This is a genomic window from Gilliamella sp. B3172 (assembly GCF_026536465.1).
In the GTDB taxonomy this organism is placed as follows: domain Bacteria; phylum Pseudomonadota; class Gammaproteobacteria; order Enterobacterales; family Orbaceae; genus Gilliamella.
The window spans coordinates 1-57,671 of the sequence record NZ_JAFNOA010000002.1 but is presented as its reverse complement, the minus strand read 5'-3'; the positions used below and the strand labels follow the sequence as shown (position 1 = coordinate 57,671).

The 57,671-nt window shown below is 32.7% G+C and carries 58 protein-coding genes and 1 tRNA gene; 22 read left to right on the top strand and 37 right to left on the bottom strand.

The window, feature by feature from the left end; translation table 11 throughout:
- Positions 1–19 precede the first annotated feature (19 nt).
- Positions 20–826 (top strand): sulfite exporter TauE/SafE family protein, encoded by an 807-nt coding sequence (locus tag J3U37_RS03030; protein ID WP_267373306.1) that lies wholly within the window; start codon positions 20–22, stop codon positions 824–826.
- Positions 827–919: 93 nt separating this feature from the next.
- Here the strand turns inward: J3U37_RS03030 and mltB are convergent, their stop codons facing one another.
- Together mltB and J3U37_RS03020 are read right to left on the bottom strand one after the other, a co-directional pair.
- A complete protein-coding gene (gene mltB, locus J3U37_RS03025) occupies positions 920–1,993 on the bottom strand; it encodes a lytic murein transglycosylase B (protein WP_267329280.1) in 1,074 nt (357 codons plus the stop codon).
- Between the two features lie 56 nt (positions 1,994–2,049).
- Positions 2,050–3,039, bottom strand: a complete 990-nt coding sequence (locus tag J3U37_RS03020; protein ID WP_220219620.1) for a 2-hydroxyacid dehydrogenase — start codon at positions 3,037–3,039, stop codon at positions 2,050–2,052.
- 272 nt (positions 3,040–3,311) lie between these two features.
- Here J3U37_RS03020 and J3U37_RS03015 point away from each other — a divergent pair, with 272 nt between their 5' ends.
- The 14 genes from J3U37_RS03015 to J3U37_RS02950 all read left to right on the top strand — a co-directional run bounded on the left by J3U37_RS03015 (position 3,312) and on the right by J3U37_RS02950 (position 17,306).
- Positions 3,312–4,610 (top strand): AmpG family muropeptide MFS transporter, encoded by a 1,299-nt coding sequence (locus J3U37_RS03015; RefSeq protein ID WP_267373304.1) that lies wholly within the window; start codon positions 3,312–3,314, stop codon positions 4,608–4,610.
- The gene (locus J3U37_RS03010; RefSeq protein ID WP_267373302.1) at positions 4,585–5,241 is read left to right on the top strand and encodes an NAD(P)H-dependent oxidoreductase; all 657 of its coding nucleotides are present in this window, start codon (positions 4,585–4,587) and stop codon (positions 5,239–5,241) included. Before J3U37_RS03015 ends, J3U37_RS03010 begins: the two co-directional genes overlap by 26 nt.
- A gap of 488 nt (positions 5,242–5,729) precedes the next feature.
- Entirely contained in the window at positions 5,730–6,683 is a 954-nt protein-coding gene (trxB, locus tag J3U37_RS03005) for a thioredoxin-disulfide reductase (protein ID WP_220219150.1), read from the top strand.
- Positions 6,684–6,695: 12 nt separating this feature from the next.
- Positions 6,696–8,408, top strand: coding sequence for a heme ABC transporter permease/ATP-binding protein CydD (gene cydD, locus J3U37_RS03000; RefSeq protein WP_267373300.1), 1,713 nt, complete (start codon positions 6,696–6,698; stop codon positions 8,406–8,408).
- Entirely contained in the window at positions 8,405–10,036 is a 1,632-nt protein-coding gene (cydC, locus tag J3U37_RS02995) for a heme ABC transporter ATP-binding protein/permease CydC (protein WP_267373298.1), read from the top strand. The genes cydD and cydC overlap by 4 nt, the downstream gene beginning before the upstream one ends.
- A 149-nt stretch (positions 10,037–10,185) precedes the next feature.
- Positions 10,186–10,500 carry a ribosome silencing factor gene (rsfS, locus tag J3U37_RS02990; protein WP_324099755.1) on the top strand — a complete coding sequence of 105 codons (315 nt, stop codon included), beginning with the start codon at positions 10,186–10,188 and terminating at the stop codon, positions 10,498–10,500.
- 4 nt (positions 10,501–10,504) lie between these two features.
- Positions 10,505–10,975: a 23S rRNA (pseudouridine(1915)-N(3))-methyltransferase RlmH gene (gene rlmH, locus J3U37_RS02985; RefSeq protein ID WP_220219147.1), complete on the top strand. Its 471-nt coding sequence runs from the start codon at positions 10,505–10,507 to the stop codon at positions 10,973–10,975.
- Positions 10,976–10,985: 10 nt separating this feature from the next.
- The gene (gene ybeY, locus J3U37_RS02980) at positions 10,986–11,450 is read left to right on the top strand and encodes an rRNA maturation RNase YbeY (protein WP_267373296.1); all 465 of its coding nucleotides are present in this window, start codon (positions 10,986–10,988) and stop codon (positions 11,448–11,450) included.
- Positions 11,451–11,523: 73 nt separating this feature from the next.
- On the top strand, positions 11,524–12,396 hold the full coding sequence (gene corC / locus J3U37_RS02975; protein ID WP_267373294.1) for a CNNM family magnesium/cobalt transport protein CorC: 873 nt from the start codon (positions 11,524–11,526) through the stop codon (positions 12,394–12,396).
- Positions 12,389–13,933, top strand: coding sequence for an apolipoprotein N-acyltransferase (gene lnt, locus J3U37_RS02970; RefSeq protein ID WP_267373292.1), 1,545 nt, complete (start codon positions 12,389–12,391; stop codon positions 13,931–13,933). The genes corC and lnt overlap by 8 nt, the downstream gene beginning before the upstream one ends.
- Positions 13,934–14,154: 221 nt before the next feature.
- Positions 14,155–15,063 carry a glutamate/aspartate ABC transporter substrate-binding protein gene (locus J3U37_RS02965; protein ID WP_220219143.1) on the top strand — a complete coding sequence of 303 codons (909 nt, stop codon included), beginning with the start codon at positions 14,155–14,157 and terminating at the stop codon, positions 15,061–15,063.
- 83 nt (positions 15,064–15,146) lie between these two features.
- Positions 15,147–15,881 (top strand): amino acid ABC transporter permease, encoded by a 735-nt coding sequence (locus J3U37_RS02960; protein ID WP_267329272.1) that lies wholly within the window; start codon positions 15,147–15,149, stop codon positions 15,879–15,881.
- Position 15,882: 1 nt separating this feature from the next.
- Positions 15,883–16,584 carry an ABC transporter permease subunit gene (locus J3U37_RS02955; protein WP_220219141.1) on the top strand — a complete coding sequence of 234 codons (702 nt, stop codon included), beginning with the start codon at positions 15,883–15,885 and terminating at the stop codon, positions 16,582–16,584.
- Positions 16,581–17,306 (top strand): amino acid ABC transporter ATP-binding protein, encoded by a 726-nt coding sequence (locus J3U37_RS02950; protein WP_220219140.1) that lies wholly within the window; start codon positions 16,581–16,583, stop codon positions 17,304–17,306. The genes J3U37_RS02955 and J3U37_RS02950 overlap by 4 nt, the downstream gene beginning before the upstream one ends.
- A gap of 100 nt (positions 17,307–17,406) precedes the next feature.
- On the opposite strand, the gene recD is transcribed toward J3U37_RS02950, so the two are convergent.
- Positions 17,407–19,260: an exodeoxyribonuclease V subunit alpha gene (gene recD / locus J3U37_RS02945; protein ID WP_267373289.1), complete on the bottom strand. Its 1,854-nt coding sequence runs from the start codon at positions 19,258–19,260 to the stop codon at positions 17,407–17,409.
- A 23-nt stretch (positions 19,261–19,283) separates the two neighbouring features.
- Positions 19,284–20,867, bottom strand: a complete 1,584-nt coding sequence (locus J3U37_RS02940; RefSeq protein WP_267373287.1) for a mucoidy inhibitor MuiA family protein — start codon at positions 20,865–20,867, stop codon at positions 19,284–19,286.
- Positions 20,868–21,081: 214 nt separating this feature from the next.
- Here J3U37_RS02940 and nadR point away from each other — a divergent pair, with 214 nt between their 5' ends.
- Together nadR and pnuC are read left to right on the top strand one after the other, a co-directional pair.
- On the top strand, positions 21,082–22,317 hold the full coding sequence (gene nadR / locus J3U37_RS02935; protein WP_220219137.1) for a multifunctional transcriptional regulator/nicotinamide-nucleotide adenylyltransferase/ribosylnicotinamide kinase NadR: 1,236 nt from the start codon (positions 21,082–21,084) through the stop codon (positions 22,315–22,317).
- 2 nt (positions 22,318–22,319) lie between these two features.
- Complete coding sequence (gene pnuC / locus J3U37_RS02930) at positions 22,320–23,012, top strand: nicotinamide riboside transporter PnuC (protein WP_267329268.1); 693 nt, start codon at positions 22,320–22,322, stop codon at positions 23,010–23,012.
- 112 nt (positions 23,013–23,124) lie between these two features.
- Here the strand turns inward: pnuC and J3U37_RS02925 are convergent, their stop codons facing one another.
- From J3U37_RS02925 to J3U37_RS02900, 6 genes are read right to left on the bottom strand one after another with little or no spacing between them, the layout of a single operon-like run.
- The gene (locus J3U37_RS02925; protein WP_220219135.1) at positions 23,125–23,751 is read right to left on the bottom strand and encodes a protein-L-isoaspartate(D-aspartate) O-methyltransferase; all 627 of its coding nucleotides are present in this window, start codon (positions 23,749–23,751) and stop codon (positions 23,125–23,127) included.
- Positions 23,752–23,756: 5 nt separating this feature from the next.
- On the bottom strand, positions 23,757–24,779 hold the full coding sequence (gene truD / locus J3U37_RS02920) for a tRNA pseudouridine(13) synthase TruD (RefSeq protein ID WP_267329267.1): 1,023 nt from the start codon (positions 24,777–24,779) through the stop codon (positions 23,757–23,759).
- Positions 24,780–24,794: 15 nt separating this feature from the next.
- Positions 24,795–25,286 (bottom strand): 2-C-methyl-D-erythritol 2,4-cyclodiphosphate synthase, encoded by a 492-nt coding sequence (ispF, locus tag J3U37_RS02915; RefSeq protein WP_267373285.1) that lies wholly within the window; start codon positions 25,284–25,286, stop codon positions 24,795–24,797.
- A 12-nt stretch (positions 25,287–25,298) separates the two neighbouring features.
- Positions 25,299–25,994 (bottom strand): 2-C-methyl-D-erythritol 4-phosphate cytidylyltransferase, encoded by a 696-nt coding sequence (gene ispD, locus J3U37_RS02910; RefSeq protein ID WP_267373283.1) that lies wholly within the window; start codon positions 25,992–25,994, stop codon positions 25,299–25,301.
- An 8-nt stretch (positions 25,995–26,002) separates the two neighbouring features.
- The gene (gene ftsB / locus J3U37_RS02905) at positions 26,003–26,299 is read right to left on the bottom strand and encodes a cell division protein FtsB (RefSeq protein WP_366915713.1); all 297 of its coding nucleotides are present in this window, start codon (positions 26,297–26,299) and stop codon (positions 26,003–26,005) included.
- A 15-nt stretch (positions 26,300–26,314) separates the two neighbouring features.
- The gene (locus J3U37_RS02900; RefSeq protein WP_267373281.1) at positions 26,315–26,632 is read right to left on the bottom strand and encodes a TusE/DsrC/DsvC family sulfur relay protein; all 318 of its coding nucleotides are present in this window, start codon (positions 26,630–26,632) and stop codon (positions 26,315–26,317) included.
- 192 nt (positions 26,633–26,824) lie between these two features.
- Between J3U37_RS02900 and J3U37_RS02895 the strand changes: the two genes are divergently transcribed.
- Together J3U37_RS02895 and J3U37_RS12095 are read left to right on the top strand one after the other, a co-directional pair.
- Positions 26,825–26,912 (top strand) — tRNA-Ser (locus J3U37_RS02895).
- Between the two features lie 529 nt (positions 26,913–27,441).
- The gene (locus tag J3U37_RS12095; RefSeq protein ID WP_416379975.1) at positions 27,442–27,597 is read left to right on the top strand and encodes an integrase core domain-containing protein; all 156 of its coding nucleotides are present in this window, start codon (positions 27,442–27,444) and stop codon (positions 27,595–27,597) included.
- Between the two features lie 157 nt (positions 27,598–27,754).
- Here the strand turns inward: J3U37_RS12095 and J3U37_RS12090 are convergent, their stop codons facing one another.
- From J3U37_RS12090 to J3U37_RS02870, 6 genes are all read right to left on the bottom strand, one after another.
- Positions 27,755–28,054 (bottom strand): DegT/DnrJ/EryC1/StrS family aminotransferase, encoded by a 300-nt coding sequence (locus J3U37_RS12090; RefSeq protein WP_416379979.1) that lies wholly within the window; start codon positions 28,052–28,054, stop codon positions 27,755–27,757.
- The gene (locus J3U37_RS02890) at positions 28,051–28,614 is read right to left on the bottom strand and encodes an NAD(P)-binding domain-containing protein (protein ID WP_267373279.1); all 564 of its coding nucleotides are present in this window, start codon (positions 28,612–28,614) and stop codon (positions 28,051–28,053) included. Before J3U37_RS02890 ends, J3U37_RS12090 begins: the two co-directional genes overlap by 4 nt.
- 29 nt (positions 28,615–28,643) lie before the next feature.
- Positions 28,644–29,957: a DUF6271 family protein gene (locus tag J3U37_RS02885; protein ID WP_267373277.1), complete on the bottom strand. Its 1,314-nt coding sequence runs from the start codon at positions 29,955–29,957 to the stop codon at positions 28,644–28,646.
- Positions 29,958–30,011: 54 nt separating this feature from the next.
- On the bottom strand, positions 30,012–30,473 hold the full coding sequence (locus J3U37_RS02880) for a GNAT family N-acetyltransferase (protein ID WP_267373275.1): 462 nt from the start codon (positions 30,471–30,473) through the stop codon (positions 30,012–30,014).
- Between the two features lie 147 nt (positions 30,474–30,620).
- Entirely contained in the window at positions 30,621–30,806 is a 186-nt protein-coding gene (locus J3U37_RS02875) for a hypothetical protein (RefSeq protein WP_267373273.1), read from the bottom strand.
- Positions 30,807–30,946: 140 nt separating this feature from the next.
- Positions 30,947–31,096, bottom strand: coding sequence for a hypothetical protein (locus tag J3U37_RS02870; protein WP_267373271.1), 150 nt, complete (start codon positions 31,094–31,096; stop codon positions 30,947–30,949).
- A gap of 203 nt (positions 31,097–31,299) precedes the next feature.
- Between J3U37_RS02870 and gap the strand changes: the two genes are divergently transcribed.
- On the top strand, positions 31,300–32,301 hold the full coding sequence (gene gap / locus J3U37_RS02865) for a type I glyceraldehyde-3-phosphate dehydrogenase (RefSeq protein WP_267373526.1): 1,002 nt from the start codon (positions 31,300–31,302) through the stop codon (positions 32,299–32,301).
- Between the two features lie 49 nt (positions 32,302–32,350).
- On the top strand, positions 32,351–32,917 hold the full coding sequence (locus tag J3U37_RS02860; protein ID WP_267373269.1) for a TetR/AcrR family transcriptional regulator: 567 nt from the start codon (positions 32,351–32,353) through the stop codon (positions 32,915–32,917).
- A gap of 168 nt (positions 32,918–33,085) precedes the next feature.
- On the opposite strand, the gene J3U37_RS02855 is transcribed toward J3U37_RS02860, so the two are convergent.
- Positions 33,086–33,655, bottom strand: a complete 570-nt coding sequence (locus J3U37_RS02855) for a TetR/AcrR family transcriptional regulator (RefSeq protein ID WP_267373267.1) — start codon at positions 33,653–33,655, stop codon at positions 33,086–33,088.
- Positions 33,656–33,773: 118 nt separating this feature from the next.
- Between J3U37_RS02855 and J3U37_RS02850 the strand changes: the two genes are divergently transcribed.
- Entirely contained in the window at positions 33,774–34,313 is a 540-nt protein-coding gene (locus J3U37_RS02850) for an HPP family protein (protein ID WP_267373265.1), read from the top strand.
- 436 nt (positions 34,314–34,749) lie between these two features.
- Here J3U37_RS02850 and J3U37_RS02845 read toward each other — a convergent pair whose 3' ends face one another.
- From J3U37_RS02845 to J3U37_RS02750, 20 genes are all read right to left on the bottom strand, one after another.
- Entirely contained in the window at positions 34,750–35,301 is a 552-nt protein-coding gene (locus tag J3U37_RS02845; RefSeq protein WP_267373263.1) for a hypothetical protein, read from the bottom strand.
- 7 nt (positions 35,302–35,308) lie between these two features.
- Positions 35,309–36,277 (bottom strand): peptidoglycan-binding domain-containing protein, encoded by a 969-nt coding sequence (locus tag J3U37_RS02840; protein WP_267373261.1) that lies wholly within the window; start codon positions 36,275–36,277, stop codon positions 35,309–35,311.
- Between the two features lie 79 nt (positions 36,278–36,356).
- On the bottom strand, positions 36,357–37,418 hold the full coding sequence (locus J3U37_RS02835; RefSeq protein ID WP_267373259.1) for a hypothetical protein: 1,062 nt from the start codon (positions 37,416–37,418) through the stop codon (positions 36,357–36,359).
- A gap of 30 nt (positions 37,419–37,448) precedes the next feature.
- Positions 37,449–38,309 carry a hypothetical protein gene (locus J3U37_RS02830; RefSeq protein ID WP_267373257.1) on the bottom strand — a complete coding sequence of 287 codons (861 nt, stop codon included), beginning with the start codon at positions 38,307–38,309 and terminating at the stop codon, positions 37,449–37,451.
- Positions 38,310–38,417: 108 nt separating this feature from the next.
- Positions 38,418–38,960 carry a hypothetical protein gene (locus tag J3U37_RS02825; RefSeq protein WP_267373255.1) on the bottom strand — a complete coding sequence of 181 codons (543 nt, stop codon included), beginning with the start codon at positions 38,958–38,960 and terminating at the stop codon, positions 38,418–38,420.
- Between the two features lie 54 nt (positions 38,961–39,014).
- Positions 39,015–39,314 (bottom strand): hypothetical protein, encoded by a 300-nt coding sequence (locus tag J3U37_RS02820; protein ID WP_267373253.1) that lies wholly within the window; start codon positions 39,312–39,314, stop codon positions 39,015–39,017.
- Between the two features lie 8 nt (positions 39,315–39,322).
- Positions 39,323–39,754 carry a hypothetical protein gene (locus tag J3U37_RS02815; protein ID WP_220217512.1) on the bottom strand — a complete coding sequence of 144 codons (432 nt, stop codon included), beginning with the start codon at positions 39,752–39,754 and terminating at the stop codon, positions 39,323–39,325.
- Positions 39,755–39,816: 62 nt separating this feature from the next.
- On the bottom strand, positions 39,817–41,235 hold the full coding sequence (locus tag J3U37_RS02810) for a hypothetical protein (protein ID WP_267336564.1): 1,419 nt from the start codon (positions 41,233–41,235) through the stop codon (positions 39,817–39,819).
- A 16-nt stretch (positions 41,236–41,251) separates the two neighbouring features.
- Positions 41,252–42,670: a hypothetical protein gene (locus J3U37_RS02805; protein WP_267373251.1), complete on the bottom strand. Its 1,419-nt coding sequence runs from the start codon at positions 42,668–42,670 to the stop codon at positions 41,252–41,254.
- Positions 42,671–42,980: 310 nt separating this feature from the next.
- Positions 42,981–44,471 carry a hypothetical protein gene (locus J3U37_RS02800; RefSeq protein WP_267373249.1) on the bottom strand — a complete coding sequence of 497 codons (1,491 nt, stop codon included), beginning with the start codon at positions 44,469–44,471 and terminating at the stop codon, positions 42,981–42,983.
- 114 nt (positions 44,472–44,585) lie between these two features.
- Positions 44,586–45,539: a hypothetical protein gene (locus tag J3U37_RS02795; RefSeq protein ID WP_267373247.1), complete on the bottom strand. Its 954-nt coding sequence runs from the start codon at positions 45,537–45,539 to the stop codon at positions 44,586–44,588.
- Between the two features lie 307 nt (positions 45,540–45,846).
- Positions 45,847–47,265 carry a hypothetical protein gene (locus J3U37_RS02790; protein WP_267373245.1) on the bottom strand — a complete coding sequence of 473 codons (1,419 nt, stop codon included), beginning with the start codon at positions 47,263–47,265 and terminating at the stop codon, positions 45,847–45,849.
- Between the two features lie 16 nt (positions 47,266–47,281).
- Positions 47,282–48,751: a hypothetical protein gene (locus tag J3U37_RS02785; protein ID WP_267373243.1), complete on the bottom strand. Its 1,470-nt coding sequence runs from the start codon at positions 48,749–48,751 to the stop codon at positions 47,282–47,284.
- A gap of 13 nt (positions 48,752–48,764) precedes the next feature.
- On the bottom strand, positions 48,765–49,772 hold the full coding sequence (locus J3U37_RS02780) for a peptidoglycan-binding domain-containing protein (RefSeq protein WP_267373241.1): 1,008 nt from the start codon (positions 49,770–49,772) through the stop codon (positions 48,765–48,767).
- A 79-nt stretch (positions 49,773–49,851) separates the two neighbouring features.
- Positions 49,852–50,913, bottom strand: a complete 1,062-nt coding sequence (locus tag J3U37_RS02775) for a hypothetical protein (RefSeq protein WP_267373239.1) — start codon at positions 50,911–50,913, stop codon at positions 49,852–49,854.
- Positions 50,914–51,239: 326 nt separating this feature from the next.
- The gene (locus J3U37_RS02770; protein ID WP_267373237.1) at positions 51,240–52,229 is read right to left on the bottom strand and encodes a hypothetical protein; all 990 of its coding nucleotides are present in this window, start codon (positions 52,227–52,229) and stop codon (positions 51,240–51,242) included.
- 2 nt (positions 52,230–52,231) lie between these two features.
- Positions 52,232–52,837, bottom strand: coding sequence for a hypothetical protein (locus J3U37_RS02765; RefSeq protein ID WP_267373235.1), 606 nt, complete (start codon positions 52,835–52,837; stop codon positions 52,232–52,234).
- Between the two features lie 144 nt (positions 52,838–52,981).
- Entirely contained in the window at positions 52,982–53,572 is a 591-nt protein-coding gene (locus J3U37_RS02760; protein WP_187754196.1) for a hypothetical protein, read from the bottom strand.
- Positions 53,573–53,574: 2 nt separating this feature from the next.
- Positions 53,575–56,961 (bottom strand): hypothetical protein, encoded by a 3,387-nt coding sequence (locus tag J3U37_RS02755; protein ID WP_267373231.1) that lies wholly within the window; start codon positions 56,959–56,961, stop codon positions 53,575–53,577.
- Between the two features lie 18 nt (positions 56,962–56,979).
- On the bottom strand, positions 56,980–57,671 hold a 692-nt coding region (locus J3U37_RS02750), incomplete at its 5' end, for a DUF2345 domain-containing protein (protein WP_267373229.1).

Here is a 57,671-nt window from a genome sequence, read left to right as displayed (position 1 = left end):
ATTATTCAAAGGCTTTATTATGATTCTTGAATTTTTGATCTTAATTTTTATCGGCGCAGTAGCCGGGCTATTAGCGGGTATGCTCGGTATTGGTGGAGGCGCATTAATTGTTCCGGCTCTTATTTTCTCCCTTGATTATTTCGATCTTGGTGGGCATTGGACGAGTCATATCGCTGTGGCATCATCGTTAGCGACAATTATCGGCACGAGTTTGTCTTCCAGTTGGTTGCATAATAAAAATCATAATATTGAATGGTCAATTTTAAAGAAAATGGTGTTAGGTTGCATTATCGGAACGATTGGCGGTTCATATTTGACGCCTTACATTCCCGGAATGTGGCTAAGAATGATATTTGTTATTTTTCTAACTTATATAGGTTTAAAGTTTATTTTTAAAACTCGCAATGTTGCTAACAATCAGACTAATGAAGTGGCTTTATTGGGTAATCATATTTATGTTATTGTTGGTGCGCTTATCGGTATTTTTGCTGCGCTGGTCGGCATTGGTGGTGGAATTTTAGTTGTGCCCTTTTTGAAAAAATGTGGTGTTAATATGCGTAAAGCAATCGGCACCTCAGCAGCCTTTACACTACCTGTAGCAATTGGCGGGACAATTGGCTATATCATTGCGGGCTGGAATATTGCTGATTTACCGCCTTACAGTCTTGGTTTTGTCTATTTGCCGGCTGTTATTGCTATTATGTTGGCAAGTATACCCATGGCCAAAGTGGGGGTGCAACTTGGGGAAAAATTATCAATCGATAAGCTAATTAAGTTTTTTGGGGTATTTTTGCTGTTAATTGCAGTTAAATTATTGTTATCTTAAAAAAGCATAATTGTTTGATAAAACGAAACGAATTTAAAGCAAAAAAGGTCGCAATGCGACCTTTTTAAGTTCAATAGTGCTAACTAGCAATTGCTATCTAGCATCTTTAACAGCTAAACCTAAATGCCATACTGCCATTGCATAATGCGTGCTGTGATTATAACGGGTTATCACATAAAAATTCGGTAAACCATACCAATATTGATAACGATCACCCATATCAAGGCTTAATAAGCTCACTTCTTTATGTCCATCGATTGAACTTTGCGCTTTCAGCCCTGCTTTATTGAGTTTCTCTACTGAATATTTAGTACTAAAGCCTGTTTCTAAAGAAGGAGCTTGACCATCAGCTTTTACCGCCACTTTTTTATCTTTTTGCCAGCCGTGCGCTTTAAAATAGTTGGCAACACTCCCAATTGCATCTACCGGATCCCATAAATCAATATGACCGTCGTTATTAAAATCAACCGCATGATTTCTAAATGCTGACGGCATGAACTGACCATACCCCATTGCACCAGCAAATGAGCCACTTAAATCGAAAGGATCCACTCCTTCATCCCGACACATAATTAGATAATCTTCCAGTTCGTTAGAAAAGTATTGAGCACGTCTTGGGTAGTAAAATGCCAATGTAGATAAGGCGTCGATGATTCTCGTTTTACCCATTACTCTACCCCAACCTGTTTCAACACCGATAATACCAACAATAATTTCTGGCGGTACACCATATTGTTTATATGCTTGTTGCAACTCTTTATTGTATTTATTCCAAAAATCTACACCTTTAGGTAGATTACTTGGGGTAATAAATTTATTTTGGTAACGAATCCATGCACCATTTGGTCCCGTTACTGGCCCCGATTTTGGTGCTTGTTTATCCATTAAATTAATCACCCAATCAAGCTTATTGGCTTGCGCCAGCACATCACGTAATTGTTGGCGATCGAAACCATGTTTTTTCACCATTTTATCGATAAATTTTTCTTTATCTGTCGCTAATTGAGCGTTTTTCGGTTCAGGCCGATTATGATCTTTTTCTAAATAGACACCACCGGAGACATTTGAATGCCCGCGGTGCGCAACCATTGGTGACGTTTGTGTTTTCTGGCTACTACAAGCAGCAAGCGATAAAATCATAACTACACTAATAATGAGACGTTGCATAAATTATCCAAAATTAAATTAATTAAGAAATCGACAATATCATAAATTATTACTTGTTATTCAACAATATTCGGACAAGATTTTCCTTCCGATACTTGTTCAATATTGGTTAACGTTGTCTCTGAAATATTCAATAAGGCTTCTTGAGTTAAGAAAGCTTGATGACCAGTAAAAATAACATTATGACAGGCTGATAAACGGCGGAATACATCATCTAAAATGACATCATTGGATTTATCTTCAAAAAAGAGGTCTCGCTCATTTTCGTAAACATCCATACCTAGCGCACCGATTTTGGTCTGTTTTAAAGCATCAATTGCCGCAGTTGAGTCAAGTAAACCACCACGGCTGGTGTTGATAATCATCACGCCATTTTTCATTTTGTTGAAAGATTCTTTATTTAATAAATGATAATTTTCTGGTGACATCGGGCAATGTAAGGTAATCACATCTGAATTTGCATATAATTCATCTAATTCGACATACTTTGCACCGAGTTGAACTGCTGCATCATTAGGATAGGGGTCGTGCGCTAATATGTGCATGCCAAAACCTTTTAAAATCCGAATGACCGCTAAACCAATTTTACCGGTGCCAATTACGCCAGCAGTGCGATTATGCATATTAAATCCGGTTAAACCGTCTAATGAGAAGTTAGCATCACGAGTACGTTGATAAGCTTTGTGTGTACGACGGTTAAGGGTCATCATTAAAGCAACCGCATGTTCAGCAACAGCTTCTGGCGAATAAGCTGGCACGCGAACAACGGTAATGCCCAATTTTTTGGCTTCAGCTAAATCAACATTATCAAAACCCGCACAACGTAATGCTAAAATTTTAACGCCATAATGGGCTAATTTTTGTAATACTTGTTTATTTACTTCATCATTTACAAACACACACACCGCATCGTAATCTTGCGCAGTCACAGCCGTTTTATGACTTAATTTGTGCTCATAAAACTCAAGATCGAATTTAAATTTTTTATTCGCAATTTCTAAGTATTCTTTGTCGTAATGTTTACTGCTAAATACAGCAACTCTTATTGTTTGTTTCATTTTACTGCCTCTCTAATAGCGTAACGGTTAATGTTGACTAGTTTGATTTTCCATTTTTATACTGAAACGTATACATTTTCTGAAACTTCTTGACAAACATAAAATTTGAATAGGTATTGAAAAATTGGTTACAGATTGGCAAAACTAGTTTTTAATTGATTCTTTACAGTAATAACGCTTTATGCCGGCTTTAGCAATTATTTTTTTTATTACTGTGTTATCATAGCACTTTGCTAAAAACTAACCAATAAAGTTAAATAATGAATGATACGCAACATTCCATTTTAAAAACTGTTTTTACCACTAAAATGCTGATCTGTATTTTTACTGGTTTTGCTTCAGGGCTTCCTTTTTATATATTATTACAACTCTTACCGGCATGGCTGGAAAGTGAAGGGATTAATATACAAACAATCGGCGTTTTTTCATTGACCCAAATTCCTTATATCTTTAAGTTTGTTTGGGCTCCATTTATGGACAGAATCTCACTTTTTGGCTTAGGTCGGCGACGAGGTTGGATGTTAGCGTCCCAGATGACATTACTAGCCTTTATTGCGATATTAGGTTTTTTATCGCCCTCATTAAATATCTGGTTAATCGCTCTTATCAGTTTTATTATAGCCCTTTTTTCAGCGACACAAGATATCGCACTTGATGCATTTAGGCGAGAGTTATTGCTGGATAATGAATTGGGTCTTGGCAATAGTATCCATACCAATGCTTATCGTATTGCAGGCTTAGTACCGGGTACATTATCGCTGATATTATCCAATTATTTACCATGGAATAGTGTGTTTATTATCACTGCACTTTTTATGCTTCCGGCCATTATCATGACTTTAATGGTTAAAGAGCCCCCTAATCAAGCACCTAAAAATCAAAGTATTGAAGATATTATTACCAAACCATTTAGCGAATTTATTACCCGTAATGGTTTAAAATCGGCCATGTTAATTTTAGCCTTCATTTTTCTCTATAAATTAGGGGATAGCATGGCTACTTCGTTGGCAACACCTTTTTATTTAAAAATGGGCTTTAGCCGTTTAGACCTAGGCTTGATTGCCAAAAATGCATCGTTATGGCCAAGTGTATTTGGCGCCTTAATCGGTGGTATACTGATGATTAAAATTGGCATTAACCGTGCGCTCTGGTGTTTTGGCGTAGTTCAAGTTGTTTCTATTTTTGGTTTTATTTGGCTATCTATTCAAGGACCATATACAGTCATAAATTTAGAACAAAAAATTTCATTAGCTTTAGTTATAGGGTTTGAGGCATTAGGAGTAGGTTTAGGCTCAGCAGCATTTGTTGCATTTATCGCCAAAACGACAAATCCTCTTTATACAGCAACCCAATATGCTTTATTTTCCAGTATTGCATCAGTCCCCAGAACATTAATTAACTCAACCACCGGATTTATGGTCGCCTATTTAGGATGGACGACATTTTTTATTTTATGTGCAATTTTAGCTATACCCGGTATGTTATTATTATTTAAAGTTGCCCCATGGAATACAAAATCTCAGGAGAATAATAATGGACAAATTAACTCAAGCATTTAATTTTAGACACGCATGTAAAAAGTTTGATACGACTAAAAAAATAAGCCGTGAAGACATTGAATATATCTTAGAAGCCGGGCGACAATCTCCTTCAGCATTTGGGCTTGAGCCTTGGCACTTTGTTATTATCGACAATGACAAAATAAAAAAAGAGTTGCGCACGGTGTGCTATAATCAGGAGCAAGTCACAAGTTGCTCACATTTTGTTATCGTGCTTTATCGTAAAGCAAATAATTTCACGCTACAAAGCGAATACTTTCGCCGAACAGTTGCACGCACACTACCCGATACTGATGATCAAACAGCGATTGATAACACCTGCCAATCAATTATAAATTTTTATAATCATGGATTAGCCAATGGCTTAACGATTGATCATGCTTGTGAAATGCAAGATTATATCGCTTGCGCTAATATGTTAACAGCAGCGGCCTATCGAGAAATCGATTCTTGCACAATCGGTGGATTCCAATATGACGGTATTGTTCAAATATTAGAAAAATATATGCCTAAATTTAGCGCTGAAACCTTTGGTATTGGGCTTTGTTTGGCTTTTGGTTATCGTATCAATGAGCCAACCGAGCACGTGCGTTGGTCTCTTTCTGAAATCACAACCCACTTATCTGAATAATTGACTGGTAACTTTCCCGGTCGTCGCAAGGCGACTCGGAAAGACTCATCAATGTCCAATACCCGATTTCAATTTTAAGTTATTAATGACCAATTCATACATACGCTAAAAATCTAAAGCTCAACATAATATTTCAATTTTCTGGCGAAAATGGTTAATAATGTCAAAACAATAATGGCTCTGGCATAAGTTGTTTTGGATTGTAAATATGACTTTTGTTTTTAAGCCTATATCACTTCCTTTAATTACAGCCGAAGAGCCAAATAGACGGGTTAGTAAAACTTTATGTTTGGAAAAGTAGAGATGAATCTTAAATCTAAAAAATAAATCAAATTTATGTTGTTAATCAATTACTATTGCCCTAGCCTATTGCTGCAATAATCATTTTTTTTGCACGAAAGAGCTTGATAATGTTAGACTTATCAACCACTAATCGTTTCAATTTTGCTTAATAATGCCGGAATGTTTGAAAGGAAGGAATTAACATAATGAAAACTAAACATGCACGTTTATTAATACTTGGTTCTGGCCCTGCCGGTTATACAGCTGCTGTCTATGCCGCACGCGCTAATTTATCGCCAGTACTCATAACCGGTACGCAACAAGGCGGTCAACTTACCACCACGACAGAAATCGAAAACTGGCCAGCAGGCGCTCCTGAATTAACCGGCCCGGAATTAATGGTAAAAATGAAAGAGCATGCAGAAAGATTTAATACTGAAATTATTTTAGACCATATAGATCGGGTTGATTTTAGTCGCAAACCATTCAAACTTTTCGGCAGTGAAACCCAATACAGTTGCGATGCACTTATTATTGCAACTGGTGCATCAGCACAATACCTTGGCTTACCCTCAGAAGAAGCGTTTAAAAGTAAAGGCGTTTCAGCCTGTGCAACTTGTGACGGATTTTTTTATCGAAATCAAAAAGTCGCTGTTGTAGGTGGTGGTAATACAGCCGTTGAAGAAACACTATATTTGGCAAATATCGCCAGCGAAGTCCATTTAATTCACCGCCGTGGTAGCTTTAGAGCTGAAAAAATCCTAATGGATCGATTGGCTGAAAAGGTCAAAGAAGGCAAAGTTATTTTACATACTCATCAAATTGTTGATGAAGTACTTGGTGATAATATGGGCGTAACGGGTGTGAGACTGCGAAGCACACAAGATCCTAACTTAACCGAAGAGTTAGCGGTATTAGGTCTATTTATTGCAATTGGGCATAAACCCAATACCGATATTTTCGAAGGTCAACTTGAATTGAAAGATGGCTACATTAAAGTTAAGTCGGGCACACATGGTAATGCAACCCAAACAAGTATAGAAGGAATTTTTGCCGCTGGCGATGTAATGGATAATATCTATCGTCAAGCGATTACTTCGGCAGGAACAGGCTGCATGGCCGCCTTAGATGCTGAACTTTATTTGGATAATATTAAGTAAATAAAACAGTCCATGTCATTAGATAAAAAACGTCAAACTTACTTACTTAGCTGGTTGAAACAACACGCAAAAAAATACCAATCAAATCTGCGTGCCTCGATTTTAACCGGCTTTATCTTGACTCTTTTCATGATTGCTCAAGCTGCATTGCTTGCCACTATTTTACAAAAAATAATCATTGAACAAGTTAATTTCTCAGAAGTTTTAATCTACTTCTTGCTATTAATTGTCATCCTATTAGCGCGAGCAATATTGATCTATTTTCGGGAAAAAATTAATTTTGCTTTGGGCAGAAAAGTACGTAATCAAATTCGGCAGGATTTAATTAATCAATTTGAAGCACTGGGTCCAGCTTATTTAAATCAAAGTACCACTGGTGCCTTAAGTACTTTAGTTATTGAACAAGTTGATAATCTGCAAGATTTCTTTGCGCGTTATTTACCACAAATGCGATTAGCCAGTATGGCGCCTATCATAATTTGTATCGCAATTTTACCTTTTAATTGGGCTGCGGCGGCTATTTTATTTTGCACTGCCCCACTTATCCCAATCTTTATGATTTTAGTTGGTATGGGCGCTGCCGATATTAATCGCCGGCACTTCAAAGCATTAGCCTATTTAAGCGGACATTTTTTAGACCGGTTAAAAGGTTTAAGCACTATCCGATTATTTAATCAAGGTGAAAAACAGGCGAACGAAATTAAAAAAGCGTCAGAAGATTTTCGAGTTAAAACCATGCAAGTGCTTAAAATGGCATTCTTATCTTCAGCAGTTCTAGAGTTTTTTGCCTCTATCTCAATAGCTGTTGTGGCGGTTTATTTTGGTTTTTCCTATTTAGGCGAGTTCGATTTTGGCTCATATAGTGGCAGCGTAACTCTCTTTGCCGGTTTTTTTGCCTTAATTTTATCACCTGAGTTTTTTCAACCATTACGCGATCTTGGTACCTATTATCACGCAAAAGCTGAAGCGATTGCCGCGGCAGACAATATTGAAACTTTTTTAACGCAAAAATCAGCTAAACAGCAATTTGATAATGCTACAGCAACAATTGATTTTAATGATTCGCTACAAACCATTGAAGCAGATAACTTAATTGTGTTATCAAGTGAAAATAAGCCGATTGTTGGTCCATTATCTTTTACGCTTAAAGCGCCGTTTAAATTGGCTTTAATCGGTACCAGCGGTGAAGGTAAAACGTCGTTGATGCAGGTGTTATTAGGATTTTTACCCTATCAAGGCTCATTAAAAATTAATGGGATTGAGTTTAATCAGTTAACATTGTCAAGTTGGCAAAAGCAGATAAGTTGGATTGGTCAAAATCCTTATTTAATTAACGGCTCAATACGTGAAAATATTTTACTTGGTAATCCAAATGCCACCGATCAGCAGCTGGCATCTGTCATTTCACAAGCGCAATTAGCGGAAGTTATTGCTAAATTACCCAATGGATTAGATACTCAAGTGGGCGAAGATGCCATTCGTTTATCGGTAGGGCAAGCACAACGTATCGCACTGGCAAGAGCGATGCTAAAACCATGTCAACTACTTATTCTTGATGAGCCGACCGCCAGTTTAGATAAACAAACGGTGCAAAATTTAGAACATCATAATATTGCAACCAACAGTATAACAATTACTCACCAAAATGAGGATTTGCATTCGTATGATTCAATTTGGCAACTTTCTAAAGGGCTTTTACATTGTCATATCAAGGAGAGTTTATGATAGCAACATTACGCCCCTATATTGCACTTTATAAACACTATTTTTGGCAAATTTTACTCGGTTTGTCGTTGTCGATACTTACCCTTTTTGCCAGCGTATTTTTACTTTCGTTATCTGGCTGGTTTTTAGCCTCTACGGCTTTTGTTGGGGTCGCTGGACTCTATACTTTTAACTATATGCTACCGGCTGCTGGGGTACGTGGCGCTGCAATCACTCGTACAGCTTCACGTTATATGGAGCGGTTAGTTGATCATAATACGACTTTTCAAATTTTGTCCTATTTAAGAACGCTTGCTTTTCAAAAGATTTTACCGCTTAGTGCAAACCAATTATCTCAGTACCAACGTGCCGATTTACTCAATCGCTTTATTGTCGATATCGATGCGCTTGATCACTTATATTTAAAACTTTTCTCACCGATTATCACTGCTCTAATCACTATTGGCGTGATGTTTATTGCACTTAGTCAGATTAATCTACCTGTTGCATTAATTATTACCATTGTGCTGACACTTACTTTACTGGTCGTGCCGGTGGTTTTTTATTATGCAGGTAAGCAATTAGGTGAAACACTTGCTAAGCAACAAAGTGAATATCGCTTATTGTTGATCAATTATTTACAAGGACAAGCTGAGTTGACACTATTTAACGCTCAGCCTCGATACCGGACTAAATTAGATCAATTAGAATCAAGCTGGCTAAATAACCAGCAAAAACAGTCAGCATTAATGGCATTATCAAGCGCATTAGTCCTACTTATTACAGGAATTTTAACACTGCTCGTACTGTGGTTAATTACTCAATATACCCTATCACCTATAGTTGCGCTATTTGTGTTTGTCTGCCTTGCCAGCTCGGAAATTTTAGCTCCAATCCCAACTGCCTTTATTTTCTTAGGGCAAGTATTAACTTCTGCGAAACGTACAACAGCAATATTTAACCAAAAACCGGAAATTGAATTTATCCCGCATGGGCAATCACTGAATTTAAGCACTGCTAAAGTGCAATTTGATAACATCAGTTTCAGCTACCCTAATCAACCATTTGCCGTATTGAGCAATTTTTCATTAACCGTCAATGCCGGTGAACATGTTGGCTTAATAGGCAAAACAGGCTGCGGAAAATCGACTTTGTTAAATTTAGTTACCCGCAGTTGGCAACCCGATGCTGGGCAGATCTACATCAACGATGTCGCAATTGATGAGCTCGATGAGCCAACGCTTAGACAGGCCATTGCAGTTGTTCCGCAAATTATCACGATTTTTAGCGATAGTTTACGACAAAATTTATTAATTGGTAACAGCTCAGCTTCTGATCAGCAGCTAATAGAAGTCTTACAGCAAGTTGAGCTCGACAAGCTCCTTACTACTGAGCATGGTTTAGATTTACCCCTTGGACAGGGTGGGCGCTCGCTATCGGGGGGCGAAATTCGCCGCATCGGTATTGCCAGAGCACTACTGCATAATTCACCATTAATATTAATGGATGAACCGACAGAAAGTTTGGATCAGCACACTGAACAACAAATTATTCAATTAATTAAACAGGTTTGCCTTGATAAAACATTGCTAATGGTCACGCATCGTTTGACTGATAATCCGTTATTTGATCGAGTCATTTCGCTCTAATGGAATAGAATGCAAAACAGCGGTTTTATACTTTAACGTATAGTAAATCTGAAACTTCTTGTCAAAAAATGATTGCTTAGGCTGATCTGCTCGCTATTTTTAAAAATATGCTATACTAGCGCTTTATTTATTCGAATAGAGAGTTTATTTTGCAACAATCGTTACAAGATTTTATTATAGATAAAATTGATGATCTAAAAGGTCAAGATATCGTAACTCTTGATGTACGTGGTAAATCAAGTATTACTGATTATATGATTATTTGTACTGGCACATCTAATCGTCATGTAGCATCAATCGCCGGTCATTTACTTGACGAAGCGAAGAAACACGGGCACCTTGTATTAGGTAGTGAAGGCCAAAACGATGCCGATTGGGTCGTGGTTGATATGGACTCAGTTATTGTACATATCATGCAAGAACAGAGCCGCCAACTTTACGAACTCGAAAAACTTTGGAGTTAATGGCGTGAAAATACAGCTTATTGCTGTTGGCAATAAAATGCCGAGTTGGGTCATTACCGCCTTTGATGATTATCGTTCTCGATTTCCTAAAGATATGCCATTAGAGCTTATTGAAATACCAGCCGGCAAACGTACTAAAAATGCTGATATCGCCCGTATATTAGACAAAGAAGGCGAACTTATGTTAAGCGCATGCGGCAAAAGTAACCGTATTGTGACTTTGGATATTCCGGGTAAACCTTATACCACCCACAATTTAGCTGAGCAGTTGGAACGCTGGAAAACAGACGGTCGAGATGTTAGTTTATTAATTGGTGGCCCTGAAGGTCTATCACCTGCATGTAAAGCTGCCGCTGAACAAAGTTGGTCACTCTCACCACTTACTTTACCACATCCTTTGGTGCGGGTGATTGTTGCTGAAAGCTTGTATCGAGCATGGAGTTTAACCACTAATCATCCTTATCATCGGGAATAAGAGCAATAAAATGAGCGCAGTTATTTTAGATTTGCAAATTGCCACCGAGCATAATGAAAATTTACCCACCGAGCAGCAGATTATGCAGTGGTTGGAAGTCATTTTGCCACAATTTATGGAAAATGCTGAAATTACCATTCGTATCGTTGATGAGCAAGAAAGTCAGCAATTAAACAATACTTATCGTCATAAAGACAAACCAACTAATGTGCTGTCTTTCCCTTTCGAGTCACCGATTGAAATTGATATACCTTTGCTTGGCGATTTAATTATTTGTAAACAAGTGGTTGAAGCCGAAGCGAAAGAACAACACAAATCATTATCTTCACATTGGGCACATATGATCGTTCATGGCTGTTTGCATTTATTAGGCTATGATCATATCCTTGACGAAGAAGCTGAAGAAATGGAAAATATCGAAATTGATATTATGAATCAATTAGGATTTGATAACCCTTATCAACCAATTGGCTAAATAAACTTTTTAATATTACTTCTATCAACTAAATAGAATCTTTAAAACAACAAGACAGAAAGGAAAAGAGCAAATGAGTGATGACAATCACCGGAGCCCAAAAAAAGGGTTTACTTTATGGTTAAGTCAGTTATTCCATTCAGAACCAAAAGATAAAGAAGAACTGATTGAAGTGATTCGTGAAGCAGAAGAAAACGAGCTTATCGATCCTGACACCCTTGATATGATTGAAGGTGTAATGGATATAGCCGAACAGCGAGTTCGCGATATCATGATTCCCCGCTCTCAAATTGTAACAATTAAAGATAATTATACACTTGATGAATGTTTAGATATTATTTCTGAACATGGTCACTCCCGATATCCGGTAATTACTGAAGATAGAGATCATATTGAAGGTGTTTTATTAGCCAAAGACTTACTTATCTATATACGTCAAGGCGTTAATGATTTTGATTTAAAAAAGATCTTAAGACCAACTGTAGTTGTGCCGGAAAGTAAGCGTGTCGATCATATGCTCAAAGAGTTTCGTATGCAGCGCTACCATATGGCAATGGCGATTGACGAATTTGGCGGGGTATCGGGACTTGTCACTATCGAAGATATTTTAGAGCTTATTGTCGGTGATATTGAAGATGAATACGATGAAATTGAAGATCGTGATATCCGTCGCTTAAGCCAATCGGTTTACACCGTGCGCGCACTTACACCAGTTGAAGATTTCAACGAAATTTTCGCCACTTCATTTAGTGATGATGAAATGGATACAATTGGTGGATTGGTGATGCAACATTTCGGTCGTTTACCTTTACGTGGTGAAAGTATCACAATTGACGGCTATCAATTTAAGGTCACAATTGTTGATAGAAGACGAATAATTCAATTACATGTCACCATACCTGATGGCGCAACCGTGCCAAATTTAGAGATGCCGGAGCATGCTTAAACAGATTTTATTCAGTCTAGTATTTGGTGCCATTGCTGTTTTTAGCTATGCGCCTTTTCACATCTGGCCTTTGGCGTTTGTGTCATTTGCCGGACTGTTATGGTTAATAGCAAACAAATCCAAAAAACAAGCTTTAGTTCTAGGACTTTGCTGGGGTATTGGATATTTCTCAGCTGGCATTCACTGGATATATTTCAGTATTAAACAGTATGGCGAACTCCCCTCCTTTATTGCCGTTATTATTTTAGGTTTTTTAATTTTATATTTATCACTCTTTCCAATGCTGTTTGCTTTCCTTATTCGCTTAGCTGATAGAGTGGCTAAACCATTTACGTTTAAACAACTGGTACTGATAATGCCAATTGTTTGGCAAATAACCGAATTTTTACGTGGTTATATTCTTACTGGTTTTGCTTGGCTACAATTCGGTTACAGCCAACTTGATAGCCCATTACGGAACTATTTTCCAATTGTGGGGATTGACGGGCTTAATCTTATTTTCACCATTTTATGTGGATTATTAGTTTTTAGCTTACATAAGCTGATTAAAACAGTCCAAAAATGGCACGCATTTGGTGCAATTATTGCACTGTTAGTGATCTTAATTGCACCAATTTCACTCAAAAATATTCAATGGACAACTATTGATAATCAGCGTTCAGCCAATTTTGTTTTAGTGCAAGCAAACATTGCTCAGTCAATACGTTGGTCATCTGAGCAACTGAATAATACATTACTAACCTACGCTAAGCTGACCGAAGACAACTTAGATAAAAACAAAATTATTATTTGGTCTGAAGCCAGTATCACCGATTATGAACTCAACCAGCAACCCTATTTGCAATATATTGATAATCAAGCCAGAGCGAATGATTCAGAGGTCGCTGTAGGAATTATTGATTACCGCTTTAGTCAATTTGGAAACAGCCCAACTAGCGAAGTTTATAATAGCTTGATCGTGTTAGGAGAACCAAAACCTTATCAATATCCAACAACTAATCGCTATCAAAAACACCATTTAGTGCCATTTGGTGAATTCACGCCTTTAGAATCCGTACTTCAACCTTTGACCAATATGCTCGATATTCCTATGTCCTCGATGCAACCGGGTGGAGTAAACCAACCGCCACTGACCATGAAAGGATTTAAATTTACCACTGCTATCTGCTATGAAATCATCTTATCTGATTTAATGTGGCAGAATTTCACGCCTGATACTGATTTTTTATTAACCGTTTCCAACGATGCGTGGTTTGGTGACAGCATTGGGCCTAAGCAGCATTTGCAAATGGCGCAAGCTAGAGCATTAGAGTTTGGTAGACCGTTAATTCGCAGTACCAATAATGGTATTACAGCGATAATAGACCATAAGGGTAATATCATTAAACAATTACCTCAATTTAAAACTGATGTGTTAATCGACACGATTTCACCCACCACAGGTCTAACTCCTTATGCCAAATGGGGAAATAAACTCTATTTTTTAATCATATCTTTTATGCTTATCTCACTTTTTATAAAAAAACGTCATAATTAGTAAGACTGGCACAATTATTGCTTATATGTAATTGGTTTCTAAAGAAATTGGGTAAAAATCTATTGTTAAAATGCCAGAATCTGACGTTGTATCTAGCTCCAATTATCTACAAATAAATAGTAAAAAGTACTTTTATGCTAAAAAATAAGTTATAATATACGCCCTTTGTAAAAATATTAAATAAATTTAATATGATACAAATTAAACAGTAGGAGATGAGTATGAACAAGAAGACAAAATTAACCAAATTAGTATTATCATTTGCAATGTTAGGTCTAATTAGCGGATCAGCGGTTGCAGAAGAACTAACTGGTACTTTAGCCAAAATTAAAGATAGTGGTGTGATTGTTGTTGGTCATCGTGAATCTTCTATTCCATTTTCCTACTATGGTGAAAAACAAGAAGTCATTGGCTATTCACAAGATTATTCGAATCTGATTGTAGAAGCAGTTAAAAAAGAGTTAAATTTACCAGATCTAAAAGTAAAATATTTACCTGTTACTTCTAAGACTCGTATTCAACTACTTAATAACTACACTTATGATTTTGAATGCGGTTCGACCACTAACAATCTTGAACGCCAAAAAACGGTTGATTTTTCAAACAGCATCTTTATTGTTGGTACACGTTTCTTAGTGAAAGCTGATAGCGACATTAAAAGTATTGAAGATCTTAAAGGTAAAAATGTCGTTACCACAGCAGGTACAACTTCTGAAATTCGTTTAAATCAAATCAATAGTAAAGAAGACTTAGGCATTCGTATTATTACGCCAAAAGATCATGGTGATGCATTTAATGCTCTTGAAACTGGTCGTGCAGTAGCATTTTTAATGGATGATGCTTTGCTTGCTGGTGAACGTTCTCGCGCAATTAACCCAACAGAATGGAAAATTGTTGGCGAACCGTTATCTTATGAATCTTATGGCTGTATGTTAAGAAAAGGCGATACTCAATTTAAACAATTAATGGATAAAACCATTGCTGATGCTCAAAAATCAGGAAAAGCACTGGAATCATATAACAAATGGTTTACTCAACCAGTACCGCCAAAAGGCGCAAATATGGATCTGGAAATTTCACCTAAAATGGTTGAGCTTTTTGCAAATCCTAACGATAAAGCATTAGATTAATACTTTTCTTATTCTTTCTAATCCTGTGTACTAAATGTAATTGGCATTTAGTACATAATCTAATTTAGTGAATTAAATATATTATGAGTTTTAATTGGACACTATTTTTTGAACCCACCCCTTATGGTGACGGAATTTACCTAAACTGGTTGTTGGACGGTATTTTTGTCACAGTTTCATTAGCCGTTACCGCATGGATTATTGCATTTGTGTTAGGGTCTTTTGTCGGTATATGCAGAACATTGGACAACAAATTTTTAAATAAATTTGCTGCTGGCTACATTCAGCTGTTTCGTAATATTCCCTTACTTGTTCAAATGTTTTTATGGTACATGATACTACCTGAATTATTGACCGGGAGTTTAAAAACTTGGTTTATTTCGGGATTATCACCAAATATCAGTTCATTTATTACAGCATCAATTGCTTTAGGTTTATTTACCTCTGCTCGTATTGCTGAACAGGTCAGAACCGGTATTCAAACTTTGCCAAAAGGACAAAGATATGCCGCAATTGCGCTTGGTTTAACAAACCGACAAGCTTATCAGTACGTATTATTACCAAATGCTTACAGGCGTATTATTCCACCATTAACTTCGGAAATGACCAATATTATTAAAAATTCCTCTGTTGCATCAACCATTGGGTTAATTGACTTGATTGGGCAAATTGATCGCATCAATGAATCGACCAATAGTATTGTTGAAATATTGTGTGGTGTAACAATTGCCTTTATGCTTATTAACTATGCTGTACTTACCATTATGCGAATTGTTGAGAAACATACTCGTTTGCCAAACATGAGTCACGGAGGATAATATGCAGTTATATACTTGGATTGCCAATATACCTTCACTGGTAAGCGATAATTATCATCTATTATTAAGCGGATTATGGTTAACGACTAAAATTACCTTGATTGCTGTTATTTTCGGCATTATTTGGGGAACAGTCTTAGCATTAATGCGCCTATCAAATAATAAATTTCTTAATATTTTTGCAAAATGTTATGTTAATTTATTTCGTTCCATTCCATTATTATTAGTATTGTTATGGTTCTATTTAGCGTTACCACAAGTAATAAAATTCGTCTTTAATCTGCCGCCTTATGCAGATGTACGGATTGTCTCAGCGATGATCGCTTTTGCCCTCTTCGAAGCGGCATATTATTCAGAGATCATTCGTGCTGGTATCAATGCAGTTACTAAAGGCCAATATCACGCCGCCTATGCACTCGGTATGACAAAAGGTCAGGCTATGCGTTTAATTATTCTGCCGCAAGCATTTAGATCGATGGTGCCACTATTATTAACTCAAGGTATTATCTTGTTCCAGGATACTTCGCTTGTTTATGTCATGAGTTTAATAGACTTATTTGGTGCCAGTGTGACACAAATCGGTAATGTACAAGGTGGTACAGTTAAATATTCAATGATTATATTTGCAGCGGCAAGTTACTTTATAATTTGTTTTACTGCTTCACGTTTAGTTAATTATTTCAAGAAAGGGATAAGTCGATGATCTCCTTAGAAAATGTATCAAAATGGTATGGACAATTTCAAGTTTTAAAAAACTGTAGTACCAAAGTCGGTAAAGGCGAAGTTGTTGTTGTTTGTGGGCCTTCAGGTTCTGGAAAATCCACACTAATAAAAACGGTAAATGGTTTAGAGCCAGTTCAACAAGGTAAAATCATTATTGATGGAACAGAAGTAACGAGCAAATCCACTAATTTAGCTAAATTACGTTCTAAAGTGGGTATGGTATTCCAACATTTTGAACTGTTTCCACATTTAACAATTTTAAAAAATCTTACGCTTGCTCAAATCAAAGTATTAGGTAGAGCTGAAGATGAAGCTCGTGAGAAAGCCCTAAACCTTCTTGAACGAGTTGGCTTACTTGCCCACGCTGATAAATACCCTGCACAGCTATCGGGTGGTCAGCAACAACGTGTTGCTATTGCTCGCGCACTTTGCATGGATCCAATCGTTATGTTATTTGATGAACCAACATCAGCGCTCGATCCAGAAATGGTTAACGAAGTACTTGATGTTATGGTTGAGCTTGCGTATGAAGGCATGACAATGATGGTTGTAACCCACGAAATGGGCTTTGCTCGAAAAGTTGCGCATCGTGTCATTTTTATGGATGCCGGTGAAATTATTGAAGATACCTCTAAAGAGCAATTCTTTACCAATCCTCAATCTGATCGTGCTAAAGACTTTTTAGCCAAGATTATTCACTAATCAATTACACAGGGCAAATTGCCCTGTTTTTTTATATCTCGCAATATTTGTAGTTTTTAGTTCGCCGTTGGGATTGTGCTACAAGCCTCAAAACGTAATATTACGATTGTTTATTTTCTAATAAATTAACTAATCCGCTATGTCTAACGGTTTGTGTTTTGATTGCTTGTGATAAGATCTGTTCATTAGCGTAAATGGATACAGATTTTTTAGCACGTGTAATTGCTGTATAAAGCAATGAACGATTGAGCAGTGGTGAATAATCGGTAGGTAAAATAATATTGACCTTATCAAACTCTGAACCTTGAGATTTATGAATCGTCATCGCATAAGCTGTTTCATGCTCCGGTAGTCGAAAAGGCGAAAATCCTTTAATCGATTCGTCAGCAAAAGGAAAATAGACTCGCAGTTTAGTATTATCATGTTCTGCCATTAACGTAATGCCAATATCGCCATTATATAAGCCTAACGATGAGCTATTACGCAAGATCATAATTGGGCGGCCAACATACCAAGCTTCTTTGTTTTTCAAATGAATTAATCTTTTTTTGGCTAACAGTGATTCGATTTGTTTGTTTAATCCTTCAACACCAAACATGCCTTCACGTACCGCGCAAAGTAACCGGTACTGAGCAAATTTTTCTAAAATGTCAGCAATATCATTATTGCCTCTAGGATTGATAGCAGTTAAATAACTTTTATAATGGTCAACACAATCATGCAATACTGCTTCATATGCGTGCTGGGAAGTCAAAAGGTGGTAATGAATATCATGAAATAATCTATCAGCTAAAAGCTTTTTAGCGGTGGCTACTTGCCCTTCTTTAACCGCATTAGCCAGTAATCCTATTCCGGATGATTCATTGAATCGATAGCTCTTTTGTAATAAACAAATACTATCGGTTATTATGGCCACTTGTTGGCTCGATGGAATAGCATAACCCGTTAGTTGGCTTAATTGTTCTGCACGAGCGGGGCTATACCCGGTTGAGATAAATTCACATAAGTCACCAAATACTGCGCCGGCTTCAACTGAGGAGAGCTGATCTTTATCACCTAATAATATCAAGCGTGCGTTTTTAGGCAAAGCATCGATAATTCTTGCCATCATATTTAAATCAACCATTGATGCTTCATCTACCACTAACACATCAATATTCAAGGGATTATTTTTATTATAACTAAATTCACGATTATCTGCCTTCGCACCAAGTAATCGATGTAGCGTCACTGCTTCAGCTTTAATGTTTAAATGATCAAAGGAGAGTTGCGAAATAGCACGACTAAGTGATTCTGTCAGTCTTGAAGCAGCTTTACCCGTCGGTGCAGCGGTCACAATTCTTGCACTCGGTTGAGTTAAGACGATTCCGGCTAAAATTTTTGCTACCGTGGTGGTTTTACCGGTTCCCGGCCCGCCGGATATAATAGCAACTTTACGAGTCAATGCCACCGCAACGGCAACTTTTTGCCAATCAATAAAAGTTTGGCGGTCGGTAAAAAGTTGGTCTAATATTAACTTTAAATCAACATTGTTCCCTGAATTTTCAGTCAACTCATTACAATTAAAATACTGTGCTACTTGCTTTTCATCGTGCCACATTCGTTGAAAATAAAGTTTATTATCGATAAGAATAAGGGGGGAAAGTTTAGAGCCATCACTCACAACTTGTGTATGTTGAGCATGATCTAATGCATCTAGCCAATCCTTTGTTGTAGGTGAAGCTAAATCCAGCCAGACATCTGGCGCTATAGTTTGTTGGTTCAAGTTGGTAAGATCAAGGCAGACATGCCCTGACCTTACCTCTTTACTCAGTGATAGCACCAAAAAGCTAAAACGTTTGAGGATTAACTCATCATGCAACTTAGCTTTGTTAGTTAAAAACACAACCAAATGAATATCAAGCAAACTGATTTGGCTGTCTTGTTTAAATTGGTTTAACCACTGATTTAGCATACTTTGTTTCTGTTTTAATGAAATTATAACCCTATTATATCGTCAACTCGATCTTTAGGATAAGTCAGTTTGAAACTTAAATTTAGAGTTTTACTTTCACTTGGGTTTAACTTCAATTGCCACGAGAGTTTGCCTGTTGTTTGGTCATATTCAGCGCCATCATATTTGGTATCATTAAGTGATATAATTTTATCTCTAATTACCGGTAGTTGGTCATAAACCATAATATCTATCGGTAATGATTTAGCATTTTTTACATCTATAGTATAAGCATATTTTTGTGTAATATCGTTACCAAAAAATGAAGGTTTAGATGTTTCATTCACATTGCGATTACGTGAAACATAAATATTTTTATCATGTCCCAGAGCAATATCAAGTGTATCTGGCAAATCCTCAGTATTAATAGAACTCTCACCAATATAATTACCCGCAAAAAATACTGTTAATTTACCTGGTAGGAGATTAAGTTTTTCCCAATCTGCGACTTTTGCTTGCAAATAAACACCATTATCCAATTTTGGTAATGCAACATATTGATATTTTGCTTCAACTTCTTTAGTTTGCAAAGTTAGCATATTATTTTTAGAATTGGATTTTATAGTATTGGGTAAATTAACCTTAAAAATGGTATTAATACCTAAAGTATTAACCGTAACATTATTTACATTTGAATTAACTTGATTCGAATAACTCCTGTAACGATTGCTGTCGTCCAAGACGACGTCAGCTGCCAGTTTTTTATACCCTTTACTGCTCACCGTTTCAATATACCATGGCAGGAAAAAAGGAGCAGTTATCCCTTTACTTGGATTAGATGTGGATAAAATAAAATCAACATTTTTCCAATCCAGGCCACTATTTTGATAAATATCAGCTTTATATGTTAAATACATTGGTGAATTTATATCATCAACTCGTACTTCATATGCAGGACTCCAACCAGCAACATTGGTGACATAAGATAATCTAATTGGTAAAGTGATATCTTTATTCGAATAAACCGTCACATTAATTGCATTAGTTGAGTTTTTGGTTGATTCTTCTAAATTCGTAATCTCCTCTTGGCATTTTAGAATTTGCTCTTTCAATTGGTCGATTTCTTTCTGTAATTTGTATTCTTCACTTAAAGCAGTAATTAAATTAGTTTTAATAAACTCCAACATATTTTTTAATTCAGTTACATTACTATTTGCCCCTTTTGATAGCAATTCCAAATGATTTCCACGTAAAAGAGTGACTTGTTCGGTTGTTGCTTGCAGTTGAATTTCAGTGTTATCGTATTTTTCTTGTAACTGTTTTAACTTTTCAAGTAATGGCTTTGCATCGTCGTTTTGTTTATTATCAATATAATTTTCATTTAATGACGTTGATAAAACTTTTACGTCATTATCGTCAAATCCTACATTAATGGAGTTAGCTCTTGTGCCATTGGCAATATTGGTTAAAACTAATTGATTTTCACCTTTTTTTAATGAGACCCTAGACTCTCCTTCCAATTCTGCACCTTTCAAAAATAATGTTACTTTATTTAGCGTCACATTATTATCTGCAAAAGCACTTCCGGAGAAGCAAGCGATCAAAAGCACAACTGTTTTAATTTTCATGTAATTCCTTTCCTTAAATATAATCATAATAATAAAGTTGATAAGAACATTTTTATCAACAAAATGAATAAAGAGCTAGAACACAAAATCATTGTATGTCTAATTCCCTAAAAACACAAAATCATTAATATTAATTATTTTTGTTTAATATATTGAACATTTAATAAAAATAATGTAAATTTTGTTACAAATAAAAAACAGAGAAGGAAACAAAATGAATAGCTTCAGTTATTTAAAAAAAGCAATAAAACGCAAAAATTTATCCCTACAAACTGTTGCTGATGCCTGTCAAATGACAAAAGGTTATTTAAGTCAACTTGTTAATGACAAAATTAAGAATCCTAGCGCACAAAAACTACATTCACTTCATCAGTACTTACAAGTCGAAGAATCCGCCAAAGATAAAAAAATTGGTGTTATTTTTGGTAAATTTTATCCTTTGCATACCGGACACATCTATCTTATTCAACGAGCAATTAGTCAAGTAGATGAACTTTACGTTGTTCTCTGCTCTGATACTAACCGAGATATGGCATTGTTTGAACAAAGTGCGATGTCTCGCCAACCAACAATTAACGATAGAATTCGGTGGCTGTTACAAACGTTTAAGTATCAGAAAAACATCCATATAGAGCTTTTAGAAGAAGACGGTATTCCTGCTTACCCTAACGGTTGGCATCAATGGAGTGAACGTGTTAAAAAATTATTTAGAGAAAAAGGCATTAAACCTAACTGTGTTTACTCGAGCGAACCGCAAGATGTTTCGATGTATAAAGACTTATTTGATTTAGAGACAGTGCTAATCGATCCTACACGGCAATTTATGCAAGTGAGCGGCACTCAAATCAGGCGAGCACCATTAAAAAATTGGCAATATATTCCAACTGAAGTAAGACCCTTTTTTGTAAGAACTGTCGCAATACTAGGTGGTGAATCAAGTGGTAAATCAACCTTGGTCAATAAATTAGCAAACGTATTTAATACTACCAGTGCTTGGGAATACGGCCGAGATTACGTTTTTTCTCAACTTGGTGGGGATGAAAGAGCTTTACAATATGCCGATTATGATAAAATTGCGCTTGGTCACGCTCAATACATTGATTTTGCAATAAAACATGCAAATAAGGTTTCGTTTATCGACACCGATTTTGTCACCACTCAAGCCTTTTGTAAAAAATATGAAGGCAAAGAGCATCCTTTCTTACAAGCAATGATCAACAACTATCGTTTCGATTTGGTCATTTTATTGGGCAACAATACCCCTTGGGTCGCAGACGGTTTACGACATTTAGGCAGTCCAAAACAACGTAAAGATTTTCAACAATTGCTTATTACATTGTTAGAAAAAAATAATATTAACTATATTCAAATAGATTCACCCGATTATGAAGAACGTTACTTACGCAGTATCGAATTGGTTAATCAACTTATTAATGATGAAGAGTATTAATTATGAATAAATTAAGCCAAATAGTTATATCAGTAGGACGCAACAAGTTATATCCGTACTTTTGTATACTTTGTGTCACTATCGCCTTTTTATTTACCGACCCTTTTGAACAATTAGATTTACGTTACTCTGTTTCTTACATAGGTGCTGTGTGTGGTTTATTATGTGTTATTTTATTAGCCAAACGTAAGAATATGGGCAACGTTGTTGGAATGCTGGCTGTGATGGCTGAGTGTTGTGCCAACTTTTTAGGTGGCAATATCGGGGCTGGGTTACCAACATTTTATTATTTTGGTTCACATATTTATGGTTTGTTCACTTGGAATAAAAATCAAGACAATAATGACAAGGTCAAAGTACGTTCGTTAAATGAACACATATTTCTTTGCTCAATAATTTTCCTGATTGCTGCTGTGTTTTTCAATGTTTATTTGACCAACACATTAAGTGTTGATAACACAATCTATCAACTTATTACCAACAGTTTTATTTTTGGTTTAGGCGTGGTTGCTCAGTTACTGTTAATGATGCGATATGCTTTTAACTGGTATTTATGGGTAATATTAAATGTGTTAGTCATTGGATTAAATATTTATACCAATAATATTGTGATAGCGACCCAGTATCTGATTTACTTATTTAATGCGATTTATGGTATCTGCGAATGGAAATTATCAGAACAAAAAAATAGCTGATTTAAGTTAATACTGCTAGCGATACTCAAAAGAAAAAAGTACTAACACTAAAAGAGTAAAAACTAAGTTATTAGCATAGTCATAAAAGCCATCATTCTAACTGGTGGCTAGTTTATGCAATATCGCCTTTAACTAATGGAACAAACCTTACATCCCCCATATTTTTAGAAATAAAGTTATCACCATCACGTTCAATCAATTGCAAAATCTGCTTATTCTCACCAACAGGAATCACTAGTCGGCCTTTATTAGCGAGCTGTGCTAACAAGTTTTGCGGTACTTCTGAAGCGGCAGCTGTAACAATTATGCCATCGAACGGTCCTCTTTCTGCCCACCCTAACCAGCCATTACCATGACGTGTTGAAATATTATGAATATCAAGTTGTTTTAAGCGACGCTTAGTGTTCCATTGTAGGCTTTTAATTCTTTCAACCGAACATACATGATCGACTAATTTAGCTAATATCGCTGTTTGATAGCCGGAACCTGTTCCAATTTCAAGGACTTTAGAATTTGGTTCTAATCTAAGCAGTTCAGTCATTCGGGCGACAATATAAGGCTGAGAAATAGTTTGACCACTACCAATTGGCAGTGAACGATTATCGTAAGCTTGATGAGAAAGTGCCTCGTCAACAAATAATTCACGCGGAATTGAAGCAATTGCACTCAAAACACGATTATCTTTTATCCCTTGCTGCTTAAGTAATTTAATTAAAGACTGCATTTTCAAACTTTGCATTTGTGTTACTCATTTCTTATTATCAATTCACGTATCACACTTGTTGCGTAACTACCAGATGGCAAATAAAAACTAATTTCAAGGCTATGTTCTCCCAGCCATTGCCAGTTTAATTGCTCCGGACGTAGTAATAATGATCGTCTTGCCGTTTCAAGACGCTCTTTTTTAAACAGATCAGCAAAATTAGACCATTTATTCAAACAGCTTTGCTCAAATTGTAAAGCAACACCTTGCGTATTTAAAGATGAGTCACCTACCATTGGAGCAGTAATATTGATCTCTCCTTGTTGCAAGCGTTGTTGTAATGTTGCTATTTCATCCGCTTTAGAAACAAACCAACTGCCACGATTGGCAAGCTGCAATATATCACCTTCAAGCACAGTTTGATGAATGTTCTGTTCAATTCGTTGACTAACAATATCATTAAAGATAGCACTACGTGCCGCAGACAAATAAAAACTACGTTTCTTTCTATCTTTAACCGATATTTCTCCTTGTGCCCATTTGATAGCTTGTTCAATATTATTTTGGTCACGCCCAAATCGTTGTTCACCAAAATAGTTAGGAACGCCATGTTGTTTTATTAATGCTAGTTTTGTTTCTATCTCAGCATGCTGACTTAACTCTTTTAAAATAATCTTAAAATGATTGCCCTGTAAAGCACCAATCTTGAGTTTTTTGTTATGTCGAGTCACTCGCTTTATCTGACAACCCGCTAAGTCAAAATTGGTAAAATCGGGCGTTTCTTGTCCAGGCATATGTAAACTAAACCATTGTTCAGTCACTGCCTGGCGATCTTTTAATCCAGCGTAACTTACTTGTTTAGCGGCAATACCAACATATTTTGCCAATTGCTCTGCAACAAAAACCGTATTGCAATCTCTTTTTTTAAGATAAACAAGAACATGTTCACCTTCCCCAGTAAGCTCAAAGCCTAGCTCTTCTTGAACAATAAAATCTTCATATTGTTGCTTATAAATTCCAGCTGTGGTTGGTTTCCCATAAAAATAATTTAGTTCTGCTAACACGTATAATGCCTACTTTTAGGTTGGATTTTTTGTTGATTTTTTTATTAACAATACTACCGCTTCACAAGCTATACCTTCTTTACGTCCGGTAAAACCTAATTGCTCAGTTGTGGTTGCTTTTACACTGATTTGATCATAATGAACGTTAAGATCTTCAGCAATGTTGACTCGCATCTGATCAACATATGGGCGCATCTTAGGCTCTTGAGCAATAATTGTTGTATCCAAATTCGCAAGCTCAAAACCTTTTGCTTGAATAATTGAGTAAACCTCTTTTAATAATATTCGGCTATCAATGCCTTTATATTTAGAATCGGTATCGGGAAAAAGTTTACCTATATCACCTAAAGCGAGTGCACCAATTAAAGCATCAGTAATGGCATGTAAAACGACATCACCGTCAGAGTGTGCAATTAACCCATATTGATAAGGAATATTAACTCCTCCTAGGGTAATCGGTCCTTCACCACCAAATTTATGCACATCAAATCCATGACCTATTCTCATATTTTACCTATTTTAAATCTGCTTAGTTAAATAAAAAGAGGCTAAGAGTAAATCTTCTGGTCGAGTTATTTTTATATTATCTCGACGGCACTCAACCAATAAAGGATGACCACCACAATACTCGATAGCTGAAGCTTCGTCAGTTATTGCCACTTGATGAGTTAAAGCTTTTTTTAAGCAAGATTTCAACTCAGCGGCTTTAAATAATTGTGGCGTTGCCGCTCCCCATAAAAAAGTACGATCAATTGATTGCTCAATGATTGTATCATTATCTTGATAAGCTCGTTTAATGGTATCACTAACACGAGTTGCTAAGATGCCGCCTTGTTGTTGTCTTGTAACTGTTTCAATCAAACGAGTGATATCTTGGTGAGCAACACAAGGTCTTGCTGCATCATGCACTAATGCCCATTGATCATCATGTAGTAATTGTAAACCAGCTAAAACCGAATCCGCTCGGGTTTTACCGCCAATAGTGACACTAATTTTCGGATGCGATGCAATTGACAGTGTATTAAATAATTCATCCTTAGAACTAATAACAACAATAATTTTGGCTATTTGGGGATGTGTTAATAATTTATTTAACGTATGTTCTAAAACTGTCATTGTTCCTATTTTTAAATATTGTTTAGGTGTTTGGCTATTCATACGGGAACCTATACCCGCAGCAGGAACAATCGCAATAATATTACTTGTATTTGTCACGTAAAGCCTTATTGTTGTTGAGTGTTAGAATCAATGATAATTCGATAAAAATATTCGTCTGGTTTAACCATTCCTAAATGACTGCGTGCTCGCTCTTCTACCGCCTCAAAACCACGCTGTAAATCATTAATTTCAGCAAACATTTGTTCATTGCGGCTTTTCAATTTTTCATTTTCCTGATGAAGATTGGCTAACATCTGCAAGTTATCTTGATAATCATGAATATTATTCTTACCGTACCATAATGAGTATTGCAAGTAGCCCAGCACGATCAATAATATTAATGGTAGTTTCCATCTCATCATCTGTTTTCCCTTAACCTAAATACATTTAACTGGTTTAGGTAGACCTGCAAGTTTTGTCGCTTGTTTTGCAGGACCATCCGGAAATAATTTATACAAATAACGGCTGTTGCCTTTTTCAGCACCAAATTTTTTTTCCATAGCTTTGACTAAAGCTCGAATAGCGGGAGAAGTTTTATATTCTAAATAAAATTCACGAACAAATAAGATAACTTCCCAATGTGCATCAGTTAATTCAATCGACTCTTTTGCAGCTAATTGAGGTACTAAATCAGCAGTCCAATCCTGCCAATTTTTTAAGTAACCTTTATCATCAGTCTCAATTTGCGTTAACATTTTTTCAATACGTTATTTTATTTGCGCTGTATTATACTCAATTAATTTGATTCCAACACTATTTTTGATGAGCAAAGCATCATCAAGTGCGCAATTTTCACAAAATATGATGAAATTTAGAGCGATCAACAAAAAATATTAAAAAAGCTATTTACAAATAACTCCGTCTCCTTTAATATTCACAGCCATTGCGGAAGTGTGGCTGAGCGGTTGAAAGCACCGGTCTTGAAAACCGGCGAGGGGCGACCCTCCCAGAGTTCGAATCTCTGCGCTTCCGCCATCTATTTTTTATTCAAAATTCACATTATTATAAAGTTATCCATTTTTATCTTTTACATTTTAGATCGAATTTTATTTTTCCTTCAATTACTCACTCTTTAAGAGTTACCTAAGTCAATATTAGGATGAGAAAGCCAACTGAAAAATATCATAGCCGTTTTGTATTTATTATTAAATAAGTCTTTCCCTACCTGCAGAATTCAATACATAAAAACTTATTGGAGAATTATTAATTGCAAGGCTAATTGAAAAACTTGCAACATTATTTGTAAAAAATAAAGTGTGCAATTACAGCGCTGGAAATGGTCTTTCACTTCTCATTAAGGATTCAGGGGCTAAGTCTTGGATATTTCGTTTTAGCTTAGATAAAGCATAAAATTGGTCTTTGAGTCAAGCGTATCATATTTAAATTGATTAGTTGATGCTTTATAACATAGCTAAGATTGTCTCTTAGAAAGGCATATTATTTACCGTCCTCATTCCGCAAGCAGTAGAATATCGCTAGAGGTATATGAACATTAGCATCAACAATGCTATTAAGGTGTGTACTTTTCTTATTTTGCCAGGGATCAAGAAGCCAAGCAGAAGTACATTATGAAATTGATAAATGGTGCAAAGATTACAACCATTTTCAAACTAGGCCTCATAGTGCATTAAATTATTTTAACCCATTAAATATACTATAAAAACGGCTAAGTATATAATCTCATTTGTGGAAAGGTACTGTTACCAGATAAAGCTTAGAGGGATTATAACCCAAAATCGATAAAATGCCATTACATGAAAAATCATGTATGACATCTTTCATATATCTAAGTCTTTTAGTTACTGAATTTTACAGTATCAAAAAACTTGAGATAAAATCTTAATTACATACTCTTGTTCTTTTTCAGCTAACGAGTAATAAATAGGCAAACTAATTGTGTTCGAATAAAATTGCTCAGCATTTGGAAAATCACCATATTTAAATCCAAGATTTCTATAATATGGTTGGGTGTGTATGGGAATATAATGAACATTAACCCCAATTTTATTTGCTCTCAACAAATCGAAAACTCTTTTTCTATCGCCTTTTTTTTGCAATAAAATAGGATAAAGATGAAAAGAACTATAATTGTATGGGGCTTGATATGGAAGAACTATAGGCAGATTTTGAAGTTGTTCATTATAATATTTTGATAAACTGAAGAAATTATATCTAAGGCCTCATCACAATTTGAAGATACGATTTTAACTGTGTTTCTTATTGTATGTATATTATCGTTACAATTAATTCGTTCAGGAGAGTATCCAATCTGAAAATCTTTTTTAACTGTCAATTTTGAAATTCTTTCTAAAATTGGAATACATAATTCTTCTGTAACTCCAGGATAAACGGTAGATTCATAAACAACTATATCCCCTTTCTTCAAAATTTTTGCAACAGTTTCTGTAGCTGATAATAAACAACTTAAATCAGGTTTATTGTTACTATCAATAGGAGTCGGAACAACAATTATATAAAAATTAGAATGAAGCAAATCATCGCTACAATAAGTCATATTTGAAGTATTATATTCTTCTTTTAATTTATCGATTTTTTTTCTATCAATATCAAAACCGATTGTTTTATAAACTTTAGAAAACTCAAGGAAAAGAGGTAGACCGACATACCCCATACCTATTATTGCAATTTCAAATTCTTTATTATTTGTATTTTCCATAACAGCATCTCCGTGTATATTAATTTTATTTAATCATCAACGATAAAATCCATTAAATTCATTTTTTTGGCTTGTTCAATTATTTTATTCCAATTATTTAAGAGGTTAGCGTGTAAGAGGTATTCTTCATTACATTCAGCAATACATTTTGCAGTGACTTTCCTTAATTCTTGTCCTATCTTTGAATAATTTTCATCAAAATCTAATAAAACTTCATCAATAATTCTGACTATACGCTCTTCCCTTTTAGTCTCATTAGAAACAAATGATGTTATTTTTTCAGAAAGAGTTTCACACATTTGTTGAGAAACGAAGCAATCATCATAATCACAAAAGTTATCAATAAGCTTATCGTTGTAAATACTCCCATACAGTGAAAAATAATCTGCAAATTTCAACATCCCATACCAATATTTTAGTTTTTTATCATAGTCAAATCTTTCGTCATGATATTCATGAAACACAGGCCTAGTATGATGTACAGATGGGTAACCTAATGCAGTCGAAGTATCAAAAGCGAAATAATCCGCTGCTAATGTATTTTTACCAGGTAAGTTTGGTAGAAATTCAAATAGTCGATAGACACTAACATTACCACAGTCAGGATTGCATCCATCGTTAACAGAAGTAACTAAGGAAATAACATCATTTTTAGGAATTGGTTGATCTAATTTGAATATATCATCGCAAATATCAACAATATGCTCAGATTTAAAACCAAGTAGTTCATATATTTTATATACATAGTCATACGAGATTTTTGCAAAATCTTTTACATCAAGATTCCATTCACCTAAATAATTTCCACCAACTACAAGTATTCGTCTTTTATCGTCTATATCTTGCTTATTAATTTTGATACCTAGCTCATTAGCTATTTCTATTATTTGTTTACCCAAATACTTTAACTCAAACTCAATTGGATAAACCTTTCTGGCTTCACTTCTTTTATCAAATAATAAACAAGTATCTGAATCTCTTCTATGATAGGCATCTGCCCCCATTGAACAAGCAAATAAACCCAATTTATTTGTTGCCGTAGCATAATCAGTACCTGTATAAGTAAAAATCTTATAAAAATCATCATTCATATTTTTAAAAAGTGACTTAAAATACTTTTTCTGTATATCTACAGAAAGATGTAGAATATTTAATTCAGGATATTGATTCTTTAATGATTCAATAATTTTATGATTTTCAATATATGAAAATTCATTAGTTTCAACTATAATGAGAGGAATATTAACTTGTAAAACCTCATTCGCATATAAAACCTCCTTTATATAACTACTAACACTATCTTTAATACTTCTATTTGTTGGTATAAAAAATACTGATTTCACATTAACTCCTTAATTAACTGAATTAATAATTAATTTTTCAACGAACGATAATAGCTAAAATAATTTTTCAAACACATAATATTTAAAATCTTTAGCTCCCCATGTTTTTTTAAATTGCCTTAATGTATCACTATGTGAAAACCCTAAATTGATATAATCCATATCAGAATACTCATTAATAATATGTGAAAGTACTTTATGATTTGGTTTAAATTTTAATGAAATACTATCACTAGCGTTTATCCAGTAAAAAATATTATTCTTTGATTTTAGAATAATACTGCCAGATACAATTTTGTCATTATAGTGAGCTAAATATAATTCTGTATTTCTCTCATCATTAAGCAAATCATCGATCAAAGGAAAACTGATACAATATATTGCTTGAACTTTTTCCATGGTTTTTATATATAAATCATAAAAAAACATTAGATTTCTACGATTACTTTTATTATAACGATGAACTGTTATTTGATTTTTTTCTGCACTAGCTTCAATATCGGCAAGAGTACTCACTAATGCAACCCCCAAGTCATTATGACAATGTGTTGAAACACTGATATTTTCACCACTTCTGATTTAATAAACTGGATAAGATTTTCAAATTCATAAGGGAAGATAATTCAGTGGTATCTGCTAAAATAATCTGATTAGCTCCAGCATCTACTGCGACATGAGCCATTCTTTCATAAAATCATAATTAGCACGACTAGCATTCTCAATACCAACAGAAATACGACAATTACTATTTTGATAAACAAAGCGAACGGTATCCATCATTTCATCAATGGGTTGCGTGCGAGTAATATTACGTTTATTCCTTAACCTAATATCACTCCCTGTAGCCATGATTTATCTAGAATGTTTTTTACCTCTACCTGTTGCATCAAAAGCAAGCTATACATCTTTTTACAACGTTCGAGAAAATGTTGCTATTCCTGATAAAGTTAATTTCTGACTAATCAACTTTGTAGCTTCAAAATCAAATGTTATGAATCAGTAAAACCCTTTTCGATATGATTAACTCCTAAGGCTTCTAACTCTAAAACTAATTTAAATTTCTGTTTTGTATTCATTGCGTTTTGTGGCACCAATTTCCTAGCACTTAACGTTGTATCCAATATAGATATTTCTTTCATTCTTCCCTCTTTTTAATTCAATACATACCAGTATGTATTTAATCGTATAGATAAAACTTGCATACAAACCAAATAAAAACATTTAAATATCAATATTTAAAAGGATTTAATTAATTATTGCTTTTTAAACAGTGTAGTGTATTATCATCTGCCACACATACCAATTGGTATGTTTTATTAAAATATAAATGTAAATGGAGATAATTATGATTAATGTAGCTATTAATGGTTTTGGTCGTATTGGACGTAGTTTTATGCGTGCATTGTATGAGAGTTCGCATAATATCAAAATTGTTGCGATCAATGATTTAGGTTCGATTGAACAACTAGCACATCTTTTAAAATATGATACGGCTTTTGGACGTTTTGCCAAAAGAGTCGAAGTAAAAAAAGGCTTATTGGTGATTGATGGTCATGAGATCGTTGTATATCAAGAGCGTCATCCGGAAAATCTTCCATGGGCTAAACACAACATCGATATTGTACTGGAATCAACAGGTGTGTTTAACGACGGGAAAAAAGCTCAAGCCCATATCAAAGCTGGGGCTAAAAAAGTTCTTATCTCTGCACCTGCATCAAATGTTGATTTGACTATTGTTCAAGGTGTTAACAACCACATGTATAATAAAGATGAACATCACATTATTTCAAATGCCTCATGTACAACAAACTGTTTAGCTCCTTTAGTAAAAGTACTACATGAAAATTTTGGTATTAAATCCGGTTTTATGACAACTATCCATGCTTATACGCAAGACCAAAATCTTCAGGATGCTCCACATCGTGATATGAGGCGAGCGCGTAGTGCTGCTCAAAATATCGTTCCTACATCAACAGGTGCTGCGCAATCAATTGGCATAGTCATCCCGGAGTTGAATGGAAAATTAGACGGTGGATCTGTTCGGGTTCCAGTAATTACAGGATCAATGATAGATCTTACTTTAAATCTAGAGAAAGAAGTGACAGAACAACTAGTAAATGATACTATTAAACAAGCAACTAGCTCTAAAACAATAGATGGTATTCTCGTTTATATAGAAGATGAAATTGTTTCATCTGATGTTATTAAAAATCCAGCTTCATCTATTTTCGACTCTAAGCTCACTAAGGTCATCGATGGCAAATTACTCAAAGTTGTTAGTTGGTATGACAATGAATGGGGTTTTTCAAATCGTTTAGTAGATACTATTTTACAGATTAAATAAATAATTATAATCATACCATCAACTGGTGGTATGGTGTTTTATGGTGAAAATGAATAATAAACAAAATTCTAAAGAAAAGTTGATCAAAGCTATGGCTGAGCTCCTATTAGAAAAAGGTCTAGCTGCTACTAGCCCAAGAGATATTTTGACTCGTGCTGAAGTCGGTCAAGGTAGCCTCTATCATTATTTTAATGGTAAAGAGGATCTGTGCCTATATGCAATAAAATATAATGTCGATCAACTGATAAGTTTTAGTGCTTCAGTGCTAAATACAGATAAAAAAGCATATAATAAACTCTCAGATCTGTTATTTAAAGCTCGTAATATAGATAGAGGATGTGTGGTTGGTCAAATGGCTCGAGATAGAGCTATTATGGAAAACAAAAAGTTAGCGTCAGAGGTTAATCGTGGATTTGAGTCTATGAAGAAAACGCTAGAAAGTCTTATAAAAATTGGGATTGCTGATGGTAGTATTTCTAATATTCTTGCACCATTAGAAGCAGCAACGCTCTTAATGTCTGCTTTGCAAGGTGCTTATATTTCTGCAAAAGGATTGCAAGATGACTCCTATTTTCATCTAACTATTAATACATTATTGAAGATATTTACTCCATAACTTCTTTTTTACAATTAGATTTGTTTTTATACTTACCATATATCAATTTCACAAATTATCAGCCGTTGATTATATGATAGCGCTTCACTCTAAAGTGAACAGCTCTCATCTTTGTGGTTTAGATAAATTCTAGGAGAAAATTTTATATTTACTTTAAATTTAGCATTCTTATTTGCCCACTGAATTCCTATCCAACAGATCCAACACTAAATTAATGGCATCTTGTTCAATCTGATCATTAAGATTCTTATCATTTTTATACTCCACACCAATATTAATAAGTCCTTCAAGAATCACAATCAGTTTATTTGTCAAAGACTCTTTATCAGAATAATCTTCAAGTTTTGAATAAATTAGGCCTTTAACAAATTCTTTATGCTCTTTAAGTATATCTGATACGCAAGGCAAGGTTTCACGCATTTCCTCTACTGCTCGCATGAATAAGCAGCCGTTATAATCCACTTCGGAAAACCATTTTTTATGCAATTTAAATATTTCCAAAATAGCATTTTTTCCATTAAGCCCTGTAATAGAATCCTCAAGCTTTGAACGGAATATTGAGTCTCTATGTTTTAATACTTCCACTATAAGTTTATCTTTACTTCCAAAATGATTGTATAAAGTGGTTTTAGAGCAGCCTGACATATCCCTAATATCATCAACGCCTACACTCGAAAAACCAGTTCGATAAAACAGTTTTTCAGCAGTCTTTATAATTAATTCATATGTTTTTTTCAAAATAAATCACCTAAATAAATTGTAAAATGAACAGATCTGTACTACCATTGAATTTGCGTACAGATCTGTTCACATTATTATCTTGTCATACATTATAACTTACAAGGAAAAACAATTAATGAAATTATTTTTTTTGGGTAGTGAAAAACTACCTAGTAGGCCTAAATTACTTGAATTATTTCAAGGACTGTTAGGCGGGACTTTGGCAATTTTAACGCTGGAGTGTCTGACGATCTATTCAGGCTGTTATTTTATAATGGCTCCGTTTGGGGCTTCTTGTGTCATTTTATTTGCTGTTTCTCAGTCTCCTCTTGCACAACCAAGAAATGTAATTTTAGGGCATCTTATATCAGCATTTATTGGTTTAGTATGTTTGAAATTGTTTGGTAATTCAGCTTTTGTTACTGCTTTAGCTGTAGGTTGCGCTATTGCAGCAATGCAATTCTTTAGATGTGTACATCCACCAGCAGGCGCTAATCCATTGGTTATATTGTTAACAGCAAATCAGGTTAATTACGATTTCAACTTTTTGTTGTTTCCTGTGCTCTCAGGTTCCCTTTCTTTAGTAATAATAGCCTATGTGGTTAACAATCTACTATCAAAAAGTAAGTGGCCAGTTTATTGGTTAGCATTTTTCAATAATAAAAAGAACGAGTAATAAATATGCCTTTAATTGAGATAAATATTTATTGGATAGCTTAGCAAAAAGGTGCAAAGACTATAGCTAATAGTGATGTCGATGCAGCGGTTAACATTTCGGAAAAGACAAAGCAGTAACCACTGTTGTTTTAAATAATTTTTAAAATAGCTCGCTTAAATATTATGTGCGGAACTTTCCCACCCGATTACTCAGTTAAAATATCCATAACCGGAAATAGTAACACATTAGATATTCAAGCAATATGAATTTCAATTAAGAAGATTATAAAATCTCCCCAATTAAAGGGTTCGGTGTTTTAATTTAAAAACTATTATATATTTCGCTTTTTTTAATTCTGAGTAAAGAAAAAATACAAATTACTTTAACTTCACTCCCCCCCAAAAACACATTTATTATTATCTTGAACGTTTTTGAAGTTTGTTTTATTGTTTATTTAATTATCATTGCTTTTTTCTTCAATGTATCCATTATCGTTTAAATAGTAATGCTTAATTGTTAACTTATTATCATATTCAGTTGTAACGGTAATGATAAAATCTTTTGAGATGTTAAAATGCGTTTTCTCAATCATATCTTCACTGTATCCTGGCTCATACCACTCTCCTTCAACATATAATTCTGAGCGGATTTGATGATCTTTTATTGTTATTAAATATAACCTATACGGGAAATCGCCACAATCCATTGGTACTAATAACATATCAATACTATTTTTTGATGGTAAAGGTATATAACGAAAATCTATTTCACAATTCCATAATTCCAAATCTTCAACTTTACAACTTTCCATATTTGTTTGCTTATACTTTGAATTTCTATGACTTTTATTTAATGGTAAACGATCTTCACTTTTTACAAAACAAACATTTTTTTTATTGTGACGGAAAATTTTATTTGAATCTTTTTCTATATACGGTTCTTGCGCATAAGTAAAAAAAGAAATTATATAAAATAACAAACAAATCAATAAACATTTATTTTTCATATACTTATTACCCATTAATTATTAATGATACTAGAGGTTTGCCATTTAATGTTTCTGAATCTTTACAAAAATATTCATCTTTTAGGAAAATTTGATCAAATTGCCGTACATCATAGTGCACCCAGCTTTTTGCACCTTTTTTCGCAGACTCCAAATTGAAGATATTATTTTGTCCAGCTAACCAATCCCACTTAGCTCCTAAATATTTATTAAAAATATCTTTTCTCAACTTATCCATATCTTCGCATAATCTTGTTCTAAAACCATTTTTATTAAAATGTATATCTAAAGCTTTACCTTTATGGTTTGTAGTCCGTCTATTTTTTTGAAGATTTCTATCATAGCATCTATATCCCGATGAAATTTTTCTGAAACTATAAACTGAATTTTCTTTTTTTAAATAAAATATTACAGCTTTTAGTGCCCATAAAAGTGATCGATGTATACCAGGATATTCATATCTATGCGTTGATTCTAACTGTGCTCCATAATACAGATCTTTATGTCTATTTTGACCAAATCCATCACACAAACCACATGGACAAAACATTTGTTGATCATCAGAAGAAGGCTTCTTTACCCATTCATCGCTTGGTAAATCGTATTCAACAGAAAATTCATCAATTGCCGTTATTACATCCATATCAACAACACCCGTTTCTTCAACTTTCATATAGTCACGTTGAAACTGTTTGATCATGTTTTCCGTTCTTTCCGTAAACTCATCAGTCGGGACATTGCCACCAAAGCCGGCAAGGCGGATATTGATTTCTCGAATTATTTCATCTTTATCGCCTTTTTGAAAAAGAACCTTATTATCAGAGAAATAATTTATCATAGATACAGGATGCATAAACCACACCCTTCCATTTTGACTCAAGGTGGCTGGCGTTGATGAAGTTTCTGTTTGTTGCTTTGAGCTGTCTTCTGCCTCTTTCATTGCCGGGCTATAATCTTTTAAATCGAGTTTAGCCATTTAATCGACACAACTTTAGCCGATAGTTCACAAACCTAAAATTTTCTTATGAGGTAGCAAAACTTTAACGATGACATTCTTAATCTTTGTGACATTTTACAACTCTTTGTCTATCACGACGCTTACATGAAATCGATTCCAATAACTTGAAGTGCCCATTATTATCTATTTTATAATGTCTCCATTTTTCAATATATTGTGTATCGTCACTACCAACATAATTTAATAACCAAACATTTTTTAAATTTTTATCAATATAGTAATACTGTGAAAAAGCAGCCGATTCTAAAATTTTTTCTTTAAAAATTGATAATTTATCTATTAATTTATTATTTTTTTCAATATTCAAAATTATTTCGAAATCAAACTCTCCATGCTGCTTTTTAGTTAAATTGTATCGATATTCTCCTTTTTGATATATCTCTTTCTTTTTGTTAAATAAAGTTTGACTAACTTCACCAAAATAATCGTCAAATTCGTTTAAATCGCACTCATTGTAAAAATAAGAATTAAAATAAGATCCATCAGCGGGAAAATCACACTTCTTATTCATATCATCTACAATTTTTTTATTAGTCAACATGGGATGACCAAACCAACTAAATTCCCGATTCGGTACCTTATAATTAAATCCTCGATAAGTTATGGGAGATTCATTATTTTTTTTCAATTGCTTCGAAAATATTAATAAGTAATCTGACTTAGTTAGAAAAACAAAATAATTATCGATCTTTATTAAATCAGTTAAACCCTCTTCCAAGCATAATTTATCTTCATGATTATTAGGAAATTTTATTGCCTCAAATTGATCTCCTAAAAGGATCCCTTCTTCTGAGAAAATTTTTTTATATTTTTCTACTTTTTCTGGAGTTTTCCAATAAGATAAAGGTGTAGTAAGATTTGTTGATGTTTCATAGTGAATAAGACAAATTGTATCAACTATAATATTTCCATCAATTAATATTAGTTTAATTCGCGGATACTTTTGCGTTAAAAATTCTCTGCTATAACCTGATTTATTACCAGAAACAGAATTTTTTGAAACTTTATAATAATCCCAAATATCCGGTGATTCATTTGAATGAACAATTCCTATAGAGAAAATAAACAATAAAATCAAAGTTAAAAAATTTTTTTTCATTCCCTTTATCCTTCTAATTTAACTCTTCGATTATCCAATTATTTTAATGGTATTAAAATCAAAATTTTCTGTATGCAAATGGCTATTATGTAATCTGTATCCATTTACTGCTCCTGATATATCTTTAAATAAGTCATAAATATCTTTTCCTATTCGAAACATTCCAAAATGGAATTTAGCCAAAGCCTTAACAAATTCTTTATCTTTTCCCCAATCAGTTAAATTTTTAACTTTTTTAATGTATTTTGTGTCAATACTCAGACCATTTACATGTAAAGAACTAGGAAAACAAGAGCCTTGTTCATAGGCACTACCCGTTACTATAATATTTTCTTTAATCTCCGCCAGAGCGCCTATAAAACCTGCCAGTAAGTCTGAATTTATATATTTTCGATAAGTTTCTTTAAGTTCATATTTTATAATTACACCACTACTTTCATAGTTAAGACTATCCAGCATTCGAACCATTTGGGCTTCTTCCTCCAGTTTTTCATATTTTTTCCATACTGCTTTTTTTTGACTTTCATGATATCCATATTCAGCAATATTCCCATTAGTCATAGTTAGTCTTTCATAAATACTTATACCTGCTTCTTTTTTTATCCATTCATGAATATCACCATTTGTGTATTTCGCCCTAGCCACAATATACCCATCGCTAACGTTAGTTTTAATTTCATTCACAGTTCCATGATCTGGATATTTAAATGTTCCTGTAGGATGTTTTGTAAACTTTTTCTTATTAATGGTATGCCATTCACAAATACAAATTTCATGTTTATTATCATCTTTATCATGATAAACATATTTGTATTTTTGTTCATAGCCTATTACGATTTCTTGTGGAATATACTTCACGATTTTTCCATCATGATAGATATGATAAGTCACAATTCCCGCTCCAGGAAAATAATCCACCATTGCGACGGGGTAAATAAACCAAGCTTTGAGATGAATCGATATAAAACAGATTAGGTGTATTAACTTTTATTATTTTATTTATAATTTATCTAAATGTGCACAACCCTCAAATATTTCACCTTTATAGTCGATAAAAACTTCATAGATTGAAGCCGGTTTATCAAGATTTGCTTCGCAAAAAGTTCCATTTGGAAGGCCACGAATTAAACCATATATACCATTATTAGAATGAAAAATTGTCACAAAATTACTTGTTAAAGAAGAAGACGTTATATCCATAGAAATATTTACGTTTTCTTCTTTATTAAACTGAAATTGCAATTTATTCTTACTTATTATGGCATTCCAAAAAGGTTCATAACCACTCGCATGGAACCCTATAGAATTTTTGTTGACTTTATCCCAAAAAACATGTGGTGATAAAATATCTACTTGTTGCATTTGCAGTAATTCTGACTGACTTATCCAATCAATCATCCCATTTTTAAGATTTAAAAAATTTTGCTTACCATTTTCCGTACTACCTAAAGATAAATATTGTTGATTAGAAGAAGTTTTATATATTTCCTGAGCAAATAATAAGTTAGGTAATATCAATAATAATAAAATTAATTGTTTCATATAATATCCTTATTTACCGTGAGGGTTGCCTTTTAAAACTGGTGGCCATGAATATTAATCGTTAGCAAATGGGATTTTTGATTTGTTATATCCCCAATATCTGTCATGTTCAAAATGTGGAATATCATCTATGGGTACGTTTCTACTCCTTAAAATAGAGTAAAATTTATTATAATCAAAATCAGTAAGATCACCATGACCATTTGCAATACCCCTATCAACCTCTATATGAGGTACTATTATTGGCCAACATCCTTCAATATCCGAAGCCTCAATATAAAAATCTGCAAGGGCTTGATATTGATTATCAGTAGGAACATCTGGACTTTTATAATTAAGTTCGACATGGAACATTCTTCTTTTTAAATTATGCCAAGATTCAGCTTTAGTTGCCCACACATTTTTTCGGTAAAAAGCCAGTTTTCAATTATTTTATCATTTTGACTCAAGGTGGCTGACGTTGATGAAGTTTCTGTTTGATGCTTTGAGCTGTCCTCTGTCTTATCTTTTTCAGTGTCGCTTTGTTTTGTCTTTTGACTCTGCTTAGTTAAACCTTTGGCTACACCGTCCCACCAAAGCATTTTTGTCGCTTTTTCTTTGGTTTTTTCCCATAACTTATATTTCTCTTCTAACTTATTTATATAACCCAATAATTTAAGTTGTTCCGATGTTAATTTCTTTTCAGACTCCTCTTTATCATTTTTCGGAAAACTTTGATAATCTTTTCTTAGTTGCTCTAAGCCTTGTTTTGTTGATTCTTGTTTGCTTGCGTCTAACTTACTAACATATGACAAAACCGCATAAACTTATAATAGGAAAAGATTCATTACTTTAATCCTAATTCATTACTTTAATCCTAATTCATTTCTTGATAGGTTAATTCACTTTCTGTAGGCTGTCTGTAGACTGCGAGATAATCTTCACCCACAATAAAGAGCATTTCATTCATATAAATCGCTTTATTTCCATTTAGTAGAAATTTAGATAATGGTGATTTGCCAATATTGTCAAATGTGATATATTCCAACTCATTACTAATATCTATATTAAATTTTTTAAAATTTTCAACTTGCTGTTGATAGTGTTTTTCATTACCAAATAACTGTTTTGATTTTGCTTTACCAAAGGTAAATGAATAGGCTTGTTGATAATTAACACAAAGCTTTTTATCAGCAGGATTTAAGGTTAGTGTGATATCATCAAGTTCATCGAATGTAATTTTCTTAAAGCGCATATAATTATTTGCTTGTTTGCTAGTTAGTAAAAGGCTTTTTGTTGAGTGTGTTTTGTTATCTTTAACCGCTAATTCACTGTAGCAATTTGAAGTGACAGGTAACTCTTGGAACTTTCCTTCTTTTGTCACTTGAAAATGTTGTACTTCTATTGTTTCATCTTCAAAACGTTGTCGACGCTCAATAAAATAGTTTTTATCTATCGTAAAATAACGATAACCCACCGTGTAACCGCTACCGCCAGGACCGCCTCGAGTTGTAGTCCGATAATCAAATAATACCAGTTTATCTAGCACTTTATAATCATTAGAAAACAGATATAAATATGAATCCGACTCACCACTATCCCAGAATACATCAATTAGTATTGGATTTATAATAGATGAAATAGGAGGATACTTTGCTCCGAATATATCTATTGCAAACCAAGGAAGATCTAAAAAATTTTTAAAATGAATAGATAACTTTTTTAATACGCCGTCTCGATATAGCATAAATGCATCATCTGCATTAAATGGAACATGGATTGTGGGTAACTGAGGAACTTGTTTAATAAATTCTTTTTCAAAATAAGGTTTTGAATAAAATACTGGCTTACCATCTTTTCCAAACAAAAGCAGCATATCATCCAATAATACTGCCTGCCGATTTTGTGTTACATACTGTTTTAATAGGCTGTTATCAATATTTTTATCAAATTGAAGATAAGTAATGTTATCATTTAATTTAATATTATAATTATGCTCCAATAACTCTTGCTGCTCTTTTAAATCAATATATGCTTGTTCAATATTATTACTCTTAAAAAAATCGTCTGTAGGCATCGTATTACGTTTAATCAAAAACAACTGATTATTGAAATAAAATTTATTACCACGTAATTTTATATCAAAATCCATCGTTGTTTCATCTACAGATGTATTGCTAATACCATAAATAATTCCCCAATTATCTGGCACTTTTTTTTCATCAGCTATCGCTGATGATGCTATTAAATTTAATAATAGAGAAAATAATACAAAATAGTAATTACTGTGTTTCATATTGTTAACCTTAATCCTAATTCACTTCTTGATAGGTTAATTCACTTTCTGTAGGTTGTCTGTAGGCTGCGAGATAATCTTCACCCACAATAAAGAGCATTTCGTTCATATAAATTGCTTTATTTCCATTTAGTAGAAATTTAGATAATGGTGATTTGTCAATATTGTCAAATGTGATATATTCCAACTCATTACTAATATCTATATTAAATTTTTTAAAATTTTCAACTTGCTGTTGATAGCGTTTTTCATTACCAAATAACTGTTTTGATTTTGCTTTACCAAAGGTAAATGAATAGGCTTGTTGATAATTAACACAAAGCTTTTTCTCAGCAGGATTTAAGGTTAGTGTGATATCATAAAGCTCATTAAATATGTTGCTTTCAAAGCGCATATAATTATTTGCTTGTTTACTAGTTAGTAAAAGGCTTTTTGTTGAATGTATTTTGTTATCTTTAACCGCTAATTCACTGTAGCAATTTGAAGTGACAGGTAACTCTTTAAACTTCCCTTCTTTCGTCACTTGAAAATGTTGTACTTCTATTGTTTCATCTTCAAAACGTTGGCGACGCTCAATAAAATAGTTTTTATCTATCATAAAATAACGATAACCAACAGGGTAACCGTTACCGCCAGGACCGCCCCGAGTTGTAGTCCGGTAATCAAATAATACCAGTTTATCTAGAACTTTATAATCATTAGAAAATAGATATAAATATGAATCCGTCTCACCACTATCTCTGCCTAAATCAATAAATATTGGATTTATGATAGATGAAATAGAAGGGTACTTTGCTCCAGATATATCTGTTGCAAACCAAGGAATATCTAACAAATTTTTAAAATGGAGAGATATTTGTTTTGAAACTCGATCAATATATAATATATAACCATCGTTTGAATTAAACGGAACATTGATTCTGGGCAACTGAGAGACTTGCTTAATAAATTCTTTTTCAAAATAAGGTTTTGAATAAAATACTGGCTTACCATCATTTCCAAACAGAAGCAGCATATCATCCAATAATACTACCTGCCGGTTTTGTGTTACATACTGTTTTAAAAGGCTGTTATCAATATTTTTATCAAATTGAAGATAAGTAATGTTATCATTTAATTTAATATTATAATTATGCTCCAATAACTCTTGCTGTTCTTTTAAATCAATATATGCTTGTTCAATATTATTACTCTTAAAAAAATCGTCTGTAGGCATCGTATTACGTTTAATCAAAAACAACTGATTATTGAAATAAAATTTATTACCACGTAATTTTATATCAAAATCCATCGTTGTTTCATCTACAGATGTATTGCTAATACCATAAATAATTTCCCAATTATCTGGCACTTTTTTTTCATCAGCTATCGCTAATGATGCTATTAAATTTAATAATAGAGAAAATAATACAAAATAGTAATTACTTTGTTTCATATTGTTAACCTTTATTAGTAATTAATCTTTGCATTGATGCGTCATTGACTTGTTCAACGCTTTGAGCAAAATATTCATCTTTCAAATAATCTAGTTCAAAACTTCTGACATCAAAATGTACCCATGATGTTGCCTCATTGTTAAAAACTCTTTTTAGTTATTTTTTCTGTCTAACTTGTTTTGGGCAATTTAAGACAAATATTCCGTTCTTAATGGCGTTTTTCATCTAAAACACAATCCTTGTCAGCAGTATCACCTGTTTTAGTGAGTTAATTGATAAAAATCTTCAGCTATCTATTTTTTAAATGTATTAATTGTTTTCCTGATTAATTATTTGCTTTTCATTTGGTTGTCTGTAAGCTGCGAAATGATTTTCACCCACAATAAATAAAGTATCTTCCATATAAATCGCCTTATTTCCATTTAATAAAAATTTTGAAATGGTTTTTTTTTCAATATTATTAATTGTTATATATTGCAACTCTTCACTTATATCAATGTTGTAACGTTTAAATTTTTCAATATACCATTGATATAATTCATTATTATTAAAAAATTTCTTTGAACTCATTTTACCCAAAGTAATAGGAAAAGATCGCTGATAATCAATACAAAAAACTTTTTCATTTGGCATAAGGGTTAATATCGTACTTTCAAATTCATCATATTCTAAGCCATCAGCGAAACGCAAATAGTTATTCCCTTGATTACTCGTTAACAAAAGGCTTTTTTTAGATTGAGGATTATCGTCTTTAGAGGTAGATTTCTTATAACAATCTGATGTTACGGGTATTTCTTTAAACTTTCCATCTTTGGTAATTTTGTAATGTTGTATTTCAATTGTCTCATCTGCAAAACGTTGTTGACGTTCAATGAGATAGTTTTCATCAATTTCAAAATAAATAAATCCTTGGGCAAGATCATCTATTTGAGATTCTTTTCTAGTTAATCCATCTACTTTTCTTAAAAGAAGCTTATCAAGCAACATATAATTATCTGAAAATAAATAGAGATAAGTTATTTTCTCGCCATTTTCTTGAATCCCTTCAATTAAAATTGGTCTAATTTTGTTGTGAATAAAGGGAAGTTTTATACCTGAAATATTAGCTATATAATTGTTCCATTGTGCGCTTAAATTGTTATTACTAGTTAATTCTAGGTAATTAAGAAAATTTCGGGGAATATTTTGCGTGTAAAATTTATTTTCGTTGAATATAGAATAATAAAAATCATTATAGTTGCTATCCCATACATAATTTCCCGTAATTCGGGAATTATATGGTAGTTTTAGAGATGGAAATGTTTTACTAATCTTTTTAAATGAATTTTGACCCACTGATTTTATAAAAGATAAAGCCATTTGCTGATTAATAAAAATTAACTCTTCATTCAAATAAATTACCTTAAGATCTGGTAATAATAGCTCAGAAAACTCACTATCTACTGAAGAATCAAACTGTATATAATTTATTTCGTTTTTGGGTAAAGTGAAATATTCAAGTAAATCAGTATGCAATAAGCTTTCTGGTACTAATTTAGATATGTTTTCAGCTTTTCCTAGAATGACTGAATACTTACTATCATTTACATAGAATATATTATTTTCGAACTTAACTCTGAGGTTATTTAAATAATCCTCGTTACTGTGTTTTTTTATCTCATGATTTTTGACATATTTGTCCAAAATCCAGTATGTTTGATCTCTATTTATATTTTTGGCATAACAATAAGGATAAAAAATAAAAATGAGAATTAAACAAAAAAATTTCTTTAACCAATAATATTTCCTTGTACTTATCATATCGGCACATCCCTCTTCCCATTTTTTTAAATCTTCATTCCATAGTTATTCATTAATTAGCAAACTTATACTAATTGCTTAACCTTTAAAATTTATTTAACAGCCAAACAAAATTTATTGTCTCTTTAACTTAATAAAAACTCCTTTTTCATTAATAACATATTTTGTTCGATTTAATAAAATTGTTTGTCTTTTAGAGCCATCATAAGGGCTTTCGATTTTTTGTATTGTGATGCAGTAATTTTTATCAATAAGGAATTTGTTCCAAACACCCCCATCCTCTAATTCAAAATGTTCACCTAACTCCAATCGATCAATGAAATTAAACTCATTGGAAAGGCTGACTAATGATAATTGGGGTGAACCCGAAAGAGAATATGAAGATAATAAAAGTAATTTTATATTATTATATTCTTTTAATTTTATTGCTTTAAGGTAATCGTCATCGAGCATACCTTTAAAAAAATAATTAAACTCATTGGGTATAGGTGTAAAACCATCATTTTCTTCTGGTGACCAATAACTATCATTTAATGGAAGAGTAACAGTATGTAATTGATTATATATATTTGCCAACCCATTGCGCACCTTCTGTTTATTTTTGTATGTTAAAATAATATTGTTATTATAAAATAAGAAAAGATAGTCAGAATTTAACACTAATGATTCATTTAAACTATATTGATCTGGTAATGTTTCAATTATAAAATTCTGATTATCTTGCTGATCATTAGTTAAATTTAGTCGTTTCAATTCCTTGTGTAATAAATTCTGAATATTTGCTGCAAAATTGGCTTTATTTTGTTTTATATTTAACAAGTATTTATCATCAAATATTAATTGATATTTATTACTTTTAACAGATATTTTTTTTAAGCTTCTGTAAATTTGGTCAATTAGCTCAAAGTCAGTTGTAGAATTAGATTGGTAGTTAATATTAATGAATTGCCATTCTATTGTTTCATCTTTTACCGAATCATTGGCGTTATTTTTTGCTTCTGTATTGGCTATTATTGCGATGTAACAAAACAAAAATAACCCGACAAACCTACTTATAATTTTAAACATTATTAATCTCAACCATAAATTAACAATAAATAAATGTAATTAATTTTTCTTTATGTAAAGTTGTAGCATCAGTACAAAAACATTCATCGAATTCTTTTGTTATGAAAATTTTCTGCTATTTACTTTTTTTCTTAAATTTCTTCGCTCATTCCATTTATAATGCCTTTCTTCAACATTTTATTTAGCTTCAAACTTAGTTAATCGCATCTTCTTTTATTACTTAATTAACTCTTTTTGACTTGTTTTTACTTTTTAATATGACAAAACCGCATAAACTTATAATAGGAAAAGATTCATTACGTTAATCCTAATTCACTTCTTGATAGGTTAATTCACTTTCTGTAGGTTGTCTGTAGACTGCGAAATAATCTTCTCCCACAATAAAGAGCATTTCGTTCATATAAATGGCTTTATTTCCATTTAGTAGATATTTAGCTAATGGTGATTTGTCGATATTGTCAAATGTGATATATTCCAACTCATTACTAATATCTATATTAAATTTTTTAAAATTTTCAACTTGCTGTTGATAGTGTTTTTCATTACCAAATAACTGTTTTAATTTTGCTTTACCAAAGGTAAATGAATAGGCTTGTTGATAATTAACACAAAGCTTTTTCTCAGCAGGATTTAAGGTTAGTGTGATATCATAAAGCTCATTAAATATGTTGCTTTCAAAGCGCATATAATTATTTGCTTGTTTACTAGTTAGTAAAAGGCTTTTTGTTGAATGTATTTTGTTATCTTTAACCGCTAATTCTCTGTAGCAATTTGACGTGACAGGTAACTCTTGGAACTTTCCTTCTTTTGTCACTTGAAAATATTGTACTTCTATTGTTTCATCTTCAAAACGTTGGCGACGCTCAATTAAATAGTTTTTATCTATCGTAAAATAACGATAACCAACAGGGTAACCGCTACCGCCAGGTCCGCCTCGAGTTGTAGTTATATAACTAAATAACAACAGTTTATCTAGAACCTTATAATCATTAGAAAACAGATATAAATATGAATCAATATCACCACTATCCCAACCTACATCAATAAATATTGGATTTATAAGAGGTGAAATAGAAGGGTACTTTGCTCCGAATATATCTGTTGCAAACCAAGGAAGATCTAAAAAATTTTTAAAATGAATGGATAAATTTTTTAATACATCGTCTCGATATAAAATAAAAGCATCGTTTGCATTAAACGGAACATTGATTATGGGCAATTGAGGAACTTGTTTAATAAATTCTTTTTCAAAATAAGGTTTTGAATAAAATACTGGCTTACCTTCGTTTCCAAACAAAAGCAGCATATCATCCAATAATACTACCTGCCGGTTTTGTGTTACATACTGTTTTAATAGGCTATTATCAATATTTTTATCAAATTGAAGATAAGTAATGTTATCTTTTAATTTAATATTATAATTATACTCTAATAATGCTTGCTGCTTTTTTAAAGCAAAATATGTTTTTTCTATATTATTGCTTATAAAAAAATCTTCTGCAGGCATCGTATTACGTTCAATCAAAAACGACTGATTATTAAAATAAAATTTATTACTTCGTAATTTTATATCAAAATCAATCGTTGTTTCATTTACTAATGAATCACTAATATCATAAATAATTCCCCAATTATCTGGCGCTTTTTTTTCATCAGCTATCGCTGATGATGCTATTAAATTCAATATTAGAGAAAATAATACAAAATAGTAATTACTTTGTTTCATATTGTTAACCTTAATCCTAATTCATTTCTTGATAGGTTAATTCACTTTCTGTAGGCTGTCTGTAGGCTGCGAGATAATCTTCACCCACAATAAAGAGCATTTCATTCATATAAATCGCTTTATTTCCATTTAGTAGAAATTTAGATAATGGTGATTTGTCGATATTGTCAAATATGATATATTCCAACTCATTACTAATATCTATATTAAATTTTTTAAAATTTTCAACTTGCTGTTGATAGTGTTTTTCATTACCAAATAATTGTTTTGATTTTGCTTTACCAAAGGTAAATGAATAGGCTTGTTGATAATTAACACAAAGCTTTTTATCAGCAGGATTTAAGGTTAGTGTAATATCATAAAGCTCATTGAATATGTTGCTTTCAAAGCGCATATAATTATTTGCTTGTTTATTAGTTAGTAAAAGGCTTTTTGTTGAATGTATTTTGTTATCTTTAACCGCTAATTCACTGTAGCAATTTGAAGTGACAGGTAACTCCTGAAACTTCCCTTCTTTCGTCACCTGAAAATGTTGTACTTCTATTGTTTCATCTTCAAAACGCTGGTGGCGCTCAATAAAATAGTTTTTATCAATATTGTAATAAATAAATCCGATTGGTAAATCACCTGTTGCAGGATTATGTCTTGTCATACCAATTTGAGAAGACAATATAATTTTATCGGAATAATTAAATTGTTCGGAGAAAAGGTAAAGATAAACTATTTTTTCTTCATTCTCTTGAGTGCCAATGATTAAGATTGGATTTATTACATTATTTATTTTTGGTAATTTTATACCATTTAAATTAGTTAAATAATTATTTAACTGTTCATATAAACTATTGTTATCAAATAATTTTAAATAGTATAGATAACTTCTTGATATATTTTGAGGATAATTGTGATAATTCTCATCCTTAATAAAATCAGTTGAGCTTTGAGAATTAATTGGTAGATCTAATGCAGGAAATTTATTAGCTAATGTTAGAAATGAATTTTTGTCTTTAGGTTTTAAAAAAGACGCAACTAAAGATTCATTTATAAATAACAACTGTCCTTTGCCTAAAATCAATCTGTCTTTTGGTAATAATAATTTAGCTAAATTAATATCTAAAACACTCTCAAATTGTAAATAATTTATCCCCCCTGTTGGTAAAATAAATTCGTTAATGATTGGTTTTTCTATTAGGTCTTTTGTCAGTAATTGGGATATATCAGATATCTGACGTACACTAACATTATATTGATTATTATTAATATAAATGATGTTATTGACTAATTTAACTCTCAAATTGTTTAAATAATCAAAGTTATAATTATTTTTGTTCATTAGGTTATAATTTTCAACATATTCATCTAAAATCCAGTCGGGTTGCTCAATATCTTTAGCATGAACATTAGAAAAATTAAAAAAAACATACAATAAACATACAATTTTTATTAACATTATATTCTTTTTAATTAAAGAAAGATAAAACCCATGCATATTTTTAGTTCCTCTAATTTTTAACCAACTCTTTTAAATATTTACCATTGGCATCTTTTTCTGTTTTCACAAAAAACTGATTTTCTAAAAATTTACTCTCAAACACGCGAACATCATAATGAACCCAATTGCTCGCTATACTTTTATTATCACGTCCTTTTTTTGGATGATACCTTGTATAACTATTTTCTAAAGCAATGCCATTAGAATGAAACCATCTATATTCCGCATTTGTTTTTTCCGTCAAAATATCTCTAACTAAATCACAACAAACTATTCTTTCATCGTTGGTGTGTTCAGATTTCGCTTTTTCTTTTTTAATTATATGGATATCGAGCGCTTTACCCATATGATTAGTACTTACTCGATTATGATAATTATTATCCGTCCAACATCTATAACCAGAAGATACGATATCAACTGTCAAATGTTGATATCTTTCATCTGAATCAATATAAAACATAATGCTTCGTAATACCCAAAACAAAGTTCTATGTAAGCCTGGATATTCAATTCCTGATGCATAATTTTTACCTGTTTTTCCATTATTAGTTTTATTTAAACCAAATCCATCACAAGTTGGCTCTTTTAGATTAGTAAAAGTTGAACATTTACACTTAGCTTGAGCAAAATATGTTTCTATTGGGTATTCCTCTTGAAACTTATCAATCGCTTCAATTACTTGCATATCAACAACTCCCGTTTCTTCAACTTTCATATAGTCGCGTTGAAACTGTTTGATCATGTTTTCCGTTCTTTCCGTAAACTCATCAGTCGGGACATTGCCACCAAAACCGGCAAGGCGGATATTGATTTCTCGAATTATTTCATCTTTATCGCCTTTTTGGAAAAGAATCTTATTATCAGAGAAATAATTTATCATAGATACAGGATGCATAAACCACACCCTTCCATTTTGACTCAAGGTGGCTGGCGTTGATGAAGTTTCTGTTTGTTGCTTTGAGCTGTCTTCTGCCTCTTTCATTGCCGGGCTATAATCTTTTAAATCGAGTTTAGCCATTTAATCTACACAACTTTAGCCGATAGTTCACAAACCTAAAATTTTCTTATGAGGTAGCAAAACTTTAACGATGACATTCTTAATCTTTGTGACATTTTACAACTCTTTGTCTATCACGACGCTTACATGAAATCGATTCCAATAACTTGAAGTGCCCACTATTATCTATTTTATAATGTCTCCATTTTTCAATATATTGTGTATCGTCACTACCAACATAATTTAATAACCAAATATTTTTAAAATTTTTATCAATATAGTAATTCTGTGAAAAAGCAGCCGATTCTAAAATTTTTTCTTTAAAAATTGATAACTTATCTATTAATTTATTATTTTTTTCAATATTCAAAAATATTTCGAAATCAAACTCTCCATGCTGCTTTTTAGTTAAATTGTATCGATATTCTCCTTTTTGATATATCTCTTTCTTTTTGTTAAATAAAGTGTCACTAACTTTACCAAAATATTGACCTAATTCGTTTAAATCACATTCATTGGCAAAGTAAGAATTATAATAAGATCCATCATCGGGAAAATCACACTTCTTATTCATTTCCTCTACAATTTTTTTATTTGTCAACATGGGATGACCAAACCAACTAAATTCCCGATTTGGTATCTTATAATTAAATCCTCGATAAGTTATGGGCGATTCATTATTTTTTTTCAATTGCTTCGAAAATATTAATAAGTAATCTGACTTAGTTAGAAAAACAAAATAATTATCGATCTTTATTAAATCAGTTAAACCCTCTTCCAAGCATAATTTATCTTCATGATTATTAGGAAATTTTATTACCTCAAATTGATCTCCTAAAAGGATCCCTTCTTCTGAAAAAATTTTTTTATATTTTTCTACTTTTTCTGGAGTTTTCCAATAAGATAAAGGTGTAGTAAGATTTGTTGATGTTTCATAGTGAATAAGACAAATTGTATCAACTATAATATTTCCATCAATTAATATTAGTTTAATTCGCGGATACTTTTGCGTTAAAAATTCTCTGCTATAACCTGATTTATTACCAGAAACAGAATTTTTTGAAACTTTATAATAATCCCAAATATCCGGTGATTCATTTGAATGAACAATTCCTATAGAGAAAATAAACAATAAAATCAAAGTTAAAAAATTCTTTTTCATTCCCTTTAACCTTCTAATTTAACTCTTCGATTATCCAATTATTTTAATGGTATTAAAATCAAAATTTTCTGTATGCAAATGGCTATTATGTAATCTGTATCCATTTACTGCTCCTGATATATCTTTAAATAAGTCATAAATATCTTCTCCTATTCGAAACGTTCCAAAATGGAATTTAGCCAAAGCCTTAACAAATTCTTTATCTTTTTCCCAATCAGTTAAATTTTTAACTTTTTTAATGTATTTTGTGGCAATACTTTTTCCATTTACATGTCAAGCACTAGTAAAACAGTATTACTAAACGATCAAAATTGTAGAAGTTATTACTATTTAATATTTTGGTGAGGATAATATTCCGCCAATTTTTGATCTATGTCCTCTATTTTTTGATGTAGTTGTTCTGTTAAGCATTTGGTAATCTTATAGGTAAAATTCTTCGTTTCATCCTGATAATTTGGAGGTTGTGAAGTTAAACACACCATATTGATTTCTTTATCTATTATTTCCATGAACTCTTTAGCATGAGGATTTTTAGTTTTAAGAAAATTTAATTTTTGAGATAAAATATTATGATAGTAACGATAAGATTCTATACTACAACTGGTTGAGTATTCTTCTCGATAACAAGTTTTTAGTTTATTAATTTGATATTTTGAAGTTTCAAGCGAACCTTCGAGAATTTTAAATTGATCAGGATAAATAATTTGATATTTATAACCTTCGTCAATTAATAATGCTTTTAGTTGAAACTGTAAACTTTTTTTATCTATTTGGTAATGCTTCCAAATTATTGGTTTTATACTGGTTTCGACATCTTTTGCCAATAATATATAAATATCCATATTAGGTGATATATAATAGTATTGATTACTTAACCAATAATAACCTTCAACATCATAAGAACTATTTGCCAGTATAATTTTATCTTCAAGGTTTCCTTCATGAATAAGAGATAAGTTAAGCTCTTTAACTGGATATATTTTATTATTAACGGTTTTATTATAGATTTTTTTATTAATAGTAAGCTTTAAATCATCAACATCATATATAACAATATTATTTCTAATAACGTCATATAAATTATCAAAATATGAAGCCATTTGATTAATTGGACAACGCTCAAGTATTTCTTCTCGTTCAGTATTTGTAATATGCCAAAAATTATCGGTTTTTTCGCAATCTTTTGCTAGTTTAGAGATATCTATCGCGTTAAGAAAAGATTTACCTTTATAGTTCTCAATAACATTAATTTCCTCTCCATAACAGCAAAAACTGACAAAATATAAAACTATTTGGATAAACAATAAATTTTTCATTACTAATCCTTTATTGTGTTAAAAAAGCCTGAAGAACTCATTTGATATTTCTTTTCTTTGGTATAAATTTTTTTATCTTTTGGATTTTCATCTAGCTCAAATAGATTTTGTTGTTGATGTTGTTTTATTAATATTTTACCATCAGGCTTTATTATAAAATCATTCCAATAGGATATTTCGCCATTTTGAATTTTGTACAAAAGTATAGCATCAATCAAATTTCCATTATTACCATAACTATATAATTGAAAAGTAAAAACTTTCTCATCATTTTCACCTATAGCCATTTGAATAATGCCTTTATATAAAATGTCTTTATAATAAAAATAACAATGAGGAAAATAAAAAGTTGTTTTAGTAAGATATTCAAATAATTTTGGTTTAAATGAAAATTCTTTATTGGTAAATCTTAATGGAAATGGCATATTAGGGGAAAGATATAAGCCATATTCTCCCCAATAATAATATTTTTTTAACTGATTGGAAGAATAGGGTAATTTAATTTTATGATAGTAAGGTAAATCACTCTTATAATTTTCTGACAATGCAATATTTACATTAAATAATGATAATAGACAGATTATGATAAATCTTTGAATATATTTCATTATTAAATTTCCTCAATGTTATTCATGCTTAATACAACATCTTAATTAATATTGTATTTTTTATTAGAATATTATTTAATATAGAAAAATAAAGGTGATGATAAAATGCCTTTGATTAGTCTAATTTAAACTTTGTCACAATCGTTATTCAAAATTAATATTACCCATATTATCAATTAAATAATAACTTACCTTATGTTGTTCAGTCATAAGCTTATCTGTTTCTATATCAATGCAATATTCTGATTCTATTATTTCAAATTTCTTATTTTTATAAATACGTGTTCTTTTATTGATTGAGCACTCTGCTTGTGCACCATCCACAACAATCATTTTACTAATCAGTTGATTACTCTTATCAAAAATCTGTAATTCAAGAGATGGAAGGTTATAATATGAATCTTGATCATTACGATCCCAATAAGCAAAAAGGTACACATTTAGCTTGTTATCAAGCGGAAGCTTTTTAAATAATATAGCTTCACCTGTGTAAGGTTTTCTATGCTCAACCATGCTTAATAAAGGTGTATTGGGATCAAAAAGCGCATTCAATGGATTTTTTTCATCATATATTTGATTATTATCCGCAAAAAAGTCTTTCAAAGAATGATAGGAAGATGTTTTTTTTGAATATCCTTTAAATTCATAAAGGATATTATTAAGATTTTTATCTTCTGCAAAAGAAAAGAACGAGACTAATAAAATACATATATAGAAAAATTGAAATCTGATCATTTTTAATCCTGTACATTTATAATTAAGTTAAAATCAAAACCGCATATATGTAAATGATGATGATGTCTATATCCATTTGGCGGATCTTTTTTCATATGTTTTGTATATTTAAGTAAAGTATTTGATTGTTTCTTATATGTAAAATATTCCGAATACATTAACGACGTTCTAGCCCAACCAAATTTATATAATGCAGTATTAAATTTTTCTTGCTCATCGAAATCAAAAGTTGAATAAGACAGCAACATTGGCTCACCATTTCTATTTTCTGATATATACCTTAGGTCTCCTGCAATCCCATTAATATGAGATTGGCTCTCTACAGACTTAGCGTCATGAGTGCTAAATCCGTTAAAGCCTAAATAATCAGCATTTAGTTCTAACATAGCTCCGAGCAACCCAGCAAAACAACTAGGATTTATATACCATCGATTATGATCACTATTAAATGTTGCAAATTTTGCTTTAACACTACCATCAGATGAAATGTATCCATTTTCAAATTCCTTAACATTAATTAATTCCACGTCATGTTCTTGCGGAATATTTCCTCTCGCCATAGCCTTAGTCACATAAACAGTAAAAATACCTAACTCATGTATTTTTTTATTCTTATCATGATAGACATATTTGTATTTTTGTTCATAGCTGGGGAGTATTTTTTCAGGTATATGCTTTTCGATTTTTCCATCATGATAGATATGATAAGTCACAATTCCCGCTCCAGGAAAATAATCCACCATTGCGACGGGATGAATAAACCATGCTTTGCCGTCTTTTGATAGATTAGTTAGTGTCGGTGCATCATTGTTAGTATTGGTTGATTGAGAGGATTGTTTGTCGGCAACGCCTTTCCACCATAACGAGGGTTTTATTCGCTTTTCTTTTTCGATTTGCCAGTTTTTCTTTGCATTTTTATGAGCTTCATCTAACTTTTGTAATGCAATATTTCGTTCAAATGGATTAGTTATTCCAATCTTATCTAACTCTTTTGATATGAAATCTTTTTTCTCTTGTTTTTCTTTTTCAAACAAATCATCTATTTGATTCCATTTCGATAGCGCTTCGTCTGCATACCATTCACTTTCATATTTAACTAACAGATGCCCTATCAGCTCTGCTGTCCAAGCGTTACGTAATCCCTCTTTTAGATTTTTGCGATTAAAAGGAGGCGGTTGTTGTCCTAGTATTACTAAATTTAATGGTAATTGAGTCAAGATTTCATGTAATGCAAACATTATTGGTGTGTAATCGGCTAAATCCAATTTTGCCACTTTATTCTTACTAACTTTATTGGATAACTCACCAATAGTGGCTTTTTCTTCAATAGTATTAAACCCTGGCCAATGCCATGGTGTAACGAGTTTTATGTGCTGTTGTGCACCTTTTTTTGTGTTTATCCAACCTTGTATAGGAATACCTTGATTGTTTCCCGCTTGGATATATCGCCAAATAACATCAGGCTCAGCATCATCGATCGCCATAAAACTTTCATCGTATTCTAATGAAGAATTGAGAGAAATTGTTTTAGGATAATAAACAGTATTATAGTCGGTCGCTGCTGGTAAATTATTTAATGATAACGGAAAATTATTCCAATAATCTATTGTGCTATTTAATTGCCCGTCTAGACCTATAAGGTGGGAAACATCTTTTGATGCTATCCAGTAATACACGTTTTCTGGACTAAAACGTATTTTAATAGATGATGTCGTCATATCTTTATTAAGGATTGTACTATCTGCAAAAACATCATTGACAATTTCCACTTTATCAGGAATATCACTTTCGATTAATTGGGGATATTCTAATTTGTAACATTCAGACAGATTCTTTTTATCTTCCTGCGTTAAATAGTAACTTTTACCATTACCTTTCATAATCTCTCCAGTTTTAGTGTCCAAAGAGGGGATGATGGATAAATTTAAAGTATATTCTGGTTTGATTTTTACGTAATAACTATTAGTATGGCTAATAAATTTTACACCCAATCCTTTATGTAAAAAACCAGTGGGTTGGGTAGCTTGAATTAATTGAGCATTTTTTTCGACTAAAATAATCGTTTTTTCATATTCAGGTAAATTGTTGGCTAACGCTTTTGTTTTTTCGATAAAAGCCGGCAAATCATCACAGGTAAATAATTCAATATGTGTTAATATGGGTAATTTATCATCTGATGTGCGCTTAACGGTTGATAATGCAGGTTCTTTGAACTCATCAAAACGCTGGCTTTGGCTTACATTATGTCCAAGATAACCAATAAAATCACCTTTTTTTATTGCTATGGGTTGTTTTAGTACAATGACTTCATTCAAATTTTCAGGTTTTAGCGCTGTTAAAGTCACTGACTCCATCTTAACATAGCCTTTATGAGGTGCATCCTCTTCACCATTTTCAACGACTAAAGCAGGCGGAATCGAACAACCCTCAATTTTCCGAATTTTAGCATAGCCATTTTCTTGACCATCGAATTCGAAAGTCGCTGTTATTGGCAAATATGTTAATTTTTGTTTATCATCGGCAGCCTCATAAACGGCAATTCCTTTCACTTCTTTTTCAGGGGCATCTACCTTGTAATTATCTTCCCGACATACTTCATAATCTTTATCAGCTTCCGCTTTATTTCCGGTCGGTCTGTCTGTATCGCTCGTTCCTATATCCCCTTTCCATACATAACCCGAAGTAGACCCTAATTCATTTTTAAATTCATTTGTCGTAACCAATATACCTTGAGTTATTGAAGTGATTTTATACCATCCAGACTTCCCTTTTTTTTGTTCACTTAAACGCACTTTACTACCTTTCAGTAATAATCCAACAGCCTTTGAATCCTTACCGTTTTCTCGTATCACACTACCATAAATAGCTTCTGCTTTTTCTTCATTGACTTTGCCTGACACAGGTTGCCAGTAATGCGGATATTTAATTTCACCATAGTCTTTTTTCTTTTGCTCATAACCATACCAGTCAAGCTGGTGCATATATAAACTGTATAAAGTCAATGCTGGTCCAGTCTCATTTGAATCGGCAACTTTAGGCATCTGCAAGTAGTGCCTAACTAAGGTGAAGCCAGAGGAAAAATAGGCAACTTTTTGGAGATCTTTATAAGGAGTTTGTACTTGAACATTATCGTTGTACACTATTTTAGGATAAACTTCATTAACGCGATAAGCTATAACCTCACCGTTAGCCATGCATACTAGCTTTTCATCATTACCGATTTTATTTAAAACTGATTGATCAATATGAATACCACCATGCCATATTCCATTGTCACCAAACGGGTAAAATCCACTGTCGGCCTCAGATAGTGCTTTATAGTAAGCATCTTGGGTGAGCTGTTTTGTGCCAACGGGAAAAATAAAGTTAGTTACTTTTTTTATAGCCATTTCTTATTTCCTTATAACTTATTCCGAAAAGCTTTTTGAATTAAAACTTATATGTTTTTTTAGCAGTAATTCAAGCTCTTTATTATCATTATTCAATTTTGCTGTTAGATCATTACTCGCCGGCCCCATCTTCTGCATCACATTACATTTAAGCTTAACGTTATCTGGTGTGCCAAGCTCTATGCCTTTACTGCTGATTTTGATATACGAGCCGCCACAGATTAGGGTTAGCTCTTTGCTGGCGGTAATGGTCAGTTTGCCGTCAACACTGTCAATGTTGATATCTTGTTTTGCGGCCATATTCAGGTTGGCATTTTGGGCTTGCAGGTTGATATCCCCTTGATTGGCAAAAACCTTCATCCCCGATTTGTGGGCAAATAACCCTATTGCTTCTCCCGATGATACCGTGATGTTTTTTAATGCCGTGATGTCGGTTTGGTTTTCCGCCGTGATACTCACGCTGTTACCGGTTGATAGCTGGATGTTTTCCGGACTGGTTAATGCAATGCCTTCTTGCGCATAAGCTAAGATGCCACTTTGGGCCAGTTCAGTTAAGTTGGCCTTGAGCAGGTCCTGACTGTCGGTGTCGGCATCGTGGGCTTCCGATTGTTGAGCTGCTTGCTGAAGTGATTTGGCTATCGATAAGGCATTTTCCAGCTGGGTAATCGCGCCTTGCATATCCAGTTGTTTGCCTTGCGCTTTTGGCTCGG

Excerpts from the sequence above, each read along its gene's own strand:
- J3U37_RS02840 (WP_267373261.1), bottom strand. The coding sequence starts at position 36,277 with ATGGCTAAACTCGATTTAAAAGATTATAGCCCGGCAATGAAAGAGGCA.
- J3U37_RS02890 (WP_267373279.1), bottom strand. The coding sequence starts at position 28,614 with ATGGAAAATACAAATAATAAAGAATTTGAAATTGCAATAATAGGTATG.
- J3U37_RS02790 (WP_267373245.1), bottom strand. The coding sequence starts at position 47,265 with ATGAAACAAAGTAATTACTATTTTGTATTATTTTCTCTAATATTGAAT.
- ybeY (WP_267373296.1), top strand. The coding sequence starts at position 10,986 with ATGAGCGCAGTTATTTTAGATTTGCAAATTGCCACCGAGCATAATGAA.
- J3U37_RS02950 (WP_220219140.1), top strand. The coding sequence starts at position 16,581 with ATGATCTCCTTAGAAAATGTATCAAAATGGTATGGACAATTTCAAGTT.
- recD (WP_267373289.1), bottom strand. The coding sequence starts at position 19,260 with ATGCTAAATCAGTGGTTAAACCAATTTAAACAAGACAGCCAAATCAGT.
- J3U37_RS02825 (WP_267373255.1), bottom strand. The coding sequence starts at position 38,960 with ATGAAACAATTAATTTTATTATTATTGATATTACCTAACTTATTATTT.
- J3U37_RS02835 (WP_267373259.1), bottom strand. The coding sequence starts at position 37,418 with ATGAAAAAAAATTTTTTAACTTTGATTTTATTGTTTATTTTCTCTATA.
- J3U37_RS02795 (WP_267373247.1), bottom strand. The coding sequence starts at position 45,539 with ATGTTTAAAATTATAAGTAGGTTTGTCGGGTTATTTTTGTTTTGTTAC.
- mltB (WP_267329280.1), bottom strand. The coding sequence starts at position 1,993 with ATGCAACGTCTCATTATTAGTGTAGTTATGATTTTATCGCTTGCTGCT.
- J3U37_RS03030 (WP_267373306.1), top strand. The coding sequence starts at position 20 with ATGATTCTTGAATTTTTGATCTTAATTTTTATCGGCGCAGTAGCCGGG.
- J3U37_RS02965 (WP_220219143.1), top strand. The coding sequence starts at position 14,155 with ATGAACAAGAAGACAAAATTAACCAAATTAGTATTATCATTTGCAATG.
- J3U37_RS02805 (WP_267373251.1), bottom strand. The coding sequence starts at position 42,670 with ATGAAACAAAGTAATTACTATTTTGTATTATTTTCTCTATTATTAAAT.
- J3U37_RS02845 (WP_267373263.1), bottom strand. The coding sequence starts at position 35,301 with ATGAAAAATAAATGTTTATTGATTTGTTTGTTATTTTATATAATTTCT.
- J3U37_RS02875 (WP_267373273.1), bottom strand. The coding sequence starts at position 30,806 with ATGGCTACAGGGAGTGATATTAGGTTAAGGAATAAACGTAATATTACT.
- cydC (WP_267373298.1), top strand. The coding sequence starts at position 8,405 with ATGATAGCAACATTACGCCCCTATATTGCACTTTATAAACACTATTTT.
- J3U37_RS03010 (WP_267373302.1), top strand. The coding sequence starts at position 4,585 with ATGGACAAATTAACTCAAGCATTTAATTTTAGACACGCATGTAAAAAG.
- J3U37_RS02955 (WP_220219141.1), top strand. The coding sequence starts at position 15,883 with ATGCAGTTATATACTTGGATTGCCAATATACCTTCACTGGTAAGCGAT.
- J3U37_RS02900 (WP_267373281.1), bottom strand. The coding sequence starts at position 26,632 with ATGTTAACGCAAATTGAGACTGATGATAAAGGTTACTTAAAAAATTGG.
- pnuC (WP_267329268.1), top strand. The coding sequence starts at position 22,320 with ATGAATAAATTAAGCCAAATAGTTATATCAGTAGGACGCAACAAGTTA.
- trxB (WP_220219150.1), top strand. The coding sequence starts at position 5,730 with ATGAAAACTAAACATGCACGTTTATTAATACTTGGTTCTGGCCCTGCC.
- J3U37_RS02765 (WP_267373235.1), bottom strand. The coding sequence starts at position 52,837 with ATGAAATATATTCAAAGATTTATCATAATCTGTCTATTATCATTATTT.
- J3U37_RS02800 (WP_267373249.1), bottom strand. The coding sequence starts at position 44,471 with ATGATAAGTACAAGGAAATATTATTGGTTAAAGAAATTTTTTTGTTTA.
- J3U37_RS02760 (WP_187754196.1), bottom strand. The coding sequence starts at position 53,572 with ATGATCAGATTTCAATTTTTCTATATATGTATTTTATTAGTCTCGTTC.
- ispF (WP_267373285.1), bottom strand. The coding sequence starts at position 25,286 with ATGAGAATAGGTCATGGATTTGATGTGCATAAATTTGGTGGTGAAGGA.
- J3U37_RS03015 (WP_267373304.1), top strand. The coding sequence starts at position 3,312 with ATGAATGATACGCAACATTCCATTTTAAAAACTGTTTTTACCACTAAA.
- nadR (WP_220219137.1), top strand. The coding sequence starts at position 21,082 with ATGAATAGCTTCAGTTATTTAAAAAAAGCAATAAAACGCAAAAATTTA.
- J3U37_RS02785 (WP_267373243.1), bottom strand. The coding sequence starts at position 48,751 with ATGCATGGGTTTTATCTTTCTTTAATTAAAAAGAATATAATGTTAATA.
- J3U37_RS02775 (WP_267373239.1), bottom strand. The coding sequence starts at position 50,913 with ATGAAAAAGAATTTTTTAACTTTGATTTTATTGTTTATTTTCTCTATA.
- J3U37_RS12095 (WP_416379975.1), top strand. The coding sequence starts at position 27,442 with ATGCTATTAAGGTGTGTACTTTTCTTATTTTGCCAGGGATCAAGAAGC.
- J3U37_RS02755 (WP_267373231.1), bottom strand. The coding sequence starts at position 56,961 with ATGGCTATAAAAAAAGTAACTAACTTTATTTTTCCCGTTGGCACAAAA.
- J3U37_RS02870 (WP_267373271.1), bottom strand. The coding sequence starts at position 31,096 with ATGAAAGAAATATCTATATTGGATACAACGTTAAGTGCTAGGAAATTG.
- J3U37_RS02925 (WP_220219135.1), bottom strand. The coding sequence starts at position 23,751 with ATGCAAAGTTTGAAAATGCAGTCTTTAATTAAATTACTTAAGCAGCAA.
- J3U37_RS02960 (WP_267329272.1), top strand. The coding sequence starts at position 15,147 with ATGAGTTTTAATTGGACACTATTTTTTGAACCCACCCCTTATGGTGAC.
- J3U37_RS02820 (WP_267373253.1), bottom strand. The coding sequence starts at position 39,314 with ATGTTCCATGTCGAACTTAATTATAAAAGTCCAGATGTTCCTACTGAT.
- J3U37_RS02780 (WP_267373241.1), bottom strand. The coding sequence starts at position 49,772 with ATGGCTAAACTCGATTTAAAAGATTATAGCCCGGCAATGAAAGAGGCA.
- cydD (WP_267373300.1), top strand. The coding sequence starts at position 6,696 with ATGTCATTAGATAAAAAACGTCAAACTTACTTACTTAGCTGGTTGAAA.
- corC (WP_267373294.1), top strand. The coding sequence starts at position 11,524 with ATGAGTGATGACAATCACCGGAGCCCAAAAAAAGGGTTTACTTTATGG.
- J3U37_RS02770 (WP_267373237.1), bottom strand. The coding sequence starts at position 52,229 with ATGAAAAATTTATTGTTTATCCAAATAGTTTTATATTTTGTCAGTTTT.
- ftsB (WP_366915713.1), bottom strand. The coding sequence starts at position 26,299 with ATGATGAGATGGAAACTACCATTAATATTATTGATCGTGCTGGGCTAC.
- lnt (WP_267373292.1), top strand. The coding sequence starts at position 12,389 with ATGCTTAAACAGATTTTATTCAGTCTAGTATTTGGTGCCATTGCTGTT.
- J3U37_RS02810 (WP_267336564.1), bottom strand. The coding sequence starts at position 41,235 with ATGAAACACAGTAATTACTATTTTGTATTATTTTCTCTATTATTAAAT.
- J3U37_RS02940 (WP_267373287.1), bottom strand. The coding sequence starts at position 20,867 with ATGAAAATTAAAACAGTTGTGCTTTTGATCGCTTGCTTCTCCGGAAGT.
- J3U37_RS02850 (WP_267373265.1), top strand. The coding sequence starts at position 33,774 with ATGAAATTATTTTTTTTGGGTAGTGAAAAACTACCTAGTAGGCCTAAA.
- J3U37_RS02860 (WP_267373269.1), top strand. The coding sequence starts at position 32,351 with ATGAATAATAAACAAAATTCTAAAGAAAAGTTGATCAAAGCTATGGCT.